We start from the raw sequence: 55,657 nt of genomic DNA on the forward strand, positions 1-55,657 counted from the left end.
CGACCACCCGACAACAGACCGACCGTTGCGGACGCGATAGGGGGATGGAGGTGTGGATAGAGAGGGGGCGTCGGTGTTGCTGGCTGTCACGCTGGAGGGATGGTGAGTAGCGAGATCTTCCTTGCGAGTGAGCACGACCGGGACCGGCTCCGGCGCCACGTGCAGTCCGGCGACATGGTGCGGGTGCGTCGCGGGGCATACGCCGGGACGCCGGAAGTCCGGCCAGGGGAACTCGTGCTCCTGAAGGTTCAGGCTCTGCACCGACAACTGCGTGCCGAGCACGTCTTCTCGCACAAGGCGGCGGCCGCTCTGCATGGTCTGCCCATGTGGACCCTGCCGGACCGCATCGACGTGATCCAGCGGTATCGCGCGGGGGCAGGCTCTTCCGACGACGTCGCGCGGCATCGGATCGCGCTTCCCCGCGACCAGGTCACCCTGGTCGCCGGCATTCCGGTCACCAACCTCGCGCGGACCGTGGTCGACTGTGCCTTGACGCTCCACCCGATGGAAGCCTTGATCGTCGCTGACGGTGCTTGCCGCATGAGACTCGACGTCGACGAGGCGCTGGGCATCCTGGGCGCCCTACGTGATCGGCGCCGGACTCGCTCCGCGCGATATGTCATCACGAGTGGCGACGGCGGGGCCCAATCGCCGTGGGAGAGCCGGACCCGCTACATCCTGCTCCGGGCCGGCGTGCCGGAGATCGTCACGCAGATGCCGGTCCGGACCCGGCTCGGCACGTTCCACACCGACCTGGGCATTCCACGGTTCCGCGTGGGCATCGAGTTCGACGGCAAGATCAAGTACCGCACCGGGGCGCTCGGCGCGGGGCACGACGGCGCGGACGAGCTGTTTCGCGAGAAGCGCCGAGGGGACGCAATCGCGGACGCCGTGAGGCTGGTGCGGGTCACGGCGTCCGACAAGCCAGATGAAATCGTCGACCGGGTCGTACGTTCTCTACCGCAGGAGGTGAGCGAAGGTCTCCGCCGCAACAGCAGCCTCCCCCCTCCGCTGTAACCCGCCCCTTGACGTTGGTGGTCGGCTGGATGTCGGATGGTCGGCCGCTCGGGGAGCCGATCATCCGACATCCAGCCGACCACCCGACAGGTTGCCGACCTGCGCGGCCCGGGCGGCCGCCGGCCGGCGAAATCCCCTCGCGTCCGCAGCGCGCGGCGGGGACGATCGGGCCATGCACACTTCCACCCTCCCGGACGTACCGCTGCCGGACGGCTACCGGTTCCGCGCACTCACGGAGGCGGACCTGCGCGCCGCCCTCGACCTCGACTTCTGGGCCTTCCCTTCCGGTACAACGCTGGACGAGGCGGTCCGGCACCCGTTCCCCCTCGGCTGGGACCGCGCGATCGGGATCGAGGCGGACGGCTTCGACGGGCTCGCCGCCCTGCACGGCTCCTATCCGTTCCGGGAGTTCGGGGTTCCGGGCGGCACGCTCCCGACCGGCGGTCTGACCTGGGTCGGGGTGCATCCGCAGCATCGTCGCCGCGGACTCCTCACCGGCATGATCGGCCTCCACCTGGCGCGCTGCCGCGAGCGCGGCGAACCGCTGTCCGCCCTGTTCGCCGCCGAGGCGCCGATCTACGGACGCTTCGGCTACGGCAAGGCCGCCGACGACGTCCGGCTCACCATCGCCCGCGGCGCGGCCCTCCACGACGTACCGGGCGCCGGTGAGCACACCGTGCGGATCGCCCGCACATCCCGCGAACAGCACGGTGACCTGGTGGAACGCCTCCACCGCGCGGCAGGGGCGCGCCCCGCCGGCGTCGCGGGAATCAATCGACCAGGCTGGTGCGAGCGCGAGACCGAGGAACTGCAGGCGCACTTCTGGGCCGACCCGCCCGCACATCGTGGCGGCCGTGAGTCGCGCCGGATCGCCGTCGTGGAGCGCGGGGGCGAGCCGCGGGGCTACGCCCTGTTCCGCCGGAAGCTCGACTGGGAGACGTTCGGGCCGCGCGGCACCACCGCGGTCGCCGAGGTCGTCGCCCTCGATGCCGCGGCCGCCCGCGCCCTGTGGGGCGTGCTGGTCGACTTCGACCTCACCGTCGAGACCACCACGTTCCTGCTCCCGGCCGACGACGCCGTCACCCGTCTCCTGGTGAACCCGCGCGCCGCGCAGCCCCGCGTCGTCGACAACGTGTGGGTGCGGCTGGTCGACGTCGCCACCGCGCTCGCCGGGCGGCAGTACGCCGCGGACGTCGACGTGAGGATCGCCGTGACCGACGCCAGGCTCCCGGAGAACGCCGGGACGTACCGGCTCCGGGCGCGGGCCTTCGGCGAGGCCACGTGCGACCGCATCACGGAGCCCGCCGACGTGTCCCTCGACGTGCGCGATCTCGGCGCGGCCTACCTGGGCGGGACGTCCCTGGCCGCCCTGGCCACGGCGGGCCTGGTCACGGAGCACACCCCGGGTGCCCTGGCGCGGGCGTCAACGGCCTTCGGCTGGCCGGTAGCCCCGATGAGCAGCTGGGTCTGGTGACGGTGCCTCCGACGAGGCCATCGCGTTGCCGACCGGCTCCTCGGCGGCGGGATCTGCGAGGGACGGGCCATTCTGGTCGGCGCCTTGTCGGATGATCGGCCGCCCGGGGGACCGATCATCCGACAAGGCGCCGACCAGCCCGCGACAACAGGCCGATCATTCGACGGCGGGGCGGCCGGCGGCGTCAGTCCGTCGCGTCGAGCACGTCCGGGAACCAGATCGCGCGCTTCAGGTCGACACGGCGGCCGTCGCGGGTCAGCGGACAGTCCTCAGCGCGCAGGGCGTCGAGGGCTGCGGTCAGGTGCCGCGCCGGTGGTGAACCCGCCGCGTTGACCACACGCCACCATGGCACGGCGAAGTTGTCCTGAGCCGGTCCGACGACGACGGCGTCCTCCGGCACCAGATGCTGGTAGCGGTCACCGGATGCCGCCATCACGTTCCCGACCTGCCGCGGCCCGCCGCGTCCGAGGTCCTCGGCGACGATCTCGGCAATCAGCCCGTACGTCATCGCGCGGGCAGGCGGAATCCGCCGCACCAGCCCGAGCACGGCGGCCGCATACTCCTCTGCGGGCGTGAGCTGGGTGTCGGACGGTTCCTCATCGGACATGGACGCATCGTAGGTGGCCAGGCCGCGGGATTGCCCACACAAGCCAGCCGCCGAACTGGCCGCGGAGCGAGCGGAGTGCCGCACCCAACCACCGCCGTCGATGCGGTCCGCCCCTCTCGGATGGTCGGTTCTTCGTCGGATGGTCGGCTTCTTGTCGGATGATCGGCTCCCCGAGCGGCCGACCATCCGACAAGCGGCCGACCACTCGACGTCCGGCCGACGGCCCGACGACCAGCCGGCCATCCGACCACCCGCCGACCCCTCAGCGCGAGGCCGGGACCTTGGATGGGACCACGCTCGCCAGGGCGCGGCTCGCCACCGCGCGGGTGCGCGCGGTGCGGCGGGCCCCCGACGTCGTCCCCGCCGAGCGGGCCGCATGTTCCTGCGCGATCGACAGGACCGTGAGGACCGACGACGGGTCGCCCTGGACGAGCATCGTCGTCAGGAGCGTGTCCTCCCAGGCGGCGAAGCGCTCCTTGATCCGCTTCGCCGGGCCGATCAGTGCCACTTCGTCCACGAGCTCCGTCGGCACGGCCCGCGCCGCGTCCTCCTTGCGGCCCGCCAGGTACAGGTCCTGGACCTCGTCCATGGCCTCCTTGTACCCCATCCGGTCCAGCGACTGCTTGTGGAAGTTCGCGCCCTTGGCGCCCATCCCGCCCGCGTACAGCGCCACGAACGGCCGGATCAGGTCCGCCGCGGCCTCGACGTCGTCCCGCACGAACACCGGGACCGTCGCGATCGCCTCGAACGCGCTCGCGGGCGAGCGCTCCTCGCGCCGCTTCGCGAACCCCGCGTCCAGCAGCTCCCGGAACTCCCCGTCCAGGCGCGGCGCGTAGAACGACCCCATCCAGCCGTCCCCGATCTCCGCCGCCAGCGCGATGTTCTTGGGCCCCTGCGCCGCCAGGACGATCGGGATCTCGGGCCGGAACGGGTGCACGGTGGGCTTGAGCGCTTTGCCGAGCCCGGTCGCGCCGGGTGTCTCCGCCGGGAGCGGCATCTGGTAGAACGCGCCGTCGTACGAGACGGGGCGCTCGCGGGCGATCACCTCGCGCACGACGTCCACGAACTCCCGCGTACGGGCCAGCGGCCGCTGGTAGGGCTGCCCGTACCAGCCCTCGACCACCTGCGGGCCGGAGGCGCCCAGCCCCAGCACGAAGCGCCCGTGCGACAGGTGGTCCAGCGTCATCGCGTGCATCGCGGTGGCAGTGGGTGTGCGCGCCGCCATCTGCGCGATGCCCGTGCCGAGCCGGACGTTCCTGGTCCGCGAGCCCCACCAGGCCAGCGGCGTGAACGCGTCCGAGCCGTAGGCCTCCGCGGTCCAGACCGAGTCGAGGCCCAGCTTGTCACCGGCCAGGATGGCCTGCTGGATGCCCTTCGGGGGCTTGCGCGACCAGTAGCCGGTCTGGATGCCGATACGCATGGTGAATCCTCGTCGTCGAGCGGGCAGGTTTCCTGCGACTGCGCGTCCCAGGTACTGGCGCAACCCTACCGTGGACGACGGCGGAGCGGCTCGTCGCGGACCTCCCCGAGGCCTTGTCCGAAATCCGCTCGCCGTGCCGGCGTTGCCCGGGGCAAGATCAGCCGGTGACACCTTCTCCATCCCGCGGCGCCCTCGGCTTCTGGGCCGAGCTCCCCCGCGACGGCCGCTGGCTGCTGTCGACCGTCGTGGTCAACACCTTCGGCCGCGGCCTCACCCTCCCGTTCACGATCATCTACCTGCACGAGGTCCGCGGGTTCTCGCTCGACCTGGCCGGCACCCTCATGGGGTTGATCGCCGTCGCCGGGCTGATCGTGACCGTGCCGGCCGGCGTGCTGATCGACCGGTTCGGGGCGCGCAGCACGCTCCTGGCCGGGATCGCCTGCGCGATCGCCGGGCAGACGATCCTCGCCTTCGCGACCGTGCCCTGGGCCGCCGCCGTGGGGCTCGCCCTGTTCGGGGCGCAGTTCGGCGTCGCCTGGCCGGCGAACAACGCGCTGATCTCGACCGTCGTCCACGGCGAACTGCGGCAACGCTACTTCGGGGTGAACTTCGCCCTGGTCAACCTCGGTATCGGGGTGGGCGGGATCGTCGGAGGCCTGCTGGTCGACGTCGAGCGCCCCGTCACGTTCGTCGTCGCCTTCCTGGTGAACGCGGCGACGTTCGCCGCCCCGGTGGCCGTGCTCCTCGGGCCGCTGCGCCACCTGCGCCCGGCCGCGGACGCCTCCGAGGCGCCCGGCGCGGGGGAGACCGGCGCCGCCGAGGGTGCGGCCGGAGGTCCCGTCGGCTACCTCGCGATCCTGCGACGGCCCGAGGTCGCCTGGCTGACCCTGCTGGCCGCGCTCGCCGCGTTCGCCGGGTACGGACAGATGGAGAGCGGGTTCCCCGCGTACGCGCGGCAGGTCGCGGAGGTCTCCACGCGCACGATCGGCTTCGCGTTCGTGGTGAACACCGCGGTGATCGTGCTGCTGCAGTTCTGGGTGATGGAACGTGCGCGGGGACACCGCCGGACCCGCGTGCTCGCGCTGTTCGGGCTGATCTGGTCCGGGTCGTGGCTGGTGCTCGGGGTCTCCGGCCTGATTCCGGGCACGGCGGGGAGCGTCACCGTGGTCCTTGGCTTCATGGGTGTGTTCGCGGTGGGGGAGGCGCTCCTGCAGTCCGCGCTGCCCGCCCTGACGAACGACCTGGCGCCGGATCATCTGCGCGGCCGCTACAACGCCGTGAGCTCGGCGGCGTTCCAGGTCGGCACCATCGCGGGCCCGGTGGCCGCCGGTGTGCTGCTGGAGCGCGGCCATCCCGCGGCGTTCATCGCGATGGTGGCCGCGGTGTGCGCCGGGATCACGGCGACGGCGTTCGTCCTCGGGCGACGGGTCGCGCTCGACGTCGACGGAGTGCGGGGCACCGACGACGGGGCAGCCGACGACGGGACACCGGGCGAGAACGGGACGACCGGTGTCGTCGGAGCGCACGGGACGGACGAGACGCCGGGCGGCACAGGCATGGACGCCACGTCGGCCGGAGGCGAGGGTTCGGAGGGCTTCAGGACCGGGGAGGTCGTGGCGACGTGAGCCGGCGGGCCGACCCGGTCACTGCCGGGTTCATGCTGGAACGTGGCCTGGCCGGTGGGTTCATCGGCGTGGTGGTGGTCGGCTGCCTCTCGATCGCGGGCCTGGCCCTCGCCCTGCGCCGCCAGGTCACAAAGAAGGAGGACGGCCTCCAGTCCGATCCGGAGCCCGCGACCGAGTTGTGAGGGCGAGTGGACCGTTGCCGCCACGCCACCTGGCGTGGCGGCAACGGTCCACTCACATCGAGGCCGTCACGGTCAAACCTTCAGGACGGCAGCCATGTCGCCGACCAGCGCCGTGATGCCATCCGGGTCCGAGGTGAGGATGAGCGGTGGCTTCGGGGCGTCGAGCGCAGTGGCGCACAGCACCGCGTCGATCGCGTGCGTGTGACCGTGCAGGCTCGCCTCGGCAAGGAGGTCGGTGGCGCGCTTGGCGACCTCCTCGGTGACCGGCCTGACAGTCGCCTTCGAGTACGCCCAGGCGAAGGCTTCGCGCCTGACCTTCGGGTGGCTCGCCTCGACCAGTGTCATGCTGCTCGTCAGCACCGGGAGCCCGAGCATGCGAGCTCGCTTGAGCTTGCTGAGTACGGCGCGGTTGCCCGTGACGATCCCGCTCAGCCCTTCGCTGTCGAGGACGAGTGCGCCGAACTCCCGTGCGCTTGCCCGCTGCCGCCTCATGCTTCGCCCCTGATCTCCGCAGCCCGCTCGGAGCGACGGCTGAGCATGGCCTGATGTGCCTCGTCGATCTCGCGATCCACCGCGGCCATCTCCTCGTCCGTGAATTCGCCGTACTCGGCTTCGTACTCGTTGAGGAACTCGTCGAGGCGAAGGCCTCGGATCTTCTCCTCCAGCGTGCCGGCGATGAACGCGGACAGTCCGGAGCTGCCCGCGTACTGCCGCGCGGCCTCCGCGATGTCCTTGGGCATCGTGATCGAGTACTTGCCCATCCTCTCGGCCATGACGCCGATCCTACCGTCGATACTACCGAGCAGCGACGGGTTCATCGTGAGCATGTGTGGTCACCCCCTGGTTGAAAGCGCCGCTCCACGCCCGAGCGAGGGCGGCCAGATCAATGCGGGGGAGACGCTAGCCCGTGCGCCCAGGACGTCGCACGCGATTGCGGACCTCCGCACAAAAGGAAATGACGAGCGCCGAGACTCCCGGTAAATTCAGGAGGCTCGGCGCTCGCCGGCCGCGCCGTCAGGTCACATACTCGATCAGCTCGGACGGGTCCGGATCAGGCGGGCGGCTCCCCGAAGTTCGGGTGGGTCACCCGCCCGATGCCGCGTAGCGGCGCGCCAGTACCCGCAGGTGCGCCCGGAGTTCGGGCGGGTCCTCCACCGTGAAGTCGATGCCGAGCATCCCGATCCACACCGCGACGACCTCGAGGCTGTCGCCGCCGGTGACCAGGACGCAGTTGCCGGCGTCCAGCGGCTCCACCGTCCCCACGGCGGGGTTGATGCGCGCCAGGACGTCGTCGGCAGGCGCGTGCACGCGGATTCTGGCGTGCACCGCCCAGCCGGTGCGCGCGACCTCGCGCACGACGAACTCCGTCAGGTCGAACGCCGGCTCGGTGGGTGTGAACCGTCGTCCGCCGGGTCTGCGCAGTTCCAGCCAGTCCACCCGGAACGGCGCCCACTCGCCCGAGCTCACGTCGCGTCCCACCAGGTACCAGCGCCGCTGCCACGCGACGAGCCGGTACGGCTCCACCTCCCGCGGGTCCCCGCGGTACCGGCACCGCAGCCCCTGGTGGTCGCGGATGGCCGCCGCCAGGTCGGTGAGGAGCGCCGGATCGACCGCCGGGTCCTCGACGTTGCTGGCGGTGTTCGACGGGCCCGCGCTCGTCGCGGAACGCAGCGCGGCGACCTGGCGGCGCAGCCGGTCGGGCAGGACCTGCTCCAGCTTGCTTAGCGCGCGCGTGCTGCTCTCCTCGATGCCGGCGACGGCGGTCGCCGCCCGGAGGCCCACGGCCACGGCGACCGCCTCCTCGTCGTCGAGCAGCAGGGGCGGGAGCTTGCCGCCGACGCCGAGCCGGTAGCGGCCGCCGGGTCCGCGGGCCGAGTCGACCGGGTAGCCGAGGTCGCGCAGCCGGGCGACGTCGTTCCTGATCGTCCGGTCGGTCACGTCCAGGCGTGCCGCGAGTTCCGGGCCCGACCACTCGGCGCGTGCCTGGAGCAGGCCGAGCAGGGACAGCAGGCGGCCCGACGTCGTACTCATCCGGGCAGAATAACGGAAAGAACCGTTCCTGAATCCTCCGTACTGTCGTACTCATCAGCACGATCCCCGAGATCGACGTCACGTCGAAGTCACCCAGGAGGAAGTCACGATGAACGCCAACGGCAACCTGAGCCCCACCGCCGCCACGGCCGCCACCGCCGCCACGGCCGCCGACGCCGCCACGGCAACGGACACCGCCGAGATCCGCCCCTTCCGGATCGAGATCCCCCAGTCCGACCTGGACGACCTGCAGGAGCGCCTGCGCCGCACCCGGTTCCCCGCCGCGGCCCCGGGCGACTCCTGGGACTACGGGACGCCGGCGTCGTACCTGCGCGAGATGGTCGACCACTGGCGCGACGAGTTCGACTGGCGCGCCGTCGAGGAGCGGGCCAACGCCCACCCGCAGTTCGTGACGACGATCGACGCGCAGACGGTGCACTTCGTCCACGTCCGCTCGGCCGAGCCGGGCGCGCGGGCGGTGGTGCTCACGCACACCTACCCCGGTTCCTTCCTCGAGTTCCTCGACATGATCGGGCCGCTCACCGACCCGGTCGCGCACGGCGGCAGTGCCGAGGACGCCTTCGACGTCGTGATCCCGTCCGTCCCGGGATTCGGGTTCAGCACCCCGATGGCGGACGGCCCCTGGACCTACTCGCGGGTCGCGCGCACCTGGGACGGCCTGATGCGCCGGCTCGGGTACACCTCGTACGGGGCGCACGGGAGCGACGCCGGTGCGCTGGTGAGCCGCGAGCTCGCGGTCCTGAACCCCGACGGGTTCCTCGGGGCCCACGTCCTGCAGCTCTTCTCCTTTCCCAGCGGGGAACCGGGGGAGATGGACGGGTTCGGGCCGAAGGAGTTCGCGGCGCTGGAGCACCTGCAGTGGTTCCAGAGCGTCGGCGGCTACAACGCCATGAACGGCTCCCGCCCGCAGACGGTGGCGGCCGGCCTCAGCGACTCTCCCGTTGGGCAGCTCGCGTACAGCGAGCTCTTCGAGAACTTCGGCAACGGCACCAGCGAGGTCACCCGCGACAAGGTGCTGGAGCAGGTCAGCCTCTACTGGCTGACGAACACGTCCGCCACGGCGGTGCGCTACCACTACGAGGAGGGGCGCTCCGGGACGCAGCCGGTGGTCAGTGAGGGGCGCACGGGAGTCGCCGTCTTCGCCTCCGACTTCCAGACCATCCGGGCGTTCGCCGAGCGGGACAACAGCCGCATCGAGCACTGGGCCGAGTATCCGGAGGGCGGCCACTTCGCGGCCCTCGAGGTCCCGGGCCTCGTGGTCGAGGACCTGCGCAAGTTCTTCGCGAAGGCCGCGCGGGCTGCCTGACGGAGCGGCCGGCCCGGCCTCGGCGGGCTCCGCGAGAGCCCTGGTCGGGTGATAGGCAAAGGCGTGTGGTCGGGGGTTCGGCGTGTGGTCGGTCAAGTGATTGACCGACCACACGCCGAACCCCCGACCACACGCCCTTCGCGGGAGGCGCCCCGCGTCAGATCACGTACTCGATGAGCTGCGACGGGTCCTCGACCCGCGTCGCCGCCTGCGCGCGGGACGGAGCGGGCGTCCGGTTCCGTGCGGGAATCCCCACGGCCACCGCCCCGTTCGGCACGTCGCGCGTCACCACGGCGTTCGCCCCGACCTTCGCGTCGTCCCCGATCCAGAGCGGTCCGAGCACCTTCGCGCCCGACCCGACCATCACGCGGTCGCCGAGTGTCGGGTGCCGCTTGCCGGGGCTCATCGACCGTCCGCCGAGCGTGACGCCGTGGAAGAGCAGGCAGTCGTCGCCGACCTCGGCGGTCGCCCCGATGACGACGCCCATGCCGTGGTCGATGAACAGCCGCCGGCCGATCCTCGCGCCCGGGTGGATCTCCACGCCCGTCAGCAGCCGGGAGACCAGGGAGAGGATCCGCGCGGGCAGCCGCAGCCCGGGCCGCTGCCACATCGCGTGCGCGATGCGGTAGTGCCAGACGGCGTGCACGCCCGGGTACGTCATGACGACCGCGCTGAGCGACGTCGCGGCCGGGTCCTGGGCGCGCGCGGTCTCGGCGTCCTCCTTGAGGAGCTGGAGAAAGGTGGGCGCCCAGGACCTGGCCATCAGTCGACCAGGCCCTCGAACAGCGGGGTCGACAGGTAGCGCTCGCCGAAGTCCGGGGCGATGACGACGATCGTCTTGCCGGCGTTCTCCGGGCGCTTCGCCACCTGGAGGGCCGCGGCGAACGCCGCACCGGAGGACGTGCCGACGAGCAGCCCCTCCTCGGAGGCCGACCGCTTGGCGGTCTCGACGGCCGTGGCGAAGTTGATGTCGATGACCTCGTCGTAGACCTCGGTGTCGAGGATCTCCGGGACGAAGTTCGCGCCGATGCCCTGGATCTTGTGCGGGCCGGGCTGGCCGCCGTTGAGGATCGGGGACTCCTCGGGCTCCACGGCCACGATCTTGATGTCCGGCTTGCGCTCCTTGAGCACCTGGCCGACGCCGGTGATGGTGCCGCCCGTGCCGATGCCCGCCACCACGATGTCGACGCCGCCGTCGGTGTCGGCCCAGATCTCCTCGGCCGTGGTCTCGCGGTGGATCTTCGGGTTGGCCTCGTTGGCGAACTGGCGGGCCAGGATGGCGCCGTCGCGCTCCTGGGCGATCTTCTCGGCGGCGGCGACCGCGCCCTTCATGCCCTCCGCGCCCGGCGTGAGCACGATCTCGGCGCCGAACGCGCGCAGCAGCGCGCGGCGCTCCTTGGACATGGTCTCCGGCATGGCGAGGACGACCTTGTAACCGCGGGCCGCGCCCACCCAGGCCAGGGCGATGCCCGTGTTGCCGGACGTGCCCTCGACGATCGTGCCGCCCTCCTTGAGCTCGCCCGACTCCTCCGCCGCGTCGATGATCGAGACGCCGATGCGGTCCTTGACCGAGTTGGCGGGGTTGTAGAACTCGAGCTTGGCGAGGACCGTCGCCTCCAGGTCCTTCGCCAGGGAGTTCAGCTTCACCAGCGGGGTGTTCCCGATGAGCTTGGTCGCGTCGTCATAGATGCGGGCCATTGTTTCTCTTTCCTTCGTGTCGTCCGGTCGGTTGCGGGTCGTACTTCTGCCCGACGGTCCAGCACCGGATGCATGCCTCTGGCCGTGCACCTCGTGCATGACGCCGCCGGTTGTCCCTGGGGTCCGTGGGTGTAAGGGTGGCGTGGGAGCGTCGCACGGGCGTCGCGACCGGTGGTCCGTGCGGGCACGGTGTCGACACGGGTCAGACGTGGCGTGGACGCTCTACCGACAGAGGCGGCACATTCGGGCGATGCGCATGCGAGGGAGCCTAGCCCGATCCCAACAGATCGACAAGATCGGTCTCACTTATTGGTCACGTCGATGTATGGGGCCCCGTGTGGCCGGCGCGCATGACCCCGAGACGGGCTCGAGAACGACGTACGGAACGCCACGATGCGGAGCCGGGCGGCGGGGCGCGCGCCGTTCTGCCGCAGCCTGCCGCAGCGGCCGAGACCGCGAACGCCGAGGTGCTGACCGCGCGTGAGATCAGCACCCCGGCGTCCGGGGCCGGGGGCGGCGGCATACCGGGAATGCCGCCGCCCCCGGGTGTGCCGCGGGGTCGGGCCTCCCGCGGCGGTTCGTGGCGCCGTGCCCTCCCGGTCAGCCGGTGGAGCAGGTGGCGCTGAGGCCGCTCGCGCTGCCGCTGCCGAGGAACCCGGCGGTGGTCGACGCCCCCGCGGAGAGGTTCCCGTTCCAGTCGGCGTTGGTGAGCGTGTTGCCGGAAACTGTCGAGTTCCAGGCCTGGGTGATCGTGGCGCCCTCCACCGTGACCTCCCAGCCGCTGATCGCGGAGCTGCCGGCGGTGACGACGACCTCGCCCTGGTATCCGCCGTCCCAGGAGTTGGTCACGCTGACCGTCGCGGTGCACTCACCGGTCCCCGGGTCGCTCGACGTCGGGGTCGGGGTCGGGGTCGGGGTTGGCGTCGGCGTCGGAGTCGGTGTCGGAGTCGGAGTCGGAGTCGGCTGCGGATCGCTCGGCCAGAGGTCGTCCCCGCCGATGTTGATGTCCGAGCACAGGTAGTAGGGCTGGTCGAGGTGGCTGGCCTGCCAGATCGTGTACAGCACCGCCCGGCCGTCGTAGCCGGACAGGTCCACGTCCGTCACGTACGGGGACTGGGGCGGGTAGGAGCCTGTCTCCTTGATCAGGTTCAGGTCCTCCCAGCCGAGGCTCTGCGTGGTGGGGTCGAAGCTGGGCTTGGACACGTAGATCCGCAGGTAGTCGGCTCCGTGGTTGGCGCCGTCGGTGAGGGTCAGCGTGAAGTTGTGCGGCACGCCCTTGGCGACCCACTCGCCGGGGGTGTCCATGGAGTCGTACCTGCCGCCCTCGGTGTTGCCCCCCGAGCAGAGGGTGCCGCTGGGCACGGCCGCCTCGTGGTTGCCGCCGACGTTCTCGCGGTAGAGCCCGTTCCAGTTCCACATGGCGTTGGGGTTGTCCTGCCATGCCTGCCAGCACATCGGATCGATCGTTTCCATCTCGGGATTGAGGTGGTCGTCGCCCCAGCGGTCCCAGCAGCCGTAGTTGCGGGTGGGCGGGTCGGTGACGCTGCCGTGGGCCGCCGCGGGCGGTGCCATCGCGGTGTCCGCCGACACGACGGCGACCAGCCCCAGCGGGGCGGCCAGCGCCATGGCGGCGGCCAGGATCAGGCCGCGCGTTCGCGCACGCACTGTCATGGGATGCTCCTCCTCGAGCTTCGGGCCGACCGGGTCGGACGGCTCGTCCGTCCCGTCAGACTGTGCGCACCCGTGTACCGGCGACCAGCGGCTGAATCGTTTACGGCAGGCCCGGAAACTTTTCGCCTGCCATCACCCGATCGCCCGCCGAGCCGCAAGCCCGCCCGGCCCTCGGGGCGATCCGGGCGAGCATGGGCGCATGAGCACACCCAGCACCGTCGTCGTCGGCCCTGCCTCCTGGAACACGCTCGTGCGGCTCGACGAGCTGCCCGCGCCCCGGCCCCACACCGTCTTCGCGCGTCACGCCGTCCGGACGCTTGGCGGAACGAGCGCCGGCAAGGCGCTGCATCTCGCGGAGCTCGGCGCTCCGGTCACGCTGGTGACCGCCGTCGGTGACGATCCGGAGGCGGAGCGGGTGCTCCAGGCGCTGGGCCGCGGCGGCGAGCGGCTGGAGGTCCTCGCGCACCGTGCGCCCGGCCCGACGGAGCAGCACCTCAACCTCATGACCGACGACGGCGAACGGGTCTCCATCTATCTGGCGGTGCCCGCCGAACCTGCCCGCCCGGACGACGAGCACGTCGCCGCCCGTCTCGCCGCGGCCCGCGACGTCGTGCTCGACCTCAGCGCGAGCGGCCTGGAGCTGCTCGACGCCGCTCGTGCCGGCGGCGCCGAGCTCTGGACCGACCTGCACGACTACGACGGCGTGAGCGAGTTCCACCGGCCCTTCGCCGACGCCTGCTCCCACATCTTCCTGAACGACGACGGCACCGACGACCACCCCGCCCTGATGCGGGCGCTGCTCGACCGCGGCGCCACGACGGTGGTCTGCACCCTCGGGGCGAAGGGCGCCGTGGCCCTGACCTGCGACGGCTGGGCCGAATGCCCCGCCGAGCCGGCCGACGTCGTCGACACCAACGGCGCCGGCGACGCGTTCTTCGCCGGGTTCCTGACGGCACACCTGACCGGGGCCGGGACGGGCGAGTGCCTGCGGGCCGGGGCGCGCCAGGCGCGCAGTGCGCTCGCGTCACCGCACCTGAGCCCGCTGCTCGTCTGATCCAGCCCGGCCGCGCCCGGCGGGCATTGCGTCGCACCGGGAATCTGTGACAGATTAGGAACCGAACGTTCGGTCAGTAATTCGCCACGGAGGTCACGATGACGTCGGCCATGGAGTCGGGCAGGGCACCGGGCGCTGCGCCGGGCCCTCAGGGCACCGACACGGCAGACCTCGAAGCGCACTTCGAGGCCACGATCGCGCACAAGGACCGCATCGAGCCGCGGGACTGGATGCCCGAGAAGTACCGCAGGACGCTGGTGCGCCAGATAGCCCAGCACGCGCACTCGGAGATCATCGGGATGCAGCCCGAGGGCAACTGGATCAGCCGCGCGCCGTCGCTGCGCCGTAAGGCGATCCTGCTCGCGAAGGTGCAGGACGAGGCCGGCCACGGGCTCTACCTCTACTCGGCGACGGAGACCCTCGGCATCACCCGCGACGACCTCACCGAGCGCCTGATCTCCGGCGCCCAGAAGTACTCGTCGATCTTCAACTACCCGACGCTGTCGTACGCCGACGTCGGGACGATCGGCTGGCTCGTCGACGGCGCCGCCATCTGCAACCAGGTGCCGCTGTGCCGCACGTCCTTCGGCCCGTACGGGCGCGCGATGATCCGGATCTGCAAGGAGGAGTCGTTCCATCAGCGCCAGGGCTTCGAGCTGCTGATGACGATGATGCGCGGCACCGACGAGCAGCGCGAGATGGTGCAGGAGTCCGTGGACCGCTTCTGGTGGCCGTCGCTGATGATGTTCGGCCCGCCCGACGAGGCCTCCCCGAACACCGCGCAGTCCATGGCGTGGGGCATCAAGACCCACACCAACGACGAACTGCGCCAGCGGTTCGTCGACATGACCGTCCCGCAGGCCGAGGCGCTCGGCGTGACGCTGCCCGACCCGGAGCTGGCGTGGAACGAGGAGCGGCAGTCGCACGACTTCGGCGAGATCGACTGGGACGAGTTCTGGCGGGTGGTGGGCGGCGACGGCCCCTGCAACGCGCAGCGCGTCGCGCACCGGAAGCAGGCGTGGGACGACGGCGCCTGGGTCCGCGAGGCAGCCGCCGAGTTCGCCCGGAAACAGCAGGAGGCGGCATGAACGATCATGGCGGAGCCCCGTTCGTGCCGACCGACCAGGGTGCGGGTGTCCCGCATGACAGAGCAGGAGGAGGCATGACCGGCGAGCCGCGGGCCGAGTGGCCCCTGTACGAGGTGTTCGTGCGCGGCAAGCGCGGCCTGAACCACGTCCACGTCGGATCGATGCACGCGCCCGACGACGCCATGGCGCTGCGCCACGCCCGGGACGTGTACACCCGGCGCAACGAGGGCGTGTCGATCTGGGTGGTGCGCTCGGACGCCATCGCCGCGTCCAGCCCCGACGAGAAGGACCCGCTCTTCGCCCCGAGCGGCGACAAGGTCTACCGGCACCCGACGTTCTACTCCATCCCGGAGAACGTCCCCCACATGTAGTCCCCCATCAGCAGCGGAGAACCACCATGTCCGACGGCCCCCTCCCCGAGCGCGACACCGCGTCCACCGCGCCCGCCGCGTCCACGGGCCACGCCGCGCCCGCGGAGTACGACGCCGAGCACGACAACGCCTACGCCGGCCTGCTCGTCAACGACGCCCACTGGGCCTTCGGCACGGACTTCGAGGACCCGCTGGCCGGCGTGGACACCACCGTGCCGGACGGCGTGGACCCGTCCGTCCTGGCGGCCTACTGCCTGATGCTCGGCGACGACGCCCTCGTCGCCTCCGAGCGGATCTCGGAGTGGTGCAGCCGCGCGCCCGACCTTGAGGAGGACATCGCGCTCGCGAACATCGCCCTCGACCTGCTGGGCCAGGCCCGGCTGCTGCTCGCGCGCGCCGCCGCGGCCGACCCGTCCGTCGTGCCCGCGCTCCCCGCCGGGTCGCCGGTACCGGACGAGGACCGCCTCGCCTTCTTCCGCGACGACCAGCAGTTCCGCAACGTCCGTCTCGCGGAGCTCGGATGCGGCGACTTCGCCGAGACGATCACCCGCATCCTGCTCTTCTCCACCTGGCGGCTCGCCTTGTTCGAGCGGCTGGCGGGCAGCCGCGATGCGGTCCTCGCCGCCGTGGCCGCGAAGGGCGTCAAGGAACTGACCTATCACCGAGACTTCGCCGGCCGCTGGTTCCTCACCCTCGCCCAGGGCACCGACGAGTCCCGCCGCCGCGTGACCGGCGCGCTCGCCGGGCTGATGCCGTACTGGACCGAGCTGTTCGAGACGCACGACGTCGAGGCCGCGGCGGCCGCGTCCGGTGCGGGCGTCGACCCCGCCCAGGTCGCCGGCGAGACCGACGCCGTGCTCGACCAGGTGCTCGCCGTGAGCGGCGTCGACCGGCCCGAGGCCGCGCCGCGAGCGGGCGTCCGTGGCCGGACGGGCCGCGACGGCATGCACACCGAGGCCCTCAGCCGCATGCTCGCCGAGACGCAGTCCGTGGCCCGCGCCCACCCGAGGGGGCGGTGGTGAGGAACGACGTGCTGGTCCCCGTCGCCGACAGGCCTGCGGCTCCGCCGATGTCGTCGGCCGGGCGACGGTCGGCCGAGTGGGCACGGCGGGCCCGAGGCGCCGTCGACCTCGACCGTGCCCGCGCGGTCGCCGCGACCGTCGTCGACCCTGAGCTGCCCATGCTCACGCTCGCCGACCTCGGCGTCCTGCGGGACGTCGAGACCACCGACGACGGCGCCGTCGTCGTGTCCATCACGCCCACCTACTCCGGCTGCCCCGCCATGGCCACGATGCGCGACGACCTCGTGCGCCGCCTGCGCGAGGAGGGGTACGACGACGTCCGTGTCCGGGTGGCCCTGCACCCCGCCTGGACCACGGACTGGATCACGCCCCGGGGACGGGCGGCGCTCGCGGAGGCAGGGATCTCGCCGCCGGGACGGCGGGACGCGGGGGCGCCCGCCGGCACCGGTCCGGGCGCCGGCGCGGGAGCCTCGGCCGTGGGGGCCTCCGGGCCGGGCGGTTCGGCGACCGGCGCGGGCGGGGCCCCGGCGTCTGGCAGGCGCCCTGTCCCGCTCACCCTCGGCCCGACCCGCCGCGCGGTGCGCTGCCCCCGGTGCGACTCGGCCGACGTCGAGCTGACCTCCGAGTTCGGCTCGACGGCGTGCAAGGCGATGTACCGCTGCCGCGCCTGCCTGGAGCCGTTCGACCACGTGAAGGAGATCTGATGACGATCAGCCCGCCCGCCCGGCAGGAGGCGGCATGATCGACGACGGCGGAGCCACGACCATGCCGGCCGACCGGGTGCGGGCGTCCCGCAGGGCTCAGTCGACCTTCCACACGCTGACCGTGGCCGAGGTACGGCGGCTCACCGAGGACGCCGTCGCCGTCACCTTCGACGTGCCCGACGAGCTCCGCGACCTGTTCGACTTCGCCCCGGGGCAGTCGCTCGTCCTGCGGCGCGTGATCGACGGCGTCGAGCATCGCCGGAACTACTCGATCTGCGCCCCCGCGGGCGCCCGGCCGCGCGTCGGCGTCCGGGAGATCCCCGGCGGGCTGTTCTCGACCTGGCTCGTCCGCGAGGTGCGGCCGGGGACGAGGATCGAGGTCGGGACGCCGTCGGGCAGCTTCCGCGCCGATCCCGCCGCGGGCGGGCGGCACCTGTGCATCGCTGCGGGGTCGGGAATCACCCCGATGCTCTCGGTCGCCGCGTCGGTGCTGGCGAACCCGGACGCGCAGGTGACGCTGCTGTACGGGAACCGGAAGTCGACGACGGTGATGTTCGCCGAGGAACTCGCCGACCTCAAGGACGCCCACCACGGCCGCTTCGACCTGATGCACGTGCTGTCCCGGGAGCCGCGCGACGTCGAGCTGTTCTCCGGCCGCCTGGACGCCGACCGGCTCCGTCTGCTGCTCACTACGCTGGTGCCGGTGGCGGACATGGACCACGTCTGGCTGTGCGGCCCGTTCGGCATGCTGTCCGACGCGCGCCAGGTCCTCGACGAGCTCGGCGTGCCCCGGGAGAAGGTTCACTTCGAGCTGTTCTACGTGGACGAGCCGCCGCCGCAGCTCCGGCACGCCGACGCCGTGATCGAGGGAGTGACCAGCGACGTCACCGTGATCCTCGACGGCCGCAGCACGACGACGCCGATGGCCCGCGACACGACCGTGCTGGACTCGGCGCAGCGCGTGCGCGGCGACGTCCCGTTCGCGTGCAAGGGCGGGGTCTGCGGTACCTGCCGGGCGAAGGTGTGCGCCGGCGAGGTGGACATGGTCCGCAACTACGCACTCGAACCCGACGAGGTGGCCCGCGGCTTCGTCCTCACCTGCCAGAGCTTCCCGGCCACGGACGAGGTCACGGTCGACTACGACGCGTGAGATCGGCTGGTTGCCGAACTGTCGGTCCGTTGTCGCGGAGTCGGCTACCCGAGCGACCGACACCGCGACAAGGGACCGACCACCGGGACGGCCGAGCCGCTACCCCGCTGCCGCCCGGGCCACCGCCTCGGCGACGGGCGTGTCACCGCCCACCAGGTTCCACTGGTGGCCGATCGTGTCGTCGTCGTCCAGCACCGCCGCGAGGACGGCGGCGACGTCGGCCCGGGTGACGTCGCCGCGCGCGACGTCCGGGCCGAGCGCGACCAGGCCCGTGGCGGGACCGTCGGTGAGCCGGCCCGGGCGGATGATCGTCCAGTCCAGGTCCGACGCGCGCAGCGCCGCGTCGGCGTCGCGCTTCGCCTCGACGTAGGCACGCCAGACCGCACCGCGCTCGGGCGGGGGCAGGCTGTCGACGCCGATCGCCGACACCTGGACGAACCTCGAGATCCCGGCCGCATCCGCGCCGTGGATCGACATCAGCGAGCCTTCGAGGTCGACCGTCTGCTTCCGCTCGATGTTGCCGTCGGGCCCGCCGCCCGCCGCGAACACCACGGCGTCGCACCCCGTGAACGCCTCGGCGAAGTCCGACGCCTCGGAGTTCTCGATGTCGAGGAGGCCGACCTCGGCACCGAGCCGCTCGAGCTCGTCACGGTAGTCCTCGTTCCGCACGAGGGCGACGGGGGAATGACCCGCCTCCACCAGGAGCGGATGGAGCTGCAGGGCGACCTTGCCATGGCCGCCGACGATCGCGATGCGCATGTGAACCACGATACGGGCGGCCGCCCAGGAGTCGAGACAGTGACCCACTTCTCTGGCCAGACGCCCCGGCACAGGACATCATCGGCGGATGACCCAACCCGCGCACGAGGCTGCCGGCGGGCAGGCCGCCCCGCACGCCGCCGCCGGGGAGGCGCCCGTCCCGACGCGTGCCGTCGAGATACGGATCCTGGGCGCGCTGGAGGTCGTCGCGGGGCAGCGCCCGGTCGAACTGGCCGGCAGGCCGCGCGCCCTGCTGGCGATCCTGGCCCTCTCGGCGGGCGAACCGGCCTCCGTCGAGGCACTGACCGACCGGCTCTGGGACCCGGAAGACCTTCCGGCCGGCCCTCGCGCGACCCTGCAGACGTACGTGGCGCGCCTGCGCGGCGCGCTCGGAGCCGACGTCGTCGAGACCGTCCGGGGCGGCTACCGGCTCGCAGCCTCCCGCGTCACGGTCGACGCCGACCGGTTCGCCGAGCTGACCGCGCGTGATCTCGACGCCCCGGCCTCCGCACGACGGCAGGCCCTGTCCGACGCGCTGGCCCTCTGGCGCGGGGAGCCCTTCCAGGACGCGGCGTCCGGCTGGCTCGCCACCGAGGCCCGGCGCCGGCTCACCGGGCAGTACCTCGACACGCTCGAGGAGGCGGCCGACCTCGACCGGCTCGCCGGTGACCCGCTCCAGCGTGTCGACGGCCTCCGCGCGGCCACCGAGACGCACCCGTTCCGGGAATCCCTGTGGTCGCGCCTGCTGCTCGCCCTCCAGGCCGCCGGCCGTCGGGCCGAGGCACTCGCCGAGTACGAGCGCCTGCGCGCCCGGCTCGCCGGCGAGCTCGGCGTCGACCCGGCGCCCGAGCTGCGCGAGGTGCACGCCGCCCTGCTCCGCGGCGACCCCGCCGACAGCCGGCCCGCCAAGGACGTCCCCCGACAGCTCCCGGCGGACTGCACCGACTTCACGGGCCGCGACGGCCTGCTGGCCGCCCTCGACGCGAGACTCCCCGCCGCCGGCGGCCGCACCGTCGTCGTGCTGCACGGCCCCGGCGCCGTCGGCAAGACGACGCTCGCCGTGCACTGGGCCCACCGCGTCCAGCAGCAGTTCCCCGGCGGAACCCTCTACCTCAACCTACGAGGCTTCGACCCCGGACCGGCGGTCGGCGCGTCCGAGGCCCTCGTCACGATGCTCGGCACCCTCGGAGTGACCCCCGCCGCCGTCCCGAGAGATCCCGACGGCGCCGCCGCGCTCCTGCGCAGCAGGCTGTCCGGAGAACGCACCCTCCTCGTGTTCGACAACGCCCGCGACGCCGAGCAGGTGCGGCCACTCCTCCCGGCATCGGACGCCTGCGTCGTCGTCACCAGCCGCAAGACCCTGCGAGGCCTGTCCGCCCGGGGCGAGGGCGAGGCGCTCGCGGTCCGGCCGCTCACGCGGGACGAGTCCGTGGCACTGCTCCGCGAAGGGCTCGACGACGGCTTCCGCGACCCCGCGCACGCCACCGCCCTCACCCGGCTCGCCGACCTCACCAGCGGATTCCCGCTCGCCGTGCGCCTGGTCGCCGAGAACCTCCGCCGGCACCGCGCCGAGGGATGGGACCCCGCCGCCGCGCTCGACGCCGTCGGCCAGGACCTCGCGGACGAGAACGGCCGCCTCGACGCCCTCGATGCCGACGGCGACCCGCTCGCCGACCTGCGGGCCGTGTTCTCCTGGTCCTACCGGGCCCTCGACGACGCGACCGCCCGGATGTTCCGCCTCGTCGCGCTCCACCCCGCGGGCGGGTTCGGCATCCCGGCCGCCGCGTCCCTCGCCGCCGTCGACACCCGCACCGCCCGCAGGCTCCTCACCCGCCTCGTCGACGCCAGCCTCCTGCACGTCCTCGCACCCGACCGGTACGGGATGCACGACCTGCTGCGCGCCTACGCCACCGACGTCCTCCTCGAGGACCGCCACGAGAGCGACGAGGCGCTGCTGCGGCTGCTCACCTGGGGGGTCCGAAGCGCACACACGGCGACGATGACGCTGCGGGCCGAACCGACGCAGATCGACGACGGGCAGCATGCCCCGGGCGCGGTCCCGGAGACGTTCGACGGTGACGCCGCCCGCGCGACCGCCTGGCGCGAGGCCGAAGGAGGGGCACTCCTCCGGCTTGTCGAGGACACCCTGACGACGTCCCGGCCATGGACCATGGCCCCTCGCGTGGCCGCGGGCTGGCTCGCGGTCCGCCTGTTCGACTACATCCGCACCGCGAGGATGCCCGACGACGCCGTGCTGCTCTCCGAACTCGTGCTGCACTCGCTGGACGGCAGCGGGACCGGGGACCTACGCGGCCTGCTGCTCAACGCGCTGGCCGTCGGCCACGCGCGCCGCGGCCGGATCGACGACGCGGAGCGGGTACTTCTCGAGGCCGAGGACCACATCGCGAGCCACGGCTCGGCCCGCGCGGTGGCCGTCGTACGCGGCAACCTCGCGCGCGTGTACGCGCTGCAGGGACGAGACGCCGACGCCATCGCGCTCGCGTCCGCGGGACCGGGCCCGGACGAGGAGCCCGGGGCGCGCCACGCGTGGGAGCGGCTCGTCGTGCTGATGGACGTCTACCGGGAGCTGCGCTACATCCCCGAGATGATCGCCGTCGCGGACGAGATCCTCGCCGCCCTCGGCGACGCCGGAGGACGACGGACAGCCGTGACGCGGTACACCCGGGCGCGTGGTCACCTCGACCTCGGCCGCTTCGACACCGCACGGGACGACGCCCGTCTCGCTGTCGCGGGCTACCGCGAGTCGGGCGAACCGTGGCGTGCCGCCGGCGCTCTCCGCCTGCTCGGCGAGATCGAGGCCGCGAGCGGCAACACCCCGGCGGCGGTCCGCGCATGGCGCGAGGCGCTCGCCGTCGTCGACGACACGGGCGAGCTCGATGCCACCGACGTCCTCAGCCGGCAGATGCTCATCGACTACATCGCGGGCGCGGCCGCGGCGGATGCCCGCGCGGCGCGGACGTCCCCGGACGGCGCCGGCGTCGGCCCGGCCTGACCGGCGGCTCGACGGGAGGACGACTCGTGCGAGAGCTGCGCCTGGCGGGAGGACGGCGCCGGTCCCGGGACGCGCGACCGGCCCCCGACGGGTTCCCCGCGATCGGCCGCCGCCAGCAGTCGCGTGCCCAGTGAGGTGAGGGTGTGCACCACGTAGCGTCCGTCGCGCCGCGACACGACCAGGCCCGCCTGGCGGAGCACGGCGGCATGCTGCGACGCCGACGCGGGGGAGGTCGCCGTGCGGCGCGCCAGGGCGCCCGTCGTCACCGGCGTCGCCAGCGCGCGCAGCGCCGCGGCGCGCGTCCGGCCGAGCAGGAGGGCGAGGCCCCCGGCCGCCGGGCCCGACCCGTACGGGGAGTGCGTGACGGGGAGCACCAGTGTCGGTTCCAGCTCCGGGTTCTCGAAGGTGACGGGGACTTCCCCGCAGAAGAAGGCGGGAACGAGGCGGAGACCTCGGCCCGCCAGGTGGATGTCCCGGTCCTGCTTCCCGTCGTCGACCCGCAGCGTCCGCCCCGACCAGGTGACCGCGGGGTGCAGCGTCGCGAGCGTGTCCTGCACGCCGCCGGTCACCAGTGCGTACGCGCGAGCGGCCCGGTCGGCCTCCACGGCCGACCGCACGCTGCCCCACACCGGCGCGACCGCGTGCCGGTGATAGGCGGTGATCGTCGCCCGGAGGCCGTTCCGCGCGTGCTGCACGCCGCCGGCGAGGTGGTGCACCCAGCCGGACACGGACCTCCCGACGTCGAGCCGGGCGAGCTCGGCGGCCATCCGCCGGGACGGCGTGCCGAGCACGGCGTCGAGCCCGGACGCCAGATCGCTGCTCCCCGCCTCCGGCACCAGGAAGTCGGGGCAGTACCCGTGCGAGGGCGTGAGGTGCAGGTACGGCAGCGCCTGCTGCGGGAAGTCCCGGACGACCTCGGCGCGCCACCGCCCGAGCGCCGTCCGCGACCCGTCCGGGTCGTTCACCAGCCGTGCGCTCAGCCGTGTCTCCCAGAGCGGATCCGCCTCCGCCGCCAGCCGGACGCGACCGAGGTCGTCGGCCGTGAAATGGATCCGCAGCATGCCGTGCCTCCGTCAGGTGGGTGGTGGGGAGGCCGAACGGCCCCCGCACCACCCACCTGACCAGGCCTCGCTTTCAGATCGCTGTCACGCGGCTGTCACATCCACCACGTGGTGATCGCGTGGAAGCCGCCGTCCACCACCGGGCGGATCGGTCTGACCACCACACGCTATGCAGGCGACCTGACCGGGAGAAGTCCTTTCAGCGACACCCGAAGGGTCCGGTGCCCGCGGCGCCGGCCGGAGACCCGCCGGGGCCGTCAGGCACGCCGGCGGCCGTACGCCAGCCGGCGCAGCAGCACCTCCGCCGGGCCCCTCGCCCCGCGGTTCTCCTGCCAGACGGCGAACACGACAGTGAGCGCCCAGACCCCCACGGCGTACAGGAGCATCGACCAGGACGACAGGTGCTGTCCCAGGCCGAGACCCCAGGCGGCGAGGATCGGCGCGCAGAGCACCGACTGCAGCAGGTAGCAGGTGAGGGAACGCTTGCCCACGGCCTGCAGCGCCCCCGCCACCGGTCCGTCGACGTGGAGCGCGCTGGTGAGCCGGACGTCGGGCGCGGGCGTCTCGCGCCGTCGCCGGGCGACGGCGTGCCCCACGAGGCCGAAGAGCGCGACGTACCCCAGGCCGCCGAAGAAGCCCGTGAACGCCTGGACGATCTCGAAGACCCAGGCCGAGACGTCGGGGACCCGCAGCACGCCGACGTGGTAGAGGTCGCCCGGGACCGCGCCGAGCATACCGAGCGGGATGCCGATCGCCGCGACGCGGCGCAGCAGCGGCAGGTGCTCCCCGGGGTTCTCCAGGATCCTGCGGCGGCCGGCCCAGAAGGCGAGCAGGATCATGATCGGGACCACGAGCCCCAGGACGCCCTGGCCGACCACGATGTAGACCCACATGCCGAGCCGGGCGCCGACGGAGGCGAGGTACGAGTCCGTCGTCATCGAGGTGTCGTCGAGCTGGAAGCCCGCCGCGATCTCCGCCGCCACCGCGGGCGGGAGCTGCGCGGTGAAGTACGCGCCGACGACGGCGAGCGCGGTGCCGATCGCGAGCAGGCCCAGCAGGACGGACGCCCACACGACGAGCGTGGTGTCCTTGCACCGCAGGAAGAGCCACACCAGCAGCAGGCCGGCCAGACCGTACGCGCCCAGGACATCCCCCATCCAGAGCAGGGCCGCGTGGACGAACCCGAAGATCAGGAGCCACAGGTTGCGGAACTGGAGCAGGCGTCCGGCCCGCTTCTCGGAGGTTCCGGCGGCGATCTGACGCGAGTAGAGCTGCATCATCCCGTAGCCGAACATGAAGGCGAACATCGGATAGATGCGCAGGTCGACGACGGTGATGATGAAGACGTCGGCGACCTGGTCGAGCCAGGACCCGTCGGCGGGGTGGGAGCTGCCCGGCGAGATCTCGCGGCCCCACAGATAGTACGGGGTGTTCGCGACGGCGATCAGCAGCAGCATGAAGCCGCGCGCGAGGTCGGGTGCGGGGGAGCGTTCGGCGGCGCGGACGGGACCGCGGGTCAGGGTGGTCGACACGAAGACATCGCAGCACGCGGGGACGGGTGAACGCCAGGAAAGTCGGGCGCGTGGTGGGTGCTGCGCGGATGCGGGCAAGGTGACGCCGGCATCACACGAGCACGGTAGGGTCTGCTCGGTTCGTCGGGAGGAGGGCGAGGGCGATGTACGACGCCGGACCGCCGGCCCGGGCCGGTACCGCGACCGTGCTGACATGGCTGGCCGCGGGTGTGCTCGTGCTCGGTGCGATTCTCGGTATGGCGTGGCTGTTCAGCGGGGACGGCGGGCCGTCAACGGCCGGCGCGGATCCCACGCGGACCGGGAGCTCGGCCGAGCCGGCCGCGACCGGGTCCGGCGGAACGACCGCCTTGGCAGCGCCGGGCGGCACACCGAGCGCGGCGCCGGGCGACGAGCCCAGCCCGCCTCCGGACCCGCCGGTCGTCGCGCTCACCGGCGCGGGTTCCGGACGCTGCCTCGACGTGCCGGACGCGAACTTCGCCGACGGCGTCACCCTCCAGATCTTCGACTGCAACGGCAGCGTCGCCCAGCAGTGGACGGTCACGGCCGCGGGCGAGCTGCGCATCGGGGGCACGAAGTGCCTGGACGACGCCAGCGGCGGGGCGAACGGCACGGCCGTCGCGATCCAGGAGTGCGACGGCGGCGCCGAGCAGCGCTGGAGCGCGCCCGGCGACGGCACCGTCCGCGGCGTCGCCACCGGCCTGTGCCTGGACGTCGAGGCCGCGGCGACGGAGAACGGCAGCCGCGTCAATGTGTACGAGTGCCACCTGGGCCCGAACCAGGTCTGGAACATCGGCTGACCCGGTCCGGCGCGCGTCCGGGACGGTCAGTGATGGAACGCCGAGGCGCGGTCGCGATCCGTCGTGGGCCGGCTCGGCGGGGTCGTCTCCAGGTACTCGACGGCGGCGCGGACGTCGTCGAGCAGCCGGTCCGCGAGATCCATACCCAGCCCGTTGCGCACCACGACGCGCTGCACGGTGACGTCCTCCAGGTCCGCGGGCATCGGATAGGCCGGCACCTGCCAGCCGTGCATGCGGAGCCGGTCCGAGAGGTCGTAGAGGGACCATGGCCGCGGGCTGCCGTCGTCGGCCGTGCGCAGCCGCCAGGCGAAGACGGGGATGTCGAGGGCGTCGTTCCACAGCTCGAACGGGCCGATCCCGCCGATCTCGCCGGCCAGGTGGCGGGCGACGTCGAGCGTCGCGCCCTGGATCCTCGAGAATCCGGCGACGCCGTGCCGCAGGAACGTGTAGTACTGCAGCAGCACCTGCGCCCCGGGCCGGGAGAAGTTCACGGCGAGGGTCGGCATGTCACCGCCGAGGTAGCTGACGCGGAACACGAGCGACTCCGGCAGGAGATCGGTGTCGCGCCACACGACCCACCCGACGCCCGGGTAGACGAGCCCGTACTTGTGCCCGGAGGTGTTGATCGACGCCACCCGCGCGACGCGGAAGTCCCAGGCGAGGTCTGGGTGCACGAACGGCGCGATCATCGCGCCGGACGCCCCGTCGACGTGGATCGGCACGTCGAGGCCGGTCTCGGACTCGACGGCGTCCAGCGCGGCCGCGATGTGCGCCACCGGCTCGTACATGCCCGTGTAGGTGACGCCCATGATCGCGACGACACCGATCGTGTTCTCGTCGACGTGGTCGCGCACGGTGTCGCCGTCGAGCGTCGGATGGCCGGCGCTGATCGGCACGTACCGCGGCTCCACCTCGAAAAAATTGCAGAACTTCTCCCAGCAGACCTGCACCGCCGAGCTGAGCACCAGGTTCGGCCGGTCCGCCGGCAGGCCCGCCTCGCGGCGGCGCTCCGCCCAGCGCCGCTTCAGCGCGAGCCCGGCGAGCATGCACGCCTCCGACGAGCCGGTGGCGGACGTTCCGATCGCGCGGTCCGGGTCGGGCGCGTGCCAGAGGCCGGCGAGCATCTTCCAGCAGTTGGCCTCGATGGCTGCCGTGGCGGGGTACTCGTCCTTGTCGATCATGTTCTTGTCGTACGCGGCGGCGTAGAGCCTGTCGGCGTGCTCGTCCATCCAGGTGGAGACGAACGTGGCGAGGTTGAGACGGGCGTTGCCGTCCAGCATGGCGTCGTCGTGCACCAGCTGGTAGGCGGTCTCGGGCAGCATCCGCTCCTCCGGGAAGCGGTCCCGGGGGGCCGACGTCGTCTCGCCCGGACGGGCGAAGATCGGGTTCAGTTCTATGTCACGGGGACGGCTGCTGCTCATGGCGAGCTCCGGTAGGTCGACGGTGTTCCGGGATCCACACTGCCGTGCGGTGCCCGCACCCGCACCCGCACCCGCACCGGGAACCGTGCCGCGGAGGCCGGAGCCCGCGCCTGGGCTGGGTCCAGGCGGACTCGTCGTCGACGGATCCGGCCGTGGTCATGGCCACGAGCAACACCTTCACCCAGTGGGGCGGCGAGGTCGACATCCCCGACCCCACCGAGGACTGATCGCCGGTGCACGGTGTTGCACCGTGTGGCACGCGTTGCTACCGTTTTCGGTATGAGTGCTCACCCTGAGGTCACGCAGCGCGATCTGCGTTCCAGGTCGCGCGAGATCATGGATGCTGTCGAGTCCGGGCAGTCGTACACCGTCACGCGAGATGGTCACCCGGTCGGTGAACTGGTTCCGATTCGTCGGCGTCGTCGTTTCGTGACGCGTGAGGAGTTCGCGGCGATGTCCAAGGGGGGTTCGTCGTTCTCGCTCGCGGCGTTCCGGGCGGACCAGGATGCCGCGCTCGATGACGAGCTTTCCGATCCTTATGAGCGCTGAGCCGACCCAAGGGCTGCTGGATACGAACATCATGATCCTGCGAGAGTGGGTCGATGCGTCCGAGCTCCCGGACGAGGTGGCGATTTCGGCGGTCACGCTGGCCGAGCTCACGGCAGGACCGATGATCGTCCGGAGGGATCCCCGCCAGGAAGCCCATGTAGAGCACGTCGAACGTGCGCGCCGGATCAATGTGCTGCAACGAACGGAGAACGAGTTCGATCCCATTCCGTTCGGTGTCGAGGCCGCCCGCATCTACGGTCAGCTCGCCGGCCTGACGGTAGCGCTCGGGAGGAAACCGCGTAGCCGTACCGCCGACCTGATGATCGCGGCAACGGCCGCCGCTGAGGGGCTGCCTCTTTTCACCACGAACCCGAGCGACTTCAAGGGTCTCGACGACGTCGTGACGGTGGTCGCGGTTCCACGTCCGGCGACGCCCTTCGACGACGCGTGAACTCGCCGGTTTCACCCGCCCGCCACCTGCCCGCATGACCGCGGCGACATAGTCTGGTCGTGGAGGTGCGACATGGCGTACAAGAGCGGTGCTGCCGGCGGAGCGATCTACGGGCTCGGCATCTTCGGGGCGTGGGTCTATTTCTGGCAGCAGGCCGACGTGTTCTGGGAGTACGCGTGGGCGATCGTCCAGGGCCTCTTCTGGCCGGCGTTCATGGTGTACGAGGGTTTCGCGGCGCTCGGCGCCTGACACCGCAGCGCAGCGCTCACCAGCCGTCGTCGCGGCGGACCGGCTGGTCGTGGTCGAAGTCGTCGCGCCGCTGATCCGCCTGGGCGGCCCGGTTGACGGCGCGCCAGAGCCAGGCCCCGAGGAGCACGATCGCGGCGATGCCCCAGAGCAGCGCGGGATCCGCGCGCGTGATCGCGGCGAACTGCAGGATCACGGGGACGAGCAGCGCCAGGATCACCACCCAGCCGAGGACGATCTTCATGGACCGGGACGACCTGATGGCCACGCGCTGCTCCTGACGTAGACGTCCGACAGGACGAGTGTTTCATGCCAGCCCGGGCGCGGGCAGAACCCATTAATAATGCGCATCATCAGATTGACCGCGTGATCGGCGGCCGGTGAGACTCAAGGCGTCATCGAGGACCTGACGAGTGGCGTTCGAGGAGGAACCATGCCGCGTCGCCGCATCACCCAGACGGATGTCGCCGCCATGGCCGGCGTCAGCCAGGCCACCGTCTCGTTCGTGCTCAACGGCAACACGCCGGCCGGCGTGCGCATCGGCGAGGAGACGCGCCAGCGCGTGCTCGACGCGATCCGCATCACCGGCTACACGGCCAACCCCCTCGCGCAACGACTGGCCGGCGGCCTCACCCAGATCCTCGGCGTGTTCACCTACGAGGCCACGTTCCCCCGCGCCGGCCGCGACTTCTACGGGCCGTTCCTCGTCGGGATCGAGCACGCCGCCGAGCGGCTCGGCGTCGACCTCCTGCTCTTCACCAGCGCGCCCGCCACCGGCGGACGCCGGCAGCTCACCCGCGACGGCTGGCAGCGGCTCGGCGTCGCCGACGGCTGCCTCCTGCTGGGCCAGCACGAGGACCGGGGCGAGCTGCAGCACCTGCTCGACACCAACTACCCGTTCGTCTTCATCGGCAAACGCGGCAGCGACGGCGGCCGCCTGCCCTACGTCGGCGCCGACTACGTCGGAGCCACGACCCGCCAGGTGGACCGCCTCGTCGCGCTCGGGCACTGGCACATCGGGTACGTCGGCGTGCGCGGCACGGACCAGCCCACGCTCGACCGCGTCGAGGGCTACCGCACAGCGCTCAAGGCGCGAGGACTGACCCCGTCGTTCGTCGAGTCCGACGACGTTGCCACGGCCGCGGGCGAGATCCTGGCCGGCTCGCTCACCGCCGTCGTCGTCGCCCCTGAGAATCACCCCGAGGAGCTCGCCGACGAGTTCGAGCGCCGCGGCGCGCGCGTGCCCGGCGACGTGTCCGTCCTGCTGCTCGGCCAGCCGCACCACCCCCGCCGGGGCGGCCGCCGCTGGTCCGGCTTCTCCGTACCGCGCGAGGAGATGGGCGTCCGCGCCCTGTACCTCCTCTCCCGCCTCGTCGCCGACGACGGCGGCCGGCGCGAACGCGAGACCCGGCGCGCCTCCGCCGTGCCCGAGACCGAGCTTCATCAGCTCCTGAACTGCCCGGACGTGGAGGGCGCCACCGCCGCTCCGCCGCCCGCAGGCACCGGGCGCACCGCCCGCCGGCCCTGACCGCGCCTCGCCGGCCTCTGGCCGGCCCCGCCCGCCCCACCACACCCCCTCCGACGACAGGACGGACCCCACGTGACCCAGCAAGATCTGCAGACCGACGTGCTCGTCGTCGGCGCCGGGCTCGGCGGCATCGCCGCGGCGCTCGCCGCCGCCGGGCGCGGCGCCCGCGTCGTCCTCACCGAAGAACACCCCTGGATCGGCGGCCAGCTCACCTCCCAGGCGGTCCCGCCCGACGAGCACCCCTGGGTCGAGCGCTTCGGCGTGACCGCCCGCTACCGCACGCTGCGCGACGGCATCCGTGACGTTTACCGCCGCCGGTACCCCCTCACGGACGCGGCCCGCGCGTGGCCGGCGCTGAACCCCGGCGCCGGCTGGGTCTCCAAGCTGTGCCACGAGCCGCGGGTTGCGGTCGGCGTGCTGGAGGAGATGCTCGCCCCCTACCGCTCCTCCGGGCGGATCCGCCTCCTGGAACGTGTGCGCCCGACGTCGGCCACCACCGACGGCGACCGGGTGACCTCCGTGACGCTCGGCTCCGTCACCGGCGGGCCCGACGTGACCGTGAGCGCCGCGTACACGATCGACGCGACCGAGACCGGCGAACTGCTCCCGCTCACCGGCACCGAGTACGTCACCGGCTTCGAGGCCGCGTCCGAGACCGGCGAGCCCAGCGCGCCCGACGTCGCCCAGCCCGACAACGTGCAGGCCCTGAGCGTCTGCTTCGCCGTCGAACACGTGGACGGCGACCACACCATCGACCGGCCCGAACGCTACGACTTCTGGAGCACGTATGCGCCCGAGGCGTGGCGCGGAGAACGCCTCCTGTCCTGGACGGCCCCCAACCCGCGCACCCTCGCGCTCGACGAGCGCAGCTTCACCCCGAACCCCGGCGACGACCCGCTCCAGGTCGACGCCGACCAGTCCCGGAACGCCGGCGACGGCAACCTCTGGCTGTTCCGGCGCATCGCCGCCCGCGACCTCCTCGAACCCGGGTTCCGCGGCAGCGACCTGTGCCTCGTCAACTGGCCCAGCATCGACTACTTCCTCGACCACGTCCTCGACGTGCCCCGCGACGTCGAACAGGCGCGGATCGCCGACGCCCGCCAGCTCAGCCTCTCGATGCTCTACTGGATGCAGACCGAGGCCCCCCGGCCCGACGGCGGCACCGGCTTCCCCGGACTCCGCCTGCGCCCCGACGCCATGGGCAGCGCCGACGGACTCGCCCAGGCCGCCTACCACCGCGAGTCCCGGCGCATCCGCGCCGTCACGACCGTCACCGAGAACGACGTCTCCCACGCCGTACGCGGCGAACGAGGCGCCACCCGGTACGACGACAGCGCCGGCGTCGGCATGTACCGCATCGACCTGCACCCCTCCACCGGCGGCGACACCTACATCGACGTGCCGTCCACGCCGTTCGAGATCCCCCTCGGCGCACTCCTGCCGCGACGCACCACCAACCTCCTCGCCGGCGGCAAGAACATCGGTACCACCCACATCACCAACGGGTGCTACCGCCTCCACCCCGTCGAGTGGAACGCCGGCGAGGCCGCCGGACACCTCGCCGCGCACTGCCTCGCCACCGGCCACGTCCCCCACGAGGTCCAGGAGAAGCCCGCACTGCTGGCCGACTACCAGCGCGAACTCACCGCCTCGGGCATCGAGCTGCGCTGGCCGGAGGGAGAGGTCTATCCGTACTGACCTGCCGCTACCGGCCCGGCCGTGTGGTCGGTCCGATGTCGGCTCGTCGGTCCGATGTCGCGAAGTCGGTCCCCCGAGCGGCCGATCATCCGACATCGGACCGACCATCTGACACCGGACCGACAACGAGCCGACCACATCTACCCACTCAGTCCGAAGGAGCACTGATGCACACCCCGATCCGCCGACCGCGAGCCGCCGCCGCAGCCGCCGCGCTCGCCACGGCCCTGACCCTGTCCGCCTGCGGCGGCGGAGATCCCGGCGCCCTCGGCGACCCCGAGACCCCGTCCGAACCCGTCGACCTCCGCATGACCGTCTGGACCGCCGACGAGAACCACCTCGCCCTGTTCCAGGAGATCGGCAACACCTACGCCGAGGAGAACCCCGAACTCGTCTCCGGCGTCACGTTCGAGACCATCCCGTTCGAGGACTACACCACCACCCTCACCACCCAGCTCGCCGGAGGCAACCCGCCCGACCTCGCCTGGGTCCTGGAGAGCTACGCGCCCGAGTTCGTCGCCAGCGGGGCGCTCGCGGACGTGCGTCCCGTGCTCGAGAGCACCGAGGGGTACGACGTCGACGACCTGATCCCCAGCACGCTCGACCTGTGGCAGGACGAGGACGGGCTGTACGCCTACCCGTTCTCCAACAGCCCGTTCGGCGTGTTCGTCAACACGGACCAGATCGCCGCCGCGGGCCAGGACGACCCGGCCGGCCTGGTCGGATCGGGGGAGTGGACGTACGACACCGCCGGCGACATCGCGGCCGCCACGGCCGCCGACTCGGGCAAGCAGGGACTGGTGGTGCGCGACTTCGACTACCAGCTCTGGGAGAACCTCTCGACCGTATGGAACGGCTGGGACGCAGCCCCGTGGGGCGAGGACGGGACGCAGTGCACGTTCACCGACCCCGAGATGGTCGACGCGATGCAATGGATCCACGACGCCACGTTCGACGACGGCGCGATGCCCGGACCGGGCACGACGGCCGACTTCTTCGCGGGCGACGCCGCCATGACGATCACCCAGATCAGCCGTGCGTCGGCGCTCGACGGCTCGTTCGAGTGGGACCTGCTCCCGCTCCCGGCCGGGCCGGCCGGACAGCAGAACGTGATCGGTCAGGCCGGGATCGGCGTGTTCACGCAGGGGGAGAACCCCGACGTGGCCGCGGACTTCCTGGCGTACTTCACCAACCCGGGCAACGCCGAGGAGCTCGCGACCTACTTCCCGCCGCCGCGCGCCTCGCTGCTCGACGCCGCGACGCTGTCCGCCGCGAACCCGCTCCTGAGCGAGGAGCAACTGCAGACCGTCGTCGTCGACGGGATCGAGGGCGCCGTCACGAAGCCGGTCCACCAGAACTTCGCGAAACTGTCGGAGACGGTGCGGGCCGAGCTCGACGCGATGTGGACCGAGGACGCCGACGTCGCCGCCGTCCTCGACGAGACGTGCGCGGTGATCCAGCCGCTCCTGGAGGAGTGATCGTGGCAGCAACGTCAGCGGTGTCAGAAGGGCCGGTGTCAGCGGTGCCGTTGTCGCGGTCGGCGCGGTCGCGGGCCGTGCGTCGTGACTGGGCCGTCGGGTACGCCATGGTGGCCCCGGTGGTGCTGGGCGCGCTCGCGTTCGTCGTCGTCCCGCTCGGCATGGTGGTCTGGTACTCCCTGCACGAGTGGAACGTCCTGGCGGGCACCTTCACGTTCGCCGGCACGGCGAACTACGAGCGGCTCGTCGCCGACCCCGGGCTGGCGGACTCCCTGCTCGCGAGCCTGTGGTTCTCGATCGGGCTGGTGGTCCTGAACATCACGCTGGCGTTGCTGCTGGCAGTCCTGCTCGACCAGAAGCTGCCCGGCACGACGACGTTCCGCACCTTCTTCTTCTCGCCCGTCGTCGTGTCCCTCGTCGCGTGGACGATCGTGTGGAGCTTCCTGCTGCAGGCCGACGGCGGCATCAACGGGTTCCTCGCGTTCCTCGGCCTGGAGGGCCCGAACTGGCTGCGGCACGAGACCACCGCGATGATCTCGGTGATCGTCGTCCAGGTCTTCAAGAACGTCGGGCTGAACATGATCCTGTTCCTCGCGGCGCTGCAGGGCGTGCCCGCCGAACTGCAGGAGGCCGCGCGGCTCGACGGCGCGGGCGCCTGGCGGCGGTTCCGGTCGATCACGCTGCCCATGATCAGCCCGACGATCCTGCTCGTCTCGATCATCACGATCGTGGGCTCGCTGGAGGTCTTCGCGCAGATCGACGTCCTCACCGGGGGCGGTCCGGGGAACTCGACCACCGTCCTCGTCTACTACCTGTACCAGCAGGCGTTCCGGTTCAACGAGTTCGGCTACGCCAGTGCGATCGCCGTGCTCCTGTTCGTCATCGTCCTCGTGCTGACGCTCGTGCAGTGGCAGTCGCGCAAGAGGTGGGTCTTTCATGAAGTCTGATGTCATGCCCCATGCGGGCGACGCCCGGTCCGGTGCCGAGCGGCCCGGTGCCGCGGAGCCGGCGGCAGGGAGCGAGCCGACGGCGATCCTGGGCGGACCGCGGCAGGACCGGCCGCCGTCGGACCGGCCGCACGTGTCGCGGGCGGGCCTGCGGGCCCGCCGGCGCTGGGCGCGCGGCTCCCTCGTCGCCCTGCTCCTCCTGCTCAGCATGCCGTTCGTGTTCCCCACCTGGTGGATGGCGACCTCCAGCCTCAAGCCGATGAGCGAGATCCTGCAGGCGGTTCCGACGATCTGGCCGCACGACCCGACGTTCGAGGCGTACGGCCAGGTGTTCGCGCTGCAGCCGTTCGCGCAGCAGTACTGGAACTCGCTGTACATCGCCGCCGTCGTCACCCTCGGCACGATGCTGGTGGCCGCCATGGCCGGCTACGCGTTCGCTCGCATCCGGTTCCCCGGAGCCAACGCGCTGTTCGTGCTCGTGCTCGCCGGGCTGCTCGTGCCGTCCGAGGTGACGATCGTGCCGCTGTTCCGGATCGTCAACAGCCTGGGACTCATCGACACCCACTGGCCGCTCATCGTCATCCCCGTGCTGGGGGCGCCCGCGGTGCTCGCCGTGTTCATCATGCGGCAGTTCTTCCTCGCGCTCCCCGTGGAGCTCGAGGAGGCCGGGCGGATGGACGGCCTCGGACGCTGGGGCATCTTCTGGCGCATCGCGCTCCCGCTGTCCCGGTCGGCACTCGGGGCGGTCGCGATCTTCACGTTCCTCAAGTCCTGGAACCTGTACCTGGAACCCATCGTGTACCTGTCGAGCAAGGACAACTTCACGCTGCCGCAAGCGCTCACCCAGTACGTCGACGCCTACGGCGGCCCGATGTGGAACGTCCAGCTCGCCGCCACGACCCTCACCGTGCTGCCGGTGCTCGCCGTGTTCCTCGTGGCGCAACGACAGTTCGTCCAGGGGCTGGCACACACGGGGCTCAAGGGGTGAAGAAAAACGGCACCCTTGTACCGTCCCCGGTACGATCGCCGCCCCCGGGGCCCCGGAGCGTCACCTGCCGTCGCGCGAGGCCGAGTCCGGACGGTCGCACACCGGCCTGTCGTCGTTCTCGCTCGCGGCGCCCCAAGGCTCCCGCCCGGTGACCCGGGGCGGGAGCCTTCATGGAGTATCAGCTCGCGCGGGCTATCGCGATGTTGGTGTTCCCGCGCCGGCCGGCCTCGTAGAACATGTGGAGGCGGCCGTTCTCCTCGGCGAAGCTCGGCGCCGCCGCGCGGGTCGCGACCGGCTCGGTGTACAGGACGCCGAGGTGGTTCTCGCGGTCGAAGCTCGTGCCGACGTCGGCCACGTGCATGGTCCCCGCCCCGGAGTGGTAGACGACGTGACCGCCGCCGTTGCGCGACCAGTAGTGCGCCCCGGAGAGCTGGCCTCCCTCGCCGGCCGACGGCGAGATCAGCGGCTTGTGCTTGAACTGCCAGCCCGACGCCAGCGAGTGGGACCAGCCGATGAAGATCTTCCGCGTCCCGGACTGGTTGCCCATGAACAGCATGATGTGGATGCCGGACTGCGTCGGGTGGGGGAACACCCGGGCGTAGGAGGTCTCGCTGACGTTCGACGGCATCATCGCCGTCGTCAGCACCGTGTTGCCGTAGGCGAAGCCCCGGCCGTCGAGCGACGTCGCCACCCGCGTCGTGTCGTTCTCGCCGTGGAAGAACAGGTACAGCCTGCCGTCGGCCTCGTTCCAGACCGCGTGCGGACTCGACACGTGGCTCACCCCGTACCGCTCCCGCGGAATGATCGGGTTGCCCGGGTACTCCCGCCACGGCCCCGTGAGGGAGTCCGCGTACGCCAGGCAGATCCCGCCCGGCGGGTCGTGCGGCGCGTAGTACATGTACCAGGCACCCAGCGGGTTCTGCACCCGCCCGGCAACGTGGCGGACCGACGGGAAGATCAGCTCGTTGGTCGGGTTGTAGGCCAGGGACGACTTGTCCAGCGCCGCCCCCAGGCGCGTGAACGTCGGGAAGCCCGGCACGGCGGCGCTCGCGGGCGGTGCGATGCCCAGCGCGGCGGCCGAGCCGACGGCGGCCGCGCCGATCAGCAGGGTTCTGCGGTTCAGGGTGAGCTTGCGGTCGGGTTCCATGGCGACCTTCCTCCGGCCCGGGCGGCCGCCGTGCTCCGGTGCGCGGCGGCGCGAGAGTGACGCGCCGGGCCTTGTCGATTCGAGTCTCGGGGCGCGTGCATCCGGGCGTCCAGACTGATAATGCGAACTATCTGCCGGCCGATCGCGTCGGCGGCCTGGCGGGATGCTTCCATGGCTGCCCGACATGTCCTCTTCGATGCCGACGGCGTGATCCAGCGGGTCCCCGCGGACTGGTACACGGCGCTGGAGCCGTTCGTCGGCGACCGGGCACGCGAGCTCGCGCGTGCCGTCTGGGCGGAGGACCTGCCGATGCTCGCGGGGGAGGGTGACCTTCTCGTGCGGCTTGCGGGGGTGCTGCCCGGCTTCGACGTCGCCGCGTCGCCGGAGGAGGTGGCGACGGTGTGGCACCAGGTCGAGGTGGACGCCGCGTCGATCGCCGTCGTGCACCGGCTGCGCGCCAGGCGACGCGGCGGGACACGCGGTCACCGAGCAGCCGCATCTTGCGGCTCGTGATGCGCTCGTGTGCGGCGAGCGCGTCGTCCTCGGTCCGGGAGCCGGCGCGGACGTCGTGCAGGAGCCGCGTGAGGGCGTCGGAGTGGATCGACTTCGGGGCCACGAGCTGGTGCGCGGGATCGACGGGCAGGCCGTCGTCGACGAGTCGCAGCAGCGTGAGGGCGTCGATCGCGTAGCGGGTCATCGGGTCCACCTCCGGTTGGCTCGAGGTCCGACGTTACGCCCGGTGGAGGGGTGTCGGTGCCAGGCTGGGCCCTGGATGTCGAGAACGGGGCGCCGGCTCCGTCCCAGGAGTATCAGCGGCCACGACAGGCCCACGCAACGAAGCGGGAGAACCACCATGACGATTCAGCAGATGCACCACGTGAGCGTCGTCGTCGACGACCTCGAGGCCGCTGTCGCGTTCTTCGCCGAACTCGGTATGGAGCTGGAGGGCAAGGCCCCGATCGAAGGGCCGTGGGTGGACCGTGTCAACGGGATCGACGGCATCCGGGTCGACATCGCGATGATGCGCACCCCGGACGGCCACGGCCGGCTCGAGCTGACGAAGTTCCACAGCCCGGCGGCGGTCGGCGCCGGCCCGGACAACCCGCCGCCCAACGCGCTGGGCCTGCGCAGCATCATGTTCACCGTCGACGACGTCGACGCCACCGTCGCCCGGATGCGGGCGCACGGCGCGGAGCTCGTCGGAGCGGTGGAGCAGTACGAGGACGTCTACCGGCTCTGCTACCTGCGCGGTCCCCAGGGGATCATCGTCGCGCTGGCCGAGGAACTCGGCTGACAGGCTCCTGCCGCAACGGTCGAGAGTCCGTCGTGACCTGCGCCGCACGACGGCGGCCCGCGTGGCGGCATCGGCCGACCGCACCCCACGTCGGTTGATGAAACGCTTGACCAAGCCCTCGGAGATGCCCTACGGTTCTGATCAAACGCTTAACCGGAGGCATCGACGACGATGAGTGCACCAGTGTTCTTCCGCCCGCACGAGGCATGGGTCGGAGACGTGATCCCGTGGGAGTCGGACGGGACGTTCCACCTCTTCTATCTGCACGAGCGACGCGGCAGCGCGCAGGGCACCCCGTGGCACCTCGTGTCGACGCGGGACTTCGTCACCTGGACCGATCACGGTGAGGCGCTGCCGTCGGGCGGCCCGGACGCCGTCGACCACAACGCCTACACCGGCAGCGTGGTCCGGGACGACGACGGTCTGCTCCACGCGTTCTACACCGCCCAGAACCCGCGCCGCCGCGGCCCCGACGGCCGCCCGCTTCAGCTGGTCACCTGGGCGACCAGCGCGGGAGACCTGACCTGCTGGACCAAGACCGCCGAGCCGGTGCTGGAGGCCCAGCCCGGGTACGAGCCGGGGGACTGGCGGGACCCCTTCGTCTTCCACGACCCGGACGCCGGCCTGTGGCGGATGCTCCTGGCCGCCAGGCGCGAGGGCGTCCCGCACCGGCGCAGCGGCGTCGTCGCCCAGTGCGTGTCACGCGACCTGGTCCACTGGGAACCCGCGAAACCGCTGTGGGACCCGGCTCGGTACCTGACCCAGGAGTGCCCCGAGGTGTTCCACTGGAACGGCTGGTGGTACCTCGTCTACTCCGAGTTCACCGACGCCTTCGTCACCCGCTACCGGATGGCACGAAGCCTCGACGGACCGTGGCTCGCGCCGCGGCTCGACTCGATGGACGGCCGCGCCTACTACGCCGCCAAGTCCGCGGCCCGCGACGGGCGGCGCTTCTTCTTCGGGTGGATCGCCTCGAAGGAGGGGTCCCACGACGACGGCGCATGGCAGTGGGCCGGCACTCTCGCCGTGCTCGAAGCGCGGCAGGAGGCCGACGGCACGCTCAGCTTCGACCTGCCCGGGGAACTCACCGCGAGCTTCACCGCGACGGACGCCGTGCGGCTCGTCGAGCCGGCCCATGCCGCCGCCCGCGACGGGGGACACCCCACCCGCCTGGAGGCATGGGACGGCCACGCGACCCGGTTGTCGGAGCAGGACCTCCCCGTGCAGGCGCTGGTCGAGCTCACCCTCGACATCGCCGAGGACACCCGCGCCGCCGGCATCCTGCTCCGGGTCTCCGCCGACGGCGAGGACGGCTACGCCCTGCGCCTCGAACCGGACCGCGGGCGGATGGTGCTCGACCGCTGGCCGCGGCCCCGGACGGGCGGCGAGCAGTGGCAGGTCTCCGGGGACGTGCCGCACGCCGTCGAACTCGAGCGTCCCTGCGACCTCCCGCCCGGCACGCACACGGTGCGGATCCTGCTCGACGGCGACCTGTGCGTGGTGAACCTGGACGGCCGGGTCAGCCTGAGCACCCGGCTCTACGACCATCCCCGCGGCCGGCTCGGCGTCTTCGTCACCGACGGCGCGCTCGACGTCCAGGCCGTGAGCCTCAGCGTGCGGCCGGCAGACGCGGAACAACGACACACCGACGCGGACCGGACGACCGCCGCCGCACTTCTTCCTTAGACCGAAACCCAACCTCTCGATCAACGGAGATCACCATGAAACACCTCCGCATCCCCCTCGCCGCGACAGCCTGCCTGCTGTCCCTGTCCCTGGCCGCCTGTTCCCCCATCGGCGGGCCCACCGCCGCACCGACCGACGTGAACCCCGAGGGCGCCCCCGAACCCCGGGAGATCTCGTGGTTGCTGTCCCGACCGGCCGACGGCGGGGTCATCACCGCGATGGAGCAGATCGCCGACGAGTACGCCCAGGAGCACCCCGGCTTCTCCCTCCGCCTTGTCACCACCCCGGACCGCCCCTCCTACCTCCAGCGGCTGGAGACGCTCGCCGCGGCGAACGAGCTCCCGGAGCTGTTCGACATCGACGCCACGCCGTTCGCCCGGAAGCTCGCCGACCAGGGCCGGATGATGGACGTCGAGGCGCTCCTGTCGGACATCGGCGTCCTCGACGACTACCGCCCGGCGGCCCTGAGCTACCAGCGCTTCGACGACGGCTCGCTGTACATGGTGCCTTTCGAGTTCCAGCTCGAGATGTTCTGGTACAACACGGCCCTGTTCGAGCAGGCGGGCGTGGAGGTCCCCGAGACGCTCGACGACTTCCCGCGGATGTGCCGCGACCTGCGGGCCGCGGGGACCGTCCCGATCGCGCTCGACGGCCAGGACCAGTGGCCGCTGGAACGGTATCTCGCCTACTACCCGTACCGGCTGGCCGGCCAGGACTACATCAGCGAGCTCAAGCGTGCCGACGCTTCCCTGGCCGACGCACCGGGTCGCGCCGCCGCGCGGTGGCTGAGCGAGCTGGGTGAGGCCGGCTGCTTCCAGGAGGGCTTCTCCGCGACGGGGTACGCGGACGCGCAGGCGCTGTTCACCAGCGGCCGGGCGGCGGCCTACAACATCGGCACCTGGGAGCTCACCAACCTTGCGACCGGGAACCTCGACGAGGCCGTGCGCGACGACGTCGACTTCTTCACGCTCCCCACCGTCGACGGCGCGACGACGGACGCCAACGAGTACTTCACGCCGTCGGGCATCGGCATGGCCGTGAACAGCGCGACCTACGACCCGCTGGTGCGCGACTTCCTCGCCTTCGCGCTGGAACGCTATCCGGAGGTGTACGCCGCCTCGGGCGCGATCTCCCCGACCACCACCGCGCGCACCGCGATTCCCGCCGACGCGACCCCGCTCTACGGACAGGCGCTGGAACTGGCGGACGAGGTCGGCGAGGAGTCCGCGGTGCCGTGGGACGCGGTGCTGGACCCGACGTCGAACACACGGCTGCAGCAGGAACTCACCCTGCTCGTCCAAGGGGAGACCGGCGCGGACGAGTTCATCGCGACCATGGACGCGGTGATCGCCGAGCACGGCGCCGAGGCGTTCCAATGACGCGGCGGTCACACCGGGCACCGGCACACGGAGGGCACGGGGCGCCGGTACGCGAAGCCCGGGCACACAACGGAGGGGCGCCACGATGCTGAGACACCGCAGCAGGATGTCGGTCCTGGTGTTCATCCTGCCGCCGCTGCTCGTGTACGGGGTGGCCGTGCTGCTGCCGATCGTGCAGTCGCTGGTCCTGAGCCTGTATGCGTGGGACGGCATCACCGAGATGCGGTTCGTGGGCCTGGACAACTACGCGAGGATGCTCGGCGGCGACGTGGTGTTCTGGCGTGCCTTCGCCAACACGCTCGGGTACCTGGCGATCTGCCTGGTCCTGCAACTCGGCGGGGCGCTCGTCGTCGCCAGCCTGATCCTCGCCCTGCCCCGCGGCCGGGAGGTGGCCAAGACCCTGTTCCTCCTGCCCGCGGTGATCTCCACCGTGGCGATCGCGTTCCTCTTCCAGCGCATCTACTCCTTCGACCCTCCGGGCCTGCTCAACCAGGCGCTCGGCCTGGTCGGCCTGGGCGGCCTGCAGACGGCGTGGCTGTCCGACGTGGACACCGTGCTCGCCGCGGTCTCCGCGCCCGAGGGGTGGCGCTTCACGGGCCTGTACATGCTCATCATCTACGCCGCCCTGGCCGCGGTGCCGAAGGAGCTGGAAGAGGCGGCCCGCCTCGACGGCGCCTCGTGGTGGCAGCTGTTCCACCGCATCCGCTTCCCCTACATCCGGCCCGTCTGGATCACCACGGTGGTCATGGCCACGACGTACGCGCTGCGCGGGTTCGACATCCCGTACCTGCTCACCAACGGTGGTCCGGGCCAGTCGTCGGAGCTGCTCACCACCTACATGTACAAGACGGCCTTCACGTCGACGAACTTCGGCTATGCGAGCACCGTCTCGGTGTTCATCGTGATCGAGTGCCTCGTCGCCGTCGGGCTGATCACCCTGCTCCTGCGCAGGAGGGACACATGACCGCCATCCTGCAGCGCCCCGGCCGCCGGAACGCCACCCGGCCGCCGTCCGTGCCGGCGGCGGAACGCCGACGGCGCCTCGACGTCCACCGGACACTGACCGTCGTGGTGGTCACGCTCATCATCGCGGTGCAGGTCTACCCCCTCGTGTGGCTGTTCCTCACGGCCCTGCGCACGCCGGCGGACTTCGCCTCGGGCAACCTCTTCGCGCTGCCGGGCGAGATCACCGCCGACAACTTCGTCCGGGCGCTGGGCACCGGAAACCTGGGCCTGAACATCCTGAACAGCTTCGTCGTCACTATGGGAGCCAACGTCCTCATCGTGCTGCTGGGCACGATGGCCGCCTATGCCCTGACGGTGCTGGGCTTCCGGTTCTCGGGAGTGGTCCGGGCCGTCTTCCTGCTCGGGATCATCGTGCCGGTGCAGATCGCGCTGGTGCCGCTGTTCATCGACTACTCGTACGTCGGGCTGCTGGACACGTACGCCTCGATGATCATCCCGCTCGCCGGCTTCGCGCTGCCGATGTCGGTGTACCTCTTCTCCTCGTTCTACAGCTACATCCCGGACGAGCTGTACGAGGCCGCGATGCTGGACGGAGCGGGGCCGTATCGCATCTTCACGCAGATCACGTTCCCGATGTCGCTGAACACCATCGTCACGGTGGTGATGGTCAACGCGATCTTCATCTGGAACGACTTCATCTTCGCCAACACCTTCGTCCTGTCCGACGGGCTGCGGACGATCCCCCTCGGCCTGCAGAACTACATCGGCGCGATGGGCAACGTCGACTGGACGGCGACGTTCGCCGCGGTGTGCGTCACGATCACCCCGCTGCTCCTGGTGTTCCTCGTGCTGAACAAGGCGATGATCCAGGGCCTGGAGAGCGGGGCGACGAAGGGATGACGGCGACGACGAGGGCGACGTCGAGGACGACCACCCGGCGGACGACACGTCGGCCGCCGGGTCGATCCGCAGGCGCGGGGCCAGGGAGGATGCTGCGATGACGAACACGACACCGCGCCCACGACGACGGGGCGCCCGCGTCACCCTGCGAGAGGTCGCGGAGGCGGCCGGCGTGTCGACCGCGACGGTCTCCCACGTGCTCAACGAGACCACGGGGGCCCGCATCGGGCCGGACACCCGGCAGCGCGTGCGTGACGCGGCCGACCGGCTCGGCTACCGGCCCAACGCTGCCGCGAAGAACCTGGTGACCGGCACCACCCGGTTCATCGGGCTGGTGGCGGACGCCATCGCCACCACCCCGTTCGCCGGGCAGATCATCCACGGGGCGCAGGACGCCGCGTGGCGGCAGGGCTACACCCTCCTCGTGGCGAACACCGCGGGCAACGACGACGCCGAGCGCGACGCCATCGCCATGATGCTCGACCACCAGGTGCACGGCATCCTCTACTCCACCTGGTACCACCGCGCCGTGGAGCTGCCGGCGGCGCTCGGCGAGACCAACACCGTCCTCGTCAACTGCTACGCCCCGGGCAGCGACGTCCCGGCGGTGGTCCCGGACGAGGTCCAGGGCGGGCGGACGGCCACCCGGGCGCTGCTCGACGCCGGCCACCGCCGGATCGCGTTCGTCAACACCACCACCCCGTCACCGGCGCACGACGGACGGCTCCAGGGCTATACCGAGGCACTACGAGAGGCGGGCGTCGCCGTCGACCCCGCCCTGGTGTTCGACGCCCGCCCGGAACAGGAGGGCGGCTACGACGTCTTCCCCCGCCTCCTGGAGCAAGGAGCGACAGCCGTCTTCTGCCACAACGACCGCGTCGCGATGGGCCTGTACGACGCCGTCCGCGAGCGCGGCCTCACCGTCCCGGGCGACCTGTCCGTCATGGGCTTCGACAACCAGGAGATCATCGCGGCCCATCTGCGCCCTCCGCTGAGCACGGTGGGGCTGCCGCACGGTGAGCTCGGCGCGGCCGGCGTGCGACTGCTGCTCGGGCAGCAGGAGACCCCACCCGGCGGGCGGCTCGAGGTGGCGTGCCCGGAGGTGATGCGCGAGTCGGTGCGGAACGTCGCACCGGCAGGGGCGTGACCGCGCTCCGCCCGAACGACCGACGTACCTGGACCGAACCAGATCGACAAAGGAGTCAGACATGGTTGAGATCACCCGACGCGGCCTCCTGCAGGGGGCCGGCACCGGCGCACTCGCGCTGATGGCCGGTACCGCCCTGCCCCTGCCGCCCGCCCGCGCGCAGGAGTCGCTGCGCGCCGTCTACCACATGACCCCGCCGGCCGGATGGCTGTGCGACCCTCAGCGTCCCGTGCTGCACGGCGGTGCCTATCACCTGTACTACCTGCACTCGGAGGAGAACAACGGCCAGGGCGGCTGGGACCACGCGACGACCACCGACTGCGTGTCCTTCACCCATCACGGGACGGTGCTCCCGCTGCAGCCGGACTTCCCGGTGTGGTCGGGGTCGGCCGTCGTCGACGAGGCGAACACGGCAGGCTACGGCGCGGGGGCCGTCGTCGTCCTCGCGACGCAGCCCACCGACGGCGTCCGCCGGTACCAGGAGCAGTACCTCTACTGGTCCACCGACGGCGGGTACACCTTCACGCCGCTGCCCGATCCCGTCATCGTCAACCCCGACGGCCGGACGGCCACCACGGACGAGGAGATCGCCAACGCCGAATGGTTCCGCGACCCCAAGATCCACTGGGACGCCGTCCGCGGCGAATGGGTCTGCGTGATCGGGCGCCTCCGGTACGCGTCCTTCTACACCTCGCCGAACCTGCACGACTGGACGTTCCGGAGCAACTTCGACTACCCGAACCACGACCTGGGCGGCATCGAGTGCCCGGACCTGTTCGAGATCGTGGCCGACGACGGGACCCGGCACTGGGTTCTCGGCGCGAGCATGGACGCCTACACCCTGGGGCTGCCCATGACGTACGCGTACTGGATCGGCGGCTGGGACGGTCAGCAGTTCCTCACCGCGAACCTCGAACCGCAGTGGCTGGACTGGGGGTGGGACTGGTACGGCGCCGTCACGTGGCCGGTGGCCGGGGATCCCGAGCACCGCAGGTACGCCGTCGGCTGGATGAACAACTGGAAGTACGCCGCGCGGGACGTGCCCACGGACGACACGGACGGGTACAACGGGCAGAACTCGATCGTGCGGGAGGTGCGGCTCGAACGACAGCCCGGCGGCTGGTACTCCCTGCTGAGCTCGCCCGTGGACGCCCTGTCGCAGTACGTCACCGCGACGACCTCGCTCCCGGACCAGACGGTCGACTCCGGCGTCACCCTGCCGTGGACCGGCCGGGCGTACGAGCTGGAGGTCGACGTCTCCTGGGACGACGCGGTCAACGTCGGCGTGTCCGTCGGCCGGTCCGCCGACGGCACCCGCCACACGAACATCGGCAAGTTCGGCGACCGGATCTACGTCGACCGGGGTCCCTCCGACCAGGCGGACTTCTCCCTCGACCCCTACCTGCAGGCGGAGGCCCCGATCGACCCCGCCGCGCGCGACGTGCACCTGCGGATCTTCGTCGACACCCAGAGCGTCGAGGTGTACGTCAACGCCGGCCACACGGTGCTCTCCCAGCAGGTCCACTTCGCCGACGGCGACACCGGCATCTCCCTGTACGCCGACGGCGGCCCGGCTCGGTTCACCGGCATCACCATCCGAGAGCTCGGCTGAGCGCCGAACGGTGAGGTGCCTCGCGGGCACCCCACCGCTCGGCGCGGATCAGCGCGGCAGCGTCCACTTCTGGCTCGGGCCGGAGTGGCAGTCCCACAGGTGGGCGCGGGTGCCGTTCGCCGTGCCCTCGCCGACGACGTCCAGGCAGCGGCCGCTGGCGGGGTTGCGGTACTGCGACCGGGCGGTGCGGGTCCAGGTCTGGCTCGGCACGCCCACGCAGTCCCAGAGGTGAGCGACGGTGCCGTTCGCGGTCCCGCCCTCGTCGAGGTCGAGACACTTGCCCAGCGCGACGAGCTTGTCGCCGTCGTACGTCCAGTCCTGGGCGGGGACGCTCGCGCAGTCCCAGACCTGCACGGGAGTGCCGTTGGCGGAGTCGCCGCCCGCGACGTCGAGGCACGTACTGGCCTTCGTGACGACGTTGCCGTTGCCCGCGGTCGACTCGCCGAGGTACACGAAGTCCCAGTTCTTCAGCTCCGGGACCGTGAAGGTGATGTAGTCACCACCGGCATCGCTGCCGGTGGTGACCGGCAGCTCGGCCGAGCGGCCGCCGTCCCGGTCCGGGCTCGCGACCCGCACCGTACCGGGTGCGGGCGTTCCGTCGAGGTAGTACCTGACCGGGAGATCCGTGAGCGTGGGCGGGTCGGCGGCGGCGTTCCGCCAGCTTCCGTCGTTGCCCCGGAGGTTGATCAGGTGGATGACGTCCATGCCGTCGTTGCGCATGACGTTGGTCCAGACGGTGTCGGCCGCACCGTCGTTGCTGGTGGGCTGGCCGGCGATCTCGACGGCGTTCGTGAGGCCGTGCAGGGTCGGGCCGTAGAAGAGGTTCTCGTACCCGGTGACGACGTCGTAGTAGGTCTCCATCCACTCCTGGAGCCCGAGGCTCATCTGCTTGGTCTCGTCGAGGAAGTAGGGCGCGACCAGCATCTGGTCGTCCTGGCCCAGCTCGATGTGGCCGGTGCCGTTCGCGGCGAAGGCGGCGTTGGCGAGCTGGACCGACGGGGTGTCGAAGGTGCCGAGGGTGATGCTGTCGAGATTGATGTATCCGGAGTCGTCCGCCTCGACCGCGATGCGGACGGTGTGCGTTCCGGCGGTGAGGTAGGCGCTCGTCCCGCCCTCGGTGTTCCAGGTGTCCCAGTCGGCGGTCGGCTGCAGCTTGATCCTCCCGACGGACTGGTCGTCCACGAACACGGTCCGGGTCGCGGTCGCCGGCGTCCCGTTCGCCCACCGGGGGACGATGCCGTAGCGGCGGCTCTCCGGCACCGTGACCGTGACGGTGACCGAGTCGCCGACGACGCCGAACTCGTCGACGAACCCGCTGCCGGTGTATCCGGAGTGGTCGGTGTCGACGGCGACGCCCCCGGCGAGTGCCCCGTCCTCGGCCTCGTAGCGGTCACCGACATTGCTGCGGTAGTTGAGGTAGGCGGCGACGACGGCTCCCTTGCCGCCGGAGGCCGCGCGCTGTGCCGCGAGGTAGTCCTGCACCTGGGCGTAGGTCTCGTGGTTCTCCCAGAGCTCGCTGTACAGGTAGTCGCTCTCGGAGCCCGCGAGTGCCGCGCCCCCGAAGCCGTCCACGGCGTTGAACCCGGCGTCCTTGCCGGTCGCGGCCCGGGTCTCGGTGACGAGGTCGGCGAAGCTCCCCGGCAGGTCCACCGGGTTTCCCGAGATGTCGTCCATCCCGCCGTCCGGTGCCCCGCCCCAGTTCCCGAGCTGGTCGAGATGCGTTCCGTCGAATCCGAAGGTGCTGACCTGGTCGGTGTACTGCTGCGTGATGTGCGACGCCCAGCCGGGGTCCGCCGGGTTCATGATCCAGAGGGTCGTGTCGGGCTCGTTCGGCAGCATCTGGAACTTCCAGTCGCTGCCGTCCGACCGGTACTGCAGGCGCCAGCCGGCGTTCACACCGTGGGTCTCGAACCCTTCGAGCGCGGCATAGCTCATCGAGTAGGGGAGCGCGGCGGCGTTGACCCCGTGCACGGCGTCGATGAACCCCGAGACCGTGGCGGGTGCGATGACGTCGCCGTTCCACGCGGTCCAGGTGTCGACCAGGTCACCGTTCGCGTCGCGCTCGATCGGCTTCTCGTGACGCCACATCCAGTCGTAGAACTGCAGGGAGTTGAGGTGGTACTTCCGGGTGAGGTCTCCGACGACCTCCTCCTGCTCGGCAGCGGTCATGTCGGCCGGGTAGCGGTCCAGGAAGCCCGGTCGCGGGAAGCGCGTCCAGGTGCTGGAGACGTCGACGGCGGTCTGTGCGCGGCTGCCGCCGGCGTCGACGTGGACGAGGTAGCCCGTGAAGTCGTCGGCGGGCGGCGTCACGTTCCAGGTGACCTCGCCGTCGCCGGTGGCCTCGACGGTCGCGCTGTCGACGACCGTTCCGAGGTGGACGAGCGAGAACTCGACGGGCCCGCTCCCGGTGACCTCGGCGGAGATCTCCACCTGCTCGCCCGGTGCGTACCTGGCCTTGTCGGTCCAGGCGTCGCCGACCTCCGCGGCGGCCGCGGGCGGCGCGGGGACCATGGCGCCCGCCGCCGCGAGCGCGGCGATCGCGCACATGCCGAGCCGGCGCAGGAACCGGGGCCGGCGGACGGACGGGGGATGCGGGGTTGCGTGATGTGGCATGGCTTTCTCCTTCTGACGTCGTTGTCATGCCGGCTGCCCAGGCCGGAGAGAGGGGCGTCTAGCGTGCGAAGACCCTCGCTTCCCACGGCGCGAGCGGTTCGCCCGGTGCGCCGTCGTCGGCGAGATTGGTGAGGACGGCCTCCGCGCCGCCCCACCGCGCGGCGACCGGTCCCGGTAGGGCCGGCCGCCGCGTGTCGGACGAGAGGTTGGCGACGACCAGGAGGCGCTCGTCGCCGAGGGTGCGCTCGAAGGCGAAGATGCCGGGGTCGCCCGCGTCGATCCGCGTGAAGTCGCCGTCGGCGACGACGGCGTTCCGGTGCCGGAGCCCGATCAGGGCGCGGTAGTGCTCGAACACCGAGCCGGGCGCGTCGTACTGTGCCGCGGCGTTGATCCGGAGGTGGTTGGGGTTGACCGCGATCCACGGCTCGCCCTCGGTGAAGCCGCCGTGCGCCGAGGAGTCCCACTGCACCGGGGTGCGCGCGTGGTCGCGGCTCATCCGCCGTAGTGCGCGGAGTACGTCGTCGGGGCTGTGTCCGGCGGCCGTCGCGGCCGCGTGGTGATTCAGGGACTCGACGTCTCGGTACTCGTCGATCCTGGTGAAGGGTGCGTTCGTCATCCCGAGTTCCTCGCCCTGGTAGATGTAGGGCGTCCCGCGCTGCAGGTGGAGGACCGTCGCCAGGGCCGTGGCGGACTCGCGCCACCAGGTTGTCTCGTCGCCGAACCGGCTGACCGGTCGCGGCTGGTCGTGATTGGAGAGGTACAGGCTGTTCCAGCCGACGTCGGCGAGGGCGACCTGCCACGCCGTCAGGGATGCGGCGAGCTCGCCGGGGTCGAGCGGCCGGGGATCGAACTTCCCGTTGCCGTGGTCGAGGTCGACGTGCTCGAACTGGAAGACCATGTCGACCTCGCGGCGGGCGGGATCGGTGAGGAGCCGTGCCTCCTGCTCGGTCACGCCCGGGGTCTCGCCGACGGTGAGGAGCGCGCCCCGGCCGTCGAACACCTCGCGGCGCATCTCCTGCAGATACTCGTGCAGCCGGGGGCCGGCGGAGACGTGCGGGAACCCGTCGCCGTAGGCGCGCCCTGGCGCGACCGCGCCGTCGGGCAGGGCCGGGTCCTTCGAGATCAGGTTGATGACGTCCATCCGGAAGCCGTCGACACCGCGGTCGAGCCACCAGCGCATCATCGCGTGGACGGCCTGCCGCACCTCGGGGTTCTCCCAGTTCAGGTCGGGCTGCCTGCGGTCGAACAGGTGCAGGTGGTATTCGCCCGTGCGCTCGTCGAGGGTCCATGCGGGGCCCGAGAAGAACGACTCCCAGTTGGTGGGCTCGCTGCCCGGCCGGCCCGGCTCGTGGCCGGGGCGCGGGGGGCGCCACCAGTACCAGTCGCGCTTGGGGCTGTCGACGCTCGACCGGGACTCGATGAACCACGGATGCTGGTCGGAGGTGTGGTTGACCACGAGGTCCATGACGAGTCGCATCCCGCGGTCGTGCACGGCGGCGAGCAGGGCGTCGAACTCCTCGAGCGTGCCGAACTGCGGGTCGATGTCCTGGTAGTCGCTGATGTCGTACCCGTTGTCGGCGTGCGGCGACCGGTAGACCGGGGACAGCCAGATCACGTCGACGCCGAGCCGTTCGAGGTGGTCGAGCCGCTGCCGGATGCCGCGCAGGTCGCCGACGCCGTCGCCGTCGGAGTCCTGGAAGCTGCGCGGGTAGACCTGGTAGACGACGGCCCGCTTCCACCAGCCGGCGTCGTCGGCTCCGGCCGGCCCGGCCGCGAGGAGAGTGGACGACGCCGCGGACGACGGCTCAGAGAACGACATTGATGACCTGCCAGATGGTGAGTGGGGGAAGGGTGGCGACCGCGTGGTCCCCGTCGAGGCGGACGTCGAGGTCGAGCAGACGGGCGCTGCCGTCCGGGTCGGCGACGCGCACGCGGGGCGTGCGGCCGCGCACGTATCGGAAGCGCAACTGCCCTTCGCCCACGACGCCGGGCGCTTCGCGCGGTGCGTCCCACAGCGTGTCGGGCTGCCCGGCGAGGTTGATCAGGTGGACGACGAGACCCTCGGGCGTCCGGGTGACCCGCCGCCAGACCGCGCCGGCCTCGGCGTTCCCGGTGACGCCGACCCGGGTGAACCGCACGTCGAGATCGTCGTTGTAGTCGCCCGTGTACGAGGCGGTCACCTCGACGATGTCCGGGTCGAGCAGCAGGGCGTCGTGCTCGACGAGGAAGTCGTACCAGCGGGCGAGAACGTCGAGAGTTCCGGCCTCGGCCTCGTGGTTGCGCACGTAGTAGGGGTCGACGAGCAGGTTGCCGTGCTCTCCGGCCAGCAGTTGCGTGGCGCCGTGCGAGAAGAGCGTGGCCATCGTGAGCCGGGTCGCCCGGTCGGCGGCCTCGGCCGGCGCCTGGTCGTACACGTGCTGGTAGGCCGCCAGCACGACCGGCTTGTCGCCCGACGCCGCCCGGGCCCGCTTCACCACGTCGGCGAGCGCCCCGAGCGTCAGCACGGGCTCCCACGGTTCGATGTAGACCGCGTCCTGGGGTGCGGAGGCAGTGTCCCACGTCGGGAAGTCGTTGACGTTGTTGAAGATGAGCCGGCTTTCGGGCAGGCGGTCGTGGACCGCCTTGATCAGGCGGACGAACGACCCGGCCATGTCCACGGGCGTGCCGTCCGGCAGGGCGGCGTGCTTCGGATAGCCGTACTGATCGAGGTGGAACCCGTCGAACCCGACCTGTTCCACCGACTTCGCCAGGTCCTCGCGGAAGTGTTCCAGCCACGCGGGAGCCGCCGGATCGAGGAGGTAGAGGAAGTCGCCGAGCGCGTACGGTTCTCCCGTCGGGCGCAGCAGCGCGTGCTGCCGCCACTCCGGCCATTCCTCGGGGCCGACGGCGTAGACCGCGGCGTACCCGAACGAGGCGGTGCCGGCGTCCCGCAACGCCTCGACCAGGCGGCGGACGGTGTCGAGCGTGACCGGCTGCCCGAGGGCGTCGTCGTAGGCCTCGCCGCCGCCGAGCAGGTCGGCGTGGCGGTAGGCCCAGTCGTAGAACTGGATGCCGGTCAGGTGCAGGCGGCGCGCCAGCTCGGCGACGGCGCGCACGTCCTTGGCCGGCCGGTAGCTCGCGACGAATCCGTAGCGCAGGGCGGACCACTCCTCCCGGGCGACCTCCGCCGCGGTCCGCACGAGACCTGTCGCGGACTCCAGCTCGAGGCCGTAGCCGCCTGGCGGGAGCGGCGGGAGCGTCTGGACGGCCCCGGCGCCGAGTGGCTGGCTGTGGACCGGTTCTCCGAGGCGCCAGACGGTGAGGGTGCCTTCGGCGGGCAGGTTGGTGCCGCGGAGCTCGACGGCGACGTGGTCTCCCGGACGGAAGACCGAGCGGGTGGGAAGCATGGTGAACGGAGGCAATTTCATCCTTTGACCGCCCCGGAGGTGAGGCCTTGTACGAAGTGGCGCTGGAAGACGAGGTAGACGACGATCACGGGCGCGATCGCGATGACGGACGCCGCGAAGACGAGGCCCCACTGTGTGGCGTTCTGGCCCTGGTAGAGCTGGATCGCGATGGGCAGGGTGCGCAGGTCCGGGCTGTTGATGATGGTCAGCGCCCAGGCGAACTCGTCCCAGCTGGCGAGGAACGTGAAGATCGTGGCGGTCGCGAGGGCGGGCCTGGCCAGGGGGAGGGCGAGTCTCCAGTACCGGGTCCAGGCGTTCGCGCCGTCGACCTCCATGGCCTGGTCCAGCTCCCTGGGCAGGGCGGCGAAGAATCCGCGGAGCAGGAAGGTGTTGAGGGCGAGGGAACCGGCGACGTAGAAGACGACGAGCCCGGCGAGGGAGTCGAGCAGCCCGAAGTACTTCGCGAGCACGAACTGCGGGATGATCAGCATCATCGTGGGCACCATCAGCCCGACGAGCAGGACGCGGAAGATCCACTCCCGTCCGGGGAACTCGAACCGGGCGAACGAGTACGCCATCATCGAGCTGATGAGCACCGACAACGCCGTCGAGACGACGGCGACGAGTACCGAGTTCGTCGTGTAGCGGGCGAAGTCCTGGGTCGTCCATGCCTGCACGTAGTTGTCGAGGGTGAAGGGGTCCGGCACGAACTGCGGCGGGTTGGTCAGCACGTACGCCTGGGGTTTGAACGACGTCGAGACCATGTAGGCGAACGGCGTCACCATGACGAGCGCGCCGACGACGAGCACGACGAACCGCAGCGCGGTGAGCGCGGTGGGAGTCCTGGGGCTCATGCGTTTCCTGCCCCTCGATCGCGGAAGGCCCGGAGCTGGAGGGCGGAGACGACGAACACGAGGACCGTGAGGATCACGGCGAGCGCTGACCCGTAGCCGAAGTCGAACTCCGCGAACGCCTGCCGGTACATGTAGGTGAGCAGTACCTCCGTCTGTCCGCCGGGGCCTCCGGCGGTCATGAGCAGGACGGAGGTGAAGACATTGAAGCCGCCGATGACGAGCATGACGACGACGAAGATCATCGCCGCCCAGATGGCCGGCAGGGTGACCGCGCGGAACCGTTGCCACCAGTTGGCGCCGTCGACGAGCGCGGCGTCCTCGAGGGACTTCGGGACGCCCTGGAGCGCGGCGAGGAAGATCATCATGGACCAGCCGATCCCTTTCCAGATGCCGAGCGCGCAGATGGCGACCATCGCGGTCCAGCGCTCGGAGAGCCACGAGGTGTCGCCGTCGGTGAGGTGGAGAATGTCGCCGGCGGCGAAGTTGATCAGCCCTTCGTCGGCGAAGAGGTACTTGAACAGCAGCGAGACGACGACCCAGCTGGTGACGACCGGCAGGTAGTAGAGCACGCGGAACAGCGGCTGTGCCGGTGCCTTCGAGCGCAGGAGCATCGCCACGGCGAGGCCGAGCACGATCTGGGGCGGCACGGTCAGCAGCATGTAGATGCCGCTGTTGGCGAGGCTCAGCCAGAAGCGGTCGTCGCGGGCGGCGCGGACGTAGTTGTCGAGGCCGGTGAACTCGCTCGCGGCGCCCCGCAGGATGTTCCAGTCGTACAGGCTCATCTGGGCCGCCTGCACCATGGGGTACAGGATGAACAGCCCGAACAGGAGCGCGCCGGGGAGGAGGAACAGGTAGGGGGTGAGGCGCGGCCGTCTCCGGTGGCGCGACGGTGGCGCCCACCGGCGTGGGAGCGCCATCGTCGCTTCCGGGGTCTGCTGGAGCATCGCCATCACTGGTTCTCGGCGAGCAGCGCGTCGATCTGCTGGGCGGCCGAGCGGAGCGCGTCCTCGACGGAGGTCTCGCCCTCGAACGCGGGGACGAGTTCGGTGCCGAGGATCGTGTCGACCTCACCGGCTTGGGGGATGGGCAGGCGGGCGCGTGCGTTCTCCAGCTGGTCGGAGAAGACCTCGTAGAAGGGGGAGATCTTCGCCTGGGCGTCGGCGAGCTCGGGCTTGACGCTCATCTGACCGGCCTCCGCCATGCCGAGCTGGTACTCCTCGGACTGGGTGAACCGGAGGAACTCGTAGGCCGCGTCGGCGTGCGGGGTGCTCTCGGTGACCACGATGCTCTCGCCGCCGACCACACTGACCGATCCGCCGTCGCCGGCGGGGACGGGTGCGTAGCGCGGGTCGAAGTCGGGGTACTGGCCTGCCCAGATGTCGCGCATCCAGGGGCCGTCGAGGATGGTGGCGTACTCGCCCGACGGGAGACCGTCGCTGGTGGAGGTGGCGCCCGTGTTCCCGGTGATGAGGTTCGGGACGGCACCGGCCTGGTAGAGGTCGACGAGGAGCTGTACCCCGGAGACGCTCTCGGGGCTGTCCAGGTAGCCGCTCGCCGTGGTGACGTCCTCGTCCGTGATGTCGCCGCCGGCGGACCAGATCCACGGCATCACGTTCCACGCGCTCAGCCCGCTGTCCGCGAAGGCGGACACGCCGGTGCCCTCCAGCCCGTCCGCGAAGGTGCGCAGGTCGTCGAACGTCGACGGCGGTTCGGCGACTCCGGCGGCGTCGAGTGCCTGCTGGTCGGTGATCAGCACCCGGGTGTTCGTGTTGAGCGGCAGCCCGTAGTAGTGCCCGTCCCACGACGTCGTCGTGAGCGTGCCCGGGTACACGTCGTCGGCCAGCTCCTCGAAGCCGGGCATCTCGCCGTCGAGCTGCTTGAAGACGCCGAGCTCGGCGAACTGGGCCACCCAGCCGATGTCGGAACGGATCAGGTCGGGCAGCTCGCCGCCCGCCGCGCTCGTCGTGAGTTTCTGCTTGAGCCCGTCGTAGGGCATGTCGACGTACTCGACGTCGATGCCGGGGTTGGCCTCCTCGAAGGCCGGGAGCAGTTCGTCCTCGAGCATCTCCGTCTGGGCGCTGTTGCCCCCGTTGCCGTAGGTGCCCCAGAACGTCAGCTGTACGGGCTCGTCCGAGCCGGCGCCCGAGGTGCCGCAGCCGGTGAGGGCGAGGCTCCCGAACAGTGCGAGCGCGCCGGCTACCGCGAAGCGTGGTTGCGTCATTGCAAGTGTCTCCTAGGTGAGGGCGGCCACTGGTTGACCGCCGCTGTTATTTCACCACAGGAAAAAAGTCGGGGTCAACACCCCCTGTATGCTGGCGTCTCGGCTAGGGTTCGTTCGAGGATGAAGGAAAGGGTCGTTGTGGCTTGGCAACCGATGGACGGACTCGCGCAGGCTGTCGCGCTCGAGGTGCTCCTGCACGGGCCCCTCGGGCGGTCGGAACTCGCGAGGCGACTCGACCTCGCACCCGCGACACTGACGCGGATCAGCACCGAACTCCTCCGATCCGGTCTGCTCGTCGAGGCCCCGCGCGCGGCGCAACGTCGTACCGGCCGCCCGTCGACCCCGCTGGACGTCGTCCCGGAGACGCACCACTTCCTGGGCGTGAAGCTCAGCGGCGAGACGCTCATGTGCGCGGTCACGAACCTTCGCGCGGACGTCCTCGGCTACCGCGAGTCGCCCCTCGACTCCCGCGAGCCGGACGACGTCGTCCGCCAGATCGCCGCGCTCGTTCGCGACGCTCAGGACGAGCACGCCATCGACGCCGTCGGCATCGGCCTGGGAGGCGTCGTGACCGGCGACGGCACCGTCAGCAGCGCACCGTTCCTCGGGTGGGACGACGTTCCGCTCGCGGCGCTCGTGCAGGAAGCAGCGGCGCTACCCGCCTTCGCGGCGAACGACCTGGCGGCCTTCACCGAGGCGCAGCACTGGTTCGGCCTGGGCGCCGGGCACTCCAACTTCGCGGCACTGACGATCGGCGTCGGTGTCGGCTACGGCTGCGTCGCGAACGGGCGCCTGCTCGCGAACGACGACACCGGTGTGGGGCTCGTCGGCCACTGGCCGCTGGACCCCCTGGGGCCCCCGTGCACCTGGGGTCATCGCGGCTGCGCCGAAGCCATGCTCACCATCCCCGCCATCGAACGCGACGTGTCCACGGCGCTCGGCCGCCCCGTGTCGTGGGCCGGAGTCCTCGAGCTGGCGGAGGCCGGCGATCCCGCCGTCGGGCGGATCCTCACCGCTTCCGGCCGTGGCCTCGGGAGGCTCGTCGCCGCCGTGGCCAACCTCGCGGCGCCCGACCTCGTCATCCTCGGCGGCGAAGGCGTCCGCCTCGCGGAACTGACCCTCGACGCCGTGCGCGAGGGCATCGAGGAGCACCGGGACCCGCGCGCCTCGGCCGTACGCGTCGAACTCACCTCGGGAGAGAACGAGAGCTGGTGTCGCGGCGCCGCCGTCATCGCGATCCAGGGATTCATCCGCGCCAGGAGACCCGGCGCCGGGGACGGGCACCACTCCCGGCCGGGCGGGACTCCGCAGGTCGGCGCGGCTCCGTCGTAGACCCGATGCGCGACCCGTTCGGCCACGGGCTCGTCGTCGCGGCGCCGGCGATGTCAGTGGCCGGTGCTAGTGTCCTGCGTTTGAGATTCGTGGTGGAAGTTCGTTGCGGTTCGTCGCGAACCGCAATCGTGTGTCGGCCGGCGTCGGCGAACCGCAGCCTGCGTCCGCCGACCGCGGTCGAGCCGCAGGGACACGCCGACAATTCCCGGTG

At 71.5% G+C, this 55,657-nt stretch carries 51 protein-coding genes; 31 read left to right on the forward strand and 20 right to left on the reverse strand.

Going from position 1 to position 55,657, the window contains the following annotated elements:
• Positions 1-159 precede the first annotated feature (159 nt).
• Together ACYVK5_RS22035 and ACYVK5_RS22040 are read left to right on the forward strand one after the other, a co-directional pair.
• Complete coding sequence (locus ACYVK5_RS22035; RefSeq protein WP_460708120.1) at positions 160-1,017, forward strand: hypothetical protein; 858 nt, start codon at positions 160-162, stop codon at positions 1,015-1,017.
• A 172-nt stretch (positions 1,018-1,189) separates the two neighbouring features.
• Entirely contained in the window at positions 1,190-2,491 is a 1,302-nt protein-coding gene (locus tag ACYVK5_RS22040; protein ID WP_460708121.1) for a GNAT family N-acetyltransferase, read from the forward strand.
• A gap of 184 nt (positions 2,492-2,675) precedes the next feature.
• On the opposite strand, the gene ACYVK5_RS22045 is transcribed toward ACYVK5_RS22040, so the two are convergent.
• Positions 2,676-3,098: an MGMT family protein gene (locus tag ACYVK5_RS22045; RefSeq protein ID WP_460708122.1), complete on the reverse strand. Its 423-nt coding sequence runs from the start codon at positions 3,096-3,098 to the stop codon at positions 2,676-2,678.
• 262 nt (positions 3,099-3,360) lie between these two features.
• The gene (locus tag ACYVK5_RS22050) at positions 3,361-4,518 is read right to left on the reverse strand and encodes an LLM class F420-dependent oxidoreductase (protein ID WP_460708123.1); all 1,158 of its coding nucleotides are present in this window, start codon (positions 4,516-4,518) and stop codon (positions 3,361-3,363) included.
• A gap of 164 nt (positions 4,519-4,682) precedes the next feature.
• Here ACYVK5_RS22050 and ACYVK5_RS22055 point away from each other — a divergent pair, with 164 nt between their 5' ends.
• Together ACYVK5_RS22055 and ACYVK5_RS22060 are read left to right on the forward strand one after the other, a co-directional pair.
• On the forward strand, positions 4,683-6,143 hold the full coding sequence (locus tag ACYVK5_RS22055) for an MFS transporter (protein ID WP_460708124.1): 1,461 nt from the start codon (positions 4,683-4,685) through the stop codon (positions 6,141-6,143).
• A complete protein-coding gene (locus ACYVK5_RS22060) occupies positions 6,140-6,325 on the forward strand; it encodes a hypothetical protein (RefSeq protein WP_460708125.1) in 186 nt (61 codons plus the stop codon). The genes ACYVK5_RS22055 and ACYVK5_RS22060 overlap by 4 nt, the downstream gene beginning before the upstream one ends.
• A gap of 72 nt (positions 6,326-6,397) precedes the next feature.
• Here ACYVK5_RS22060 and ACYVK5_RS22065 read toward each other — a convergent pair whose 3' ends face one another.
• From ACYVK5_RS22065 to ACYVK5_RS22075, 3 genes are all read right to left on the reverse strand, one after another.
• Positions 6,398-6,817 (reverse strand): PIN domain-containing protein, encoded by a 420-nt coding sequence (locus ACYVK5_RS22065; protein ID WP_460708126.1) that lies wholly within the window; start codon positions 6,815-6,817, stop codon positions 6,398-6,400.
• Positions 6,814-7,098 carry a hypothetical protein gene (locus ACYVK5_RS22070; protein WP_460708127.1) on the reverse strand — a complete coding sequence of 95 codons (285 nt, stop codon included), beginning with the start codon at positions 7,096-7,098 and terminating at the stop codon, positions 6,814-6,816. Before ACYVK5_RS22070 ends, ACYVK5_RS22065 begins: the two co-directional genes overlap by 4 nt.
• A gap of 310 nt (positions 7,099-7,408) precedes the next feature.
• Positions 7,409-8,356, reverse strand: coding sequence for a helix-turn-helix transcriptional regulator (locus tag ACYVK5_RS22075; RefSeq protein WP_460708128.1), 948 nt, complete (start codon positions 8,354-8,356; stop codon positions 7,409-7,411).
• 109 nt (positions 8,357-8,465) lie between these two features.
• Here ACYVK5_RS22075 and ACYVK5_RS22080 point away from each other — a divergent pair, with 109 nt between their 5' ends.
• Positions 8,466-9,683, forward strand: coding sequence for an epoxide hydrolase family protein (locus ACYVK5_RS22080; RefSeq protein WP_460708129.1), 1,218 nt, complete (start codon positions 8,466-8,468; stop codon positions 9,681-9,683).
• Positions 9,684-9,840: 157 nt separating this feature from the next.
• On the opposite strand, the gene cysE is transcribed toward ACYVK5_RS22080, so the two are convergent.
• The 3 genes from cysE to ACYVK5_RS22095 all read right to left on the reverse strand — a co-directional run bounded on the left by cysE (position 9,841) and on the right by ACYVK5_RS22095 (position 13,052).
• Positions 9,841-10,446, reverse strand: a complete 606-nt coding sequence (gene cysE, locus ACYVK5_RS22085) for a serine O-acetyltransferase (protein ID WP_460708130.1) — start codon at positions 10,444-10,446, stop codon at positions 9,841-9,843.
• Positions 10,446-11,381, reverse strand: a complete 936-nt coding sequence (gene cysK / locus ACYVK5_RS22090) for a cysteine synthase A (protein ID WP_460708131.1) — start codon at positions 11,379-11,381, stop codon at positions 10,446-10,448. Before cysK ends, cysE begins: the two co-directional genes overlap by 1 nt.
• A gap of 600 nt (positions 11,382-11,981) precedes the next feature.
• Complete coding sequence (locus ACYVK5_RS22095; RefSeq protein WP_460708132.1) at positions 11,982-13,052, reverse strand: lytic polysaccharide monooxygenase auxiliary activity family 9 protein; 1,071 nt, start codon at positions 13,050-13,052, stop codon at positions 11,982-11,984.
• A 199-nt stretch (positions 13,053-13,251) separates the two neighbouring features.
• Here ACYVK5_RS22095 and ACYVK5_RS22100 point away from each other — a divergent pair, with 199 nt between their 5' ends.
• The 6 genes from ACYVK5_RS22100 to paaE all read left to right on the forward strand — a co-directional run bounded on the left by ACYVK5_RS22100 (position 13,252) and on the right by paaE (position 18,441).
• Positions 13,252-14,106: a carbohydrate kinase family protein gene (locus ACYVK5_RS22100; protein ID WP_460708134.1), complete on the forward strand. Its 855-nt coding sequence runs from the start codon at positions 13,252-13,254 to the stop codon at positions 14,104-14,106.
• A 98-nt stretch (positions 14,107-14,204) separates the two neighbouring features.
• A complete protein-coding gene (gene paaA / locus ACYVK5_RS22105) occupies positions 14,205-15,194 on the forward strand; it encodes a 1,2-phenylacetyl-CoA epoxidase subunit PaaA (protein ID WP_460708135.1) in 990 nt (329 codons plus the stop codon).
• Positions 15,191-15,565 (forward strand): 1,2-phenylacetyl-CoA epoxidase subunit PaaB, encoded by a 375-nt coding sequence (paaB, locus tag ACYVK5_RS22110; protein ID WP_460708136.1) that lies wholly within the window; start codon positions 15,191-15,193, stop codon positions 15,563-15,565. Before paaA ends, paaB begins: the two co-directional genes overlap by 4 nt.
• Positions 15,566-15,591: 26 nt before the next feature.
• Entirely contained in the window at positions 15,592-16,587 is a 996-nt protein-coding gene (gene paaC, locus ACYVK5_RS22115) for a 1,2-phenylacetyl-CoA epoxidase subunit PaaC (RefSeq protein WP_460708137.1), read from the forward strand.
• Positions 16,588-16,634: 47 nt separating this feature from the next.
• Positions 16,635-17,291: a 1,2-phenylacetyl-CoA epoxidase subunit PaaD gene (gene paaD, locus ACYVK5_RS22120; RefSeq protein ID WP_460708302.1), complete on the forward strand. Its 657-nt coding sequence runs from the start codon at positions 16,635-16,637 to the stop codon at positions 17,289-17,291.
• A 34-nt stretch (positions 17,292-17,325) separates the two neighbouring features.
• Complete coding sequence (paaE, locus tag ACYVK5_RS22125) at positions 17,326-18,441, forward strand: 1,2-phenylacetyl-CoA epoxidase subunit PaaE (protein WP_460708138.1); 1,116 nt, start codon at positions 17,326-17,328, stop codon at positions 18,439-18,441.
• A 99-nt stretch (positions 18,442-18,540) separates the two neighbouring features.
• Here paaE and ACYVK5_RS22130 read toward each other — a convergent pair whose 3' ends face one another.
• Positions 18,541-19,200: an SDR family oxidoreductase gene (locus ACYVK5_RS22130; protein ID WP_460708139.1), complete on the reverse strand. Its 660-nt coding sequence runs from the start codon at positions 19,198-19,200 to the stop codon at positions 18,541-18,543.
• Positions 19,201-19,288: 88 nt separating this feature from the next.
• Here ACYVK5_RS22130 and ACYVK5_RS22135 point away from each other — a divergent pair, with 88 nt between their 5' ends.
• Complete coding sequence (locus ACYVK5_RS22135) at positions 19,289-22,213, forward strand: AfsR/SARP family transcriptional regulator (protein ID WP_460708140.1); 2,925 nt, start codon at positions 19,289-19,291, stop codon at positions 22,211-22,213.
• On the opposite strand, the gene ACYVK5_RS22140 is transcribed toward ACYVK5_RS22135, so the two are convergent.
• Together ACYVK5_RS22140 and ACYVK5_RS22145 are read right to left on the reverse strand one after the other, a co-directional pair.
• Positions 22,135-23,274 carry an ArsR/SmtB family transcription factor gene (locus ACYVK5_RS22140; protein WP_460708141.1) on the reverse strand — a complete coding sequence of 380 codons (1,140 nt, stop codon included), beginning with the start codon at positions 23,272-23,274 and terminating at the stop codon, positions 22,135-22,137. The two genes, ACYVK5_RS22135 and ACYVK5_RS22140, sit on opposite strands and share 79 nt — an antisense overlap.
• A 257-nt stretch (positions 23,275-23,531) precedes the next feature.
• Complete coding sequence (locus tag ACYVK5_RS22145) at positions 23,532-24,806, reverse strand: DUF418 domain-containing protein (RefSeq protein ID WP_460708142.1); 1,275 nt, start codon at positions 24,804-24,806, stop codon at positions 23,532-23,534.
• 143 nt (positions 24,807-24,949) lie between these two features.
• Here ACYVK5_RS22145 and ACYVK5_RS22150 point away from each other — a divergent pair, with 143 nt between their 5' ends.
• Complete coding sequence (locus ACYVK5_RS22150; protein WP_460708143.1) at positions 24,950-25,603, forward strand: RICIN domain-containing protein; 654 nt, start codon at positions 24,950-24,952, stop codon at positions 25,601-25,603.
• A 26-nt stretch (positions 25,604-25,629) separates the two neighbouring features.
• Here the strand turns inward: ACYVK5_RS22150 and ACYVK5_RS22155 are convergent, their stop codons facing one another.
• Positions 25,630-27,024 carry a glutamate decarboxylase gene (locus tag ACYVK5_RS22155; protein WP_460708144.1) on the reverse strand — a complete coding sequence of 465 codons (1,395 nt, stop codon included), beginning with the start codon at positions 27,022-27,024 and terminating at the stop codon, positions 25,630-25,632.
• Positions 27,025-27,068: 44 nt separating this feature from the next.
• Here ACYVK5_RS22155 and ACYVK5_RS22160 point away from each other — a divergent pair, with 44 nt between their 5' ends.
• The 4 genes from ACYVK5_RS22160 to ACYVK5_RS22175 all read left to right on the forward strand — a co-directional run bounded on the left by ACYVK5_RS22160 (position 27,069) and on the right by ACYVK5_RS22175 (position 28,273).
• Entirely contained in the window at positions 27,069-27,251 is a 183-nt protein-coding gene (locus tag ACYVK5_RS22160) for a hypothetical protein (protein ID WP_460708145.1), read from the forward strand.
• A gap of 52 nt (positions 27,252-27,303) precedes the next feature.
• Positions 27,304-27,573: a type II toxin-antitoxin system Phd/YefM family antitoxin gene (locus ACYVK5_RS22165; protein ID WP_460708146.1), complete on the forward strand. Its 270-nt coding sequence runs from the start codon at positions 27,304-27,306 to the stop codon at positions 27,571-27,573.
• Complete coding sequence (locus tag ACYVK5_RS22170) at positions 27,542-28,024, forward strand: PIN domain-containing protein (RefSeq protein ID WP_460708147.1); 483 nt, start codon at positions 27,542-27,544, stop codon at positions 28,022-28,024. Before ACYVK5_RS22165 ends, ACYVK5_RS22170 begins: the two co-directional genes overlap by 32 nt.
• A 72-nt stretch (positions 28,025-28,096) precedes the next feature.
• Complete coding sequence (locus tag ACYVK5_RS22175) at positions 28,097-28,273, forward strand: hypothetical protein (RefSeq protein ID WP_460708148.1); 177 nt, start codon at positions 28,097-28,099, stop codon at positions 28,271-28,273.
• Between the two features lie 16 nt (positions 28,274-28,289).
• Here ACYVK5_RS22175 and ACYVK5_RS22180 read toward each other — a convergent pair whose 3' ends face one another.
• Positions 28,290-28,538: a hypothetical protein gene (locus tag ACYVK5_RS22180; RefSeq protein ID WP_460708149.1), complete on the reverse strand. Its 249-nt coding sequence runs from the start codon at positions 28,536-28,538 to the stop codon at positions 28,290-28,292.
• A 165-nt stretch (positions 28,539-28,703) separates the two neighbouring features.
• Here ACYVK5_RS22180 and ACYVK5_RS22185 point away from each other — a divergent pair, with 165 nt between their 5' ends.
• From ACYVK5_RS22185 to ACYVK5_RS22205, 5 genes are all read left to right on the forward strand, one after another.
• Positions 28,704-29,798 carry a LacI family DNA-binding transcriptional regulator gene (locus tag ACYVK5_RS22185; protein ID WP_460708151.1) on the forward strand — a complete coding sequence of 365 codons (1,095 nt, stop codon included), beginning with the start codon at positions 28,704-28,706 and terminating at the stop codon, positions 29,796-29,798.
• A gap of 72 nt (positions 29,799-29,870) precedes the next feature.
• Positions 29,871-31,496, forward strand: a complete 1,626-nt coding sequence (locus tag ACYVK5_RS22190) for an FAD-dependent oxidoreductase (protein ID WP_460708152.1) — start codon at positions 29,871-29,873, stop codon at positions 31,494-31,496.
• A gap of 167 nt (positions 31,497-31,663) precedes the next feature.
• Positions 31,664-32,974: an ABC transporter substrate-binding protein gene (locus ACYVK5_RS22195; RefSeq protein ID WP_460708153.1), complete on the forward strand. Its 1,311-nt coding sequence runs from the start codon at positions 31,664-31,666 to the stop codon at positions 32,972-32,974.
• 2 nt (positions 32,975-32,976) lie between these two features.
• On the forward strand, positions 32,977-33,921 hold the full coding sequence (locus ACYVK5_RS22200; RefSeq protein ID WP_460708154.1) for a carbohydrate ABC transporter permease: 945 nt from the start codon (positions 32,977-32,979) through the stop codon (positions 33,919-33,921).
• The gene (locus tag ACYVK5_RS22205) at positions 33,911-34,909 is read left to right on the forward strand and encodes a carbohydrate ABC transporter permease (protein ID WP_460708155.1); all 999 of its coding nucleotides are present in this window, start codon (positions 33,911-33,913) and stop codon (positions 34,907-34,909) included. The genes ACYVK5_RS22200 and ACYVK5_RS22205 overlap by 11 nt, the downstream gene beginning before the upstream one ends.
• A 178-nt stretch (positions 34,910-35,087) precedes the next feature.
• On the opposite strand, the gene ACYVK5_RS22210 is transcribed toward ACYVK5_RS22205, so the two are convergent.
• The gene (locus tag ACYVK5_RS22210) at positions 35,088-36,056 is read right to left on the reverse strand and encodes a glycoside hydrolase family protein (protein WP_460708156.1); all 969 of its coding nucleotides are present in this window, start codon (positions 36,054-36,056) and stop codon (positions 35,088-35,090) included.
• A 171-nt stretch (positions 36,057-36,227) separates the two neighbouring features.
• Between ACYVK5_RS22210 and ACYVK5_RS22215 the strand changes: the two genes are divergently transcribed.
• The 8 genes from ACYVK5_RS22215 (at position 36,228) to ACYVK5_RS22250 (ending at position 45,040) form a co-directional block, all read left to right on the forward strand.
• The gene (locus ACYVK5_RS22215) at positions 36,228-36,569 is read left to right on the forward strand and encodes a hypothetical protein (RefSeq protein ID WP_460708157.1); all 342 of its coding nucleotides are present in this window, start codon (positions 36,228-36,230) and stop codon (positions 36,567-36,569) included.
• Positions 36,570-36,909: 340 nt separating this feature from the next.
• Positions 36,910-37,350 carry a VOC family protein gene (locus ACYVK5_RS22220; RefSeq protein ID WP_460708158.1) on the forward strand — a complete coding sequence of 147 codons (441 nt, stop codon included), beginning with the start codon at positions 36,910-36,912 and terminating at the stop codon, positions 37,348-37,350.
• 171 nt (positions 37,351-37,521) lie between these two features.
• Positions 37,522-39,036, forward strand: a complete 1,515-nt coding sequence (locus ACYVK5_RS22225; RefSeq protein ID WP_460708159.1) for a family 43 glycosylhydrolase — start codon at positions 37,522-37,524, stop codon at positions 39,034-39,036.
• A 35-nt stretch (positions 39,037-39,071) separates the two neighbouring features.
• Positions 39,072-40,415 carry an ABC transporter substrate-binding protein gene (locus ACYVK5_RS22230; protein ID WP_460708160.1) on the forward strand — a complete coding sequence of 448 codons (1,344 nt, stop codon included), beginning with the start codon at positions 39,072-39,074 and terminating at the stop codon, positions 40,413-40,415.
• 85 nt (positions 40,416-40,500) lie between these two features.
• Positions 40,501-41,379, forward strand: coding sequence for a carbohydrate ABC transporter permease (locus tag ACYVK5_RS22235; RefSeq protein WP_460708161.1), 879 nt, complete (start codon positions 40,501-40,503; stop codon positions 41,377-41,379).
• Positions 41,376-42,281 (forward strand): carbohydrate ABC transporter permease, encoded by a 906-nt coding sequence (locus tag ACYVK5_RS22240; protein ID WP_460708162.1) that lies wholly within the window; start codon positions 41,376-41,378, stop codon positions 42,279-42,281. Before ACYVK5_RS22235 ends, ACYVK5_RS22240 begins: the two co-directional genes overlap by 4 nt.
• 97 nt (positions 42,282-42,378) lie before the next feature.
• Complete coding sequence (locus ACYVK5_RS22245; protein ID WP_460708163.1) at positions 42,379-43,428, forward strand: LacI family DNA-binding transcriptional regulator; 1,050 nt, start codon at positions 42,379-42,381, stop codon at positions 43,426-43,428.
• Positions 43,429-43,489: 61 nt separating this feature from the next.
• Complete coding sequence (locus ACYVK5_RS22250; protein WP_460708164.1) at positions 43,490-45,040, forward strand: glycoside hydrolase family 32 protein; 1,551 nt, start codon at positions 43,490-43,492, stop codon at positions 45,038-45,040.
• A 48-nt stretch (positions 45,041-45,088) separates the two neighbouring features.
• Here ACYVK5_RS22250 and ACYVK5_RS22255 read toward each other — a convergent pair whose 3' ends face one another.
• From ACYVK5_RS22255 to ACYVK5_RS22280, 6 genes are read right to left on the reverse strand one after another with little or no spacing between them, the layout of a single operon-like run.
• Positions 45,089-47,653, reverse strand: coding sequence for a glycoside hydrolase family 66 protein (locus ACYVK5_RS22255; protein ID WP_460708165.1), 2,565 nt, complete (start codon positions 47,651-47,653; stop codon positions 45,089-45,091).
• 58 nt (positions 47,654-47,711) lie between these two features.
• Positions 47,712-49,472: a glycoside hydrolase family 13 protein gene (locus ACYVK5_RS22260; RefSeq protein ID WP_460708166.1), complete on the reverse strand. Its 1,761-nt coding sequence runs from the start codon at positions 49,470-49,472 to the stop codon at positions 47,712-47,714.
• Positions 49,459-51,054, reverse strand: coding sequence for a glycoside hydrolase family 66 protein (locus ACYVK5_RS22265; RefSeq protein WP_460708167.1), 1,596 nt, complete (start codon positions 51,052-51,054; stop codon positions 49,459-49,461). Before ACYVK5_RS22265 ends, ACYVK5_RS22260 begins: the two co-directional genes overlap by 14 nt.
• 2 nt (positions 51,055-51,056) lie before the next feature.
• Complete coding sequence (locus ACYVK5_RS22270; protein ID WP_460708168.1) at positions 51,057-51,893, reverse strand: carbohydrate ABC transporter permease; 837 nt, start codon at positions 51,891-51,893, stop codon at positions 51,057-51,059.
• Positions 51,890-52,843, reverse strand: a complete 954-nt coding sequence (locus ACYVK5_RS22275; RefSeq protein ID WP_460708169.1) for a carbohydrate ABC transporter permease — start codon at positions 52,841-52,843, stop codon at positions 51,890-51,892. The genes ACYVK5_RS22270 and ACYVK5_RS22275 overlap by 4 nt, the downstream gene beginning before the upstream one ends.
• The gene (locus tag ACYVK5_RS22280; RefSeq protein WP_460708170.1) at positions 52,843-54,114 is read right to left on the reverse strand and encodes an extracellular solute-binding protein; all 1,272 of its coding nucleotides are present in this window, start codon (positions 54,112-54,114) and stop codon (positions 52,843-52,845) included. The genes ACYVK5_RS22275 and ACYVK5_RS22280 overlap by 1 nt, the downstream gene beginning before the upstream one ends.
• 138 nt (positions 54,115-54,252) lie before the next feature.
• Between ACYVK5_RS22280 and ACYVK5_RS22285 the strand changes: the two genes are divergently transcribed.
• A complete protein-coding gene (locus ACYVK5_RS22285) occupies positions 54,253-55,446 on the forward strand; it encodes an ROK family protein (RefSeq protein WP_460708171.1) in 1,194 nt (397 codons plus the stop codon).
• Positions 55,447-55,657 lie beyond the last annotated feature (211 nt).

It is taken from the genome of Myceligenerans halotolerans (genome assembly GCF_054782975.1).

Coding starts and splice junctions, on each gene's coding strand:
- ACYVK5_RS22040 (WP_460708121.1), top strand. CDS start 1,190: ATGCACACTTCCACCCTCCCGGACGTACCGCTGCCGGACGGCTACCGG.
- ACYVK5_RS22045 (WP_460708122.1), bottom strand. CDS start 3,098: ATGTCCGATGAGGAACCGTCCGACACCCAGCTCACGCCCGCAGAGGAG.
- ACYVK5_RS22050 (WP_460708123.1), bottom strand. CDS start 4,518: ATGCGTATCGGCATCCAGACCGGCTACTGGTCGCGCAAGCCCCCGAAG.
- ACYVK5_RS22065 (WP_460708126.1), bottom strand. CDS start 6,817: ATGAGGCGGCAGCGGGCAAGCGCACGGGAGTTCGGCGCACTCGTCCTC.
- ACYVK5_RS22070 (WP_460708127.1), bottom strand. CDS start 7,098: ATGGCCGAGAGGATGGGCAAGTACTCGATCACGATGCCCAAGGACATC.
- ACYVK5_RS22075 (WP_460708128.1), bottom strand. CDS start 8,356: ATGAGTACGACGTCGGGCCGCCTGCTGTCCCTGCTCGGCCTGCTCCAG.
- ACYVK5_RS22080 (WP_460708129.1), top strand. CDS start 8,466: ATGAACGCCAACGGCAACCTGAGCCCCACCGCCGCCACGGCCGCCACC.
- cysE (WP_460708130.1), bottom strand. CDS start 10,446: ATGGCCAGGTCCTGGGCGCCCACCTTTCTCCAGCTCCTCAAGGAGGAC.
- cysK (WP_460708131.1), bottom strand. CDS start 11,381: ATGGCCCGCATCTATGACGACGCGACCAAGCTCATCGGGAACACCCCG.
- ACYVK5_RS22095 (WP_460708132.1), bottom strand. CDS start 13,052: ATGACAGTGCGTGCGCGAACGCGCGGCCTGATCCTGGCCGCCGCCATG.
- ACYVK5_RS22100 (WP_460708134.1), top strand. CDS start 13,252: ATGAGCACACCCAGCACCGTCGTCGTCGGCCCTGCCTCCTGGAACACG.
- paaA (WP_460708135.1), top strand. CDS start 14,205: ATGACGTCGGCCATGGAGTCGGGCAGGGCACCGGGCGCTGCGCCGGGC.
- paaB (WP_460708136.1), top strand. CDS start 15,191: ATGAACGATCATGGCGGAGCCCCGTTCGTGCCGACCGACCAGGGTGCG.
- paaC (WP_460708137.1), top strand. CDS start 15,592: ATGTCCGACGGCCCCCTCCCCGAGCGCGACACCGCGTCCACCGCGCCC.
- paaD (WP_460708302.1), top strand. CDS start 16,635: ATGTCGTCGGCCGGGCGACGGTCGGCCGAGTGGGCACGGCGGGCCCGA.
- paaE (WP_460708138.1), top strand. CDS start 17,326: ATGATCGACGACGGCGGAGCCACGACCATGCCGGCCGACCGGGTGCGG.
- ACYVK5_RS22130 (WP_460708139.1), bottom strand. CDS start 19,200: ATGCGCATCGCGATCGTCGGCGGCCATGGCAAGGTCGCCCTGCAGCTC.
- ACYVK5_RS22135 (WP_460708140.1), top strand. CDS start 19,289: ATGACCCAACCCGCGCACGAGGCTGCCGGCGGGCAGGCCGCCCCGCAC.
- ACYVK5_RS22140 (WP_460708141.1), bottom strand. CDS start 23,274: ATGCTGCGGATCCATTTCACGGCCGACGACCTCGGTCGCGTCCGGCTG.
- ACYVK5_RS22150 (WP_460708143.1), top strand. CDS start 24,950: ATGTACGACGCCGGACCGCCGGCCCGGGCCGGTACCGCGACCGTGCTG.
- ACYVK5_RS22155 (WP_460708144.1), bottom strand. CDS start 27,024: ATGAGCAGCAGCCGTCCCCGTGACATAGAACTGAACCCGATCTTCGCC.
- ACYVK5_RS22165 (WP_460708146.1), top strand. CDS start 27,304: ATGAGTGCTCACCCTGAGGTCACGCAGCGCGATCTGCGTTCCAGGTCG.
- ACYVK5_RS22170 (WP_460708147.1), top strand. CDS start 27,542: ATGACGAGCTTTCCGATCCTTATGAGCGCTGAGCCGACCCAAGGGCTG.
- ACYVK5_RS22175 (WP_460708148.1), top strand. CDS start 28,097: ATGGCGTACAAGAGCGGTGCTGCCGGCGGAGCGATCTACGGGCTCGGC.
- ACYVK5_RS22185 (WP_460708151.1), top strand. CDS start 28,704: ATGCCGCGTCGCCGCATCACCCAGACGGATGTCGCCGCCATGGCCGGC.
- ACYVK5_RS22195 (WP_460708153.1), top strand. CDS start 31,664: ATGCACACCCCGATCCGCCGACCGCGAGCCGCCGCCGCAGCCGCCGCG.
- ACYVK5_RS22205 (WP_460708155.1), top strand. CDS start 33,911: ATGAAGTCTGATGTCATGCCCCATGCGGGCGACGCCCGGTCCGGTGCC.
- ACYVK5_RS22210 (WP_460708156.1), bottom strand. CDS start 36,056: ATGGAACCCGACCGCAAGCTCACCCTGAACCGCAGAACCCTGCTGATC.
- ACYVK5_RS22215 (WP_460708157.1), top strand. CDS start 36,228: ATGGCTGCCCGACATGTCCTCTTCGATGCCGACGGCGTGATCCAGCGG.
- ACYVK5_RS22220 (WP_460708158.1), top strand. CDS start 36,910: ATGACGATTCAGCAGATGCACCACGTGAGCGTCGTCGTCGACGACCTC.
- ACYVK5_RS22225 (WP_460708159.1), top strand. CDS start 37,522: ATGAGTGCACCAGTGTTCTTCCGCCCGCACGAGGCATGGGTCGGAGAC.
- ACYVK5_RS22230 (WP_460708160.1), top strand. CDS start 39,072: ATGAAACACCTCCGCATCCCCCTCGCCGCGACAGCCTGCCTGCTGTCC.
- ACYVK5_RS22235 (WP_460708161.1), top strand. CDS start 40,501: ATGCTGAGACACCGCAGCAGGATGTCGGTCCTGGTGTTCATCCTGCCG.
- ACYVK5_RS22240 (WP_460708162.1), top strand. CDS start 41,376: ATGACCGCCATCCTGCAGCGCCCCGGCCGCCGGAACGCCACCCGGCCG.
- ACYVK5_RS22245 (WP_460708163.1), top strand. CDS start 42,379: ATGACGAACACGACACCGCGCCCACGACGACGGGGCGCCCGCGTCACC.
- ACYVK5_RS22250 (WP_460708164.1), top strand. CDS start 43,490: ATGGTTGAGATCACCCGACGCGGCCTCCTGCAGGGGGCCGGCACCGGC.
- ACYVK5_RS22255 (WP_460708165.1), bottom strand. CDS start 47,653: ATGCCACATCACGCAACCCCGCATCCCCCGTCCGTCCGCCGGCCCCGG.
- ACYVK5_RS22260 (WP_460708166.1), bottom strand. CDS start 49,472: ATGTCGTTCTCTGAGCCGTCGTCCGCGGCGTCGTCCACTCTCCTCGCG.
- ACYVK5_RS22270 (WP_460708168.1), bottom strand. CDS start 51,893: ATGAGCCCCAGGACTCCCACCGCGCTCACCGCGCTGCGGTTCGTCGTG.
- ACYVK5_RS22275 (WP_460708169.1), bottom strand. CDS start 52,843: ATGGCGATGCTCCAGCAGACCCCGGAAGCGACGATGGCGCTCCCACGC.
- ACYVK5_RS22280 (WP_460708170.1), bottom strand. CDS start 54,114: ATGACGCAACCACGCTTCGCGGTAGCCGGCGCGCTCGCACTGTTCGGG.